Origin of the sequence: Gemmobacter caeni (assembly GCF_003054195.1) — a bacterium.
In the GTDB taxonomy this organism is placed as follows: Bacteria; Pseudomonadota; Alphaproteobacteria; order Rhodobacterales; family Rhodobacteraceae; genus Gemmobacter; species Gemmobacter caeni.
Genome location: NZ_QBKP01000009.1, coordinates 112,123 through 167,598, shown reverse-complemented (window position 1 = coordinate 167,598; position 55,476 = coordinate 112,123). Strand labels below are relative to the sequence as shown.

General features: G+C 64.5%; 57 protein-coding genes and 2 tRNA genes (1 of these 59 only partly in view). 22 read left to right on the top strand and 37 right to left on the bottom strand.

All coding sequences use genetic code 11. The features are described from left to right. Positions 1-115: 115 nt before the first annotated feature. The 16 genes from C8N34_RS15195 to C8N34_RS15120 all read right to left on the bottom strand — a co-directional run bounded on the left by C8N34_RS15195 (position 116) and on the right by C8N34_RS15120 (position 15,956). Complete coding sequence (locus C8N34_RS15195) at positions 116-1,552, bottom strand: type II restriction endonuclease (RefSeq protein WP_108129505.1); 1,437 nt, start codon at positions 1,550-1,552, stop codon at positions 116-118. Beyond that, complete coding sequence (locus tag C8N34_RS15190) at positions 1,483-1,920, bottom strand: very short patch repair endonuclease (protein WP_277878234.1); 438 nt, start codon at positions 1,918-1,920, stop codon at positions 1,483-1,485. Before C8N34_RS15190 ends, C8N34_RS15195 begins: the two co-directional genes overlap by 70 nt. Positions 1,921-1,951: 31 nt before the next feature. Then, complete coding sequence (dcm, locus tag C8N34_RS15185) at positions 1,952-3,256, bottom strand: DNA (cytosine-5-)-methyltransferase (protein ID WP_229825659.1); 1,305 nt, start codon at positions 3,254-3,256, stop codon at positions 1,952-1,954. 598 nt (positions 3,257-3,854) lie between these two features. Beyond that, positions 3,855-3,931: transfer RNA gene (locus tag C8N34_RS15180), tRNA-Arg, on the bottom strand. 45 nt (positions 3,932-3,976) lie between these two features. Beyond that, positions 3,977-5,197 carry a cysteine desulfurase gene (locus C8N34_RS15175; protein ID WP_108129503.1) on the bottom strand — a complete coding sequence of 407 codons (1,221 nt, stop codon included), beginning with the start codon at positions 5,195-5,197 and terminating at the stop codon, positions 3,977-3,979. A gap of 2 nt (positions 5,198-5,199) precedes the next feature. Further along, complete coding sequence (locus tag C8N34_RS15170) at positions 5,200-5,682, bottom strand: YIP1 family protein (RefSeq protein WP_108129502.1); 483 nt, start codon at positions 5,680-5,682, stop codon at positions 5,200-5,202. 1 nt (position 5,683) lies between these two features. Further along, positions 5,684-6,961: a Fe-S cluster assembly protein SufD gene (sufD, locus tag C8N34_RS15165; protein WP_108129501.1), complete on the bottom strand. Its 1,278-nt coding sequence runs from the start codon at positions 6,959-6,961 to the stop codon at positions 5,684-5,686. Then, positions 6,961-7,716: a Fe-S cluster assembly ATPase SufC gene (sufC, locus tag C8N34_RS15160; protein ID WP_108129500.1), complete on the bottom strand. Its 756-nt coding sequence runs from the start codon at positions 7,714-7,716 to the stop codon at positions 6,961-6,963. Before sufC ends, sufD begins: the two co-directional genes overlap by 1 nt. An 8-nt stretch (positions 7,717-7,724) precedes the next feature. Continuing rightward, positions 7,725-8,039: a heavy metal-binding domain-containing protein gene (locus C8N34_RS15155; RefSeq protein WP_054303654.1), complete on the bottom strand. Its 315-nt coding sequence runs from the start codon at positions 8,037-8,039 to the stop codon at positions 7,725-7,727. Further along, positions 8,036-9,556 carry a Fe-S cluster assembly protein SufB gene (gene sufB / locus C8N34_RS15150; protein WP_108129499.1) on the bottom strand — a complete coding sequence of 507 codons (1,521 nt, stop codon included), beginning with the start codon at positions 9,554-9,556 and terminating at the stop codon, positions 8,036-8,038. Before sufB ends, C8N34_RS15155 begins: the two co-directional genes overlap by 4 nt. Before the next feature lie 4 nt (positions 9,557-9,560). Beyond that, positions 9,561-10,613 (bottom strand): cysteine desulfurase family protein, encoded by a 1,053-nt coding sequence (locus C8N34_RS15145; RefSeq protein ID WP_108129498.1) that lies wholly within the window; start codon positions 10,611-10,613, stop codon positions 9,561-9,563. Next, complete coding sequence (gene cysS / locus C8N34_RS15140) at positions 10,610-11,977, bottom strand: cysteine--tRNA ligase (protein WP_108129497.1); 1,368 nt, start codon at positions 11,975-11,977, stop codon at positions 10,610-10,612. The genes C8N34_RS15145 and cysS overlap by 4 nt, the downstream gene beginning before the upstream one ends. A 119-nt stretch (positions 11,978-12,096) precedes the next feature. Further along, positions 12,097-12,687, bottom strand: coding sequence for an outer membrane protein (locus tag C8N34_RS15135; protein ID WP_108129496.1), 591 nt, complete (start codon positions 12,685-12,687; stop codon positions 12,097-12,099). A gap of 119 nt (positions 12,688-12,806) precedes the next feature. Continuing rightward, complete coding sequence (locus C8N34_RS15130; protein ID WP_108129495.1) at positions 12,807-14,615, bottom strand: ABC-F family ATP-binding cassette domain-containing protein; 1,809 nt, start codon at positions 14,613-14,615, stop codon at positions 12,807-12,809. Positions 14,616-14,649: 34 nt separating this feature from the next. Then, positions 14,650-15,408, bottom strand: coding sequence for a GNAT family N-acetyltransferase (locus C8N34_RS15125; RefSeq protein ID WP_108129494.1), 759 nt, complete (start codon positions 15,406-15,408; stop codon positions 14,650-14,652). Positions 15,409-15,485: 77 nt separating this feature from the next. Continuing rightward, the gene (locus tag C8N34_RS15120; protein ID WP_054303724.1) at positions 15,486-15,956 is read right to left on the bottom strand and encodes an outer membrane protein assembly factor BamE; all 471 of its coding nucleotides are present in this window, start codon (positions 15,954-15,956) and stop codon (positions 15,486-15,488) included. Between the two features lie 174 nt (positions 15,957-16,130). On the opposite strand from C8N34_RS15120, the gene C8N34_RS15115 reads away from it, so the two are divergent. From C8N34_RS15115 to C8N34_RS15080, 8 genes are all read left to right on the top strand, one after another. Then, entirely contained in the window at positions 16,131-16,697 is a 567-nt protein-coding gene (locus tag C8N34_RS15115) for a YceD family protein (RefSeq protein ID WP_108129493.1), read from the top strand. A 164-nt stretch (positions 16,698-16,861) separates the two neighbouring features. Then, positions 16,862-17,068 carry a 50S ribosomal protein L32 gene (gene rpmF / locus C8N34_RS15110; RefSeq protein ID WP_082401027.1) on the top strand — a complete coding sequence of 69 codons (207 nt, stop codon included), beginning with the start codon at positions 16,862-16,864 and terminating at the stop codon, positions 17,066-17,068. A 24-nt stretch (positions 17,069-17,092) separates the two neighbouring features. Next, complete coding sequence (plsX, locus tag C8N34_RS15105; protein WP_054303662.1) at positions 17,093-18,193, top strand: phosphate acyltransferase PlsX; 1,101 nt, start codon at positions 17,093-17,095, stop codon at positions 18,191-18,193. Further along, complete coding sequence (locus C8N34_RS15100) at positions 18,190-19,161, top strand: beta-ketoacyl-ACP synthase III (RefSeq protein ID WP_108129492.1); 972 nt, start codon at positions 18,190-18,192, stop codon at positions 19,159-19,161. Before plsX ends, C8N34_RS15100 begins: the two co-directional genes overlap by 4 nt. Before the next feature lie 144 nt (positions 19,162-19,305). After that, positions 19,306-19,608 (top strand): integration host factor subunit alpha, encoded by a 303-nt coding sequence (gene ihfA / locus C8N34_RS15095; RefSeq protein ID WP_082401028.1) that lies wholly within the window; start codon positions 19,306-19,308, stop codon positions 19,606-19,608. 14 nt (positions 19,609-19,622) lie between these two features. Further along, positions 19,623-20,477, top strand: a complete 855-nt coding sequence (locus C8N34_RS26895) for a MerR family transcriptional regulator (RefSeq protein ID WP_242013803.1) — start codon at positions 19,623-19,625, stop codon at positions 20,475-20,477. Between the two features lie 61 nt (positions 20,478-20,538). Beyond that, positions 20,539-20,616, top strand: a tRNA-Pro gene (locus tag C8N34_RS15085). Positions 20,617-20,685: 69 nt separating this feature from the next. After that, on the top strand, positions 20,686-21,765 hold the full coding sequence (locus C8N34_RS15080) for a 2'-deoxycytidine 5'-triphosphate deaminase (protein WP_108129491.1): 1,080 nt from the start codon (positions 20,686-20,688) through the stop codon (positions 21,763-21,765). 78 nt (positions 21,766-21,843) lie between these two features. Here the strand turns inward: C8N34_RS15080 and C8N34_RS15075 are convergent, their stop codons facing one another. The 14 genes from C8N34_RS15075 to C8N34_RS15010 all read right to left on the bottom strand — a co-directional run bounded on the left by C8N34_RS15075 (position 21,844) and on the right by C8N34_RS15010 (position 35,880). Next, positions 21,844-22,056 carry a hypothetical protein gene (locus tag C8N34_RS15075; RefSeq protein WP_108129490.1) on the bottom strand — a complete coding sequence of 71 codons (213 nt, stop codon included), beginning with the start codon at positions 22,054-22,056 and terminating at the stop codon, positions 21,844-21,846. A gap of 4 nt (positions 22,057-22,060) precedes the next feature. Further along, positions 22,061-22,702, bottom strand: coding sequence for an SMC-Scp complex subunit ScpB (scpB, locus tag C8N34_RS15070; protein WP_108129489.1), 642 nt, complete (start codon positions 22,700-22,702; stop codon positions 22,061-22,063). Next, positions 22,699-23,493, bottom strand: coding sequence for a segregation and condensation protein A (locus C8N34_RS15065; RefSeq protein WP_054303668.1), 795 nt, complete (start codon positions 23,491-23,493; stop codon positions 22,699-22,701). The genes scpB and C8N34_RS15065 overlap by 4 nt, the downstream gene beginning before the upstream one ends. Further along, entirely contained in the window at positions 23,486-24,487 is a 1,002-nt protein-coding gene (gene nagZ / locus C8N34_RS15060) for a beta-N-acetylhexosaminidase (RefSeq protein ID WP_108129488.1), read from the bottom strand. Before nagZ ends, C8N34_RS15065 begins: the two co-directional genes overlap by 8 nt. Then, positions 24,484-25,557, bottom strand: a complete 1,074-nt coding sequence (locus C8N34_RS15055) for an SPOR domain-containing protein (RefSeq protein ID WP_108129487.1) — start codon at positions 25,555-25,557, stop codon at positions 24,484-24,486. Before C8N34_RS15055 ends, nagZ begins: the two co-directional genes overlap by 4 nt. Positions 25,558-25,626: 69 nt before the next feature. Continuing rightward, entirely contained in the window at positions 25,627-27,369 is a 1,743-nt protein-coding gene (argS, locus tag C8N34_RS15050) for an arginine--tRNA ligase (RefSeq protein ID WP_108129486.1), read from the bottom strand. Between the two features lie 51 nt (positions 27,370-27,420). Continuing rightward, a complete protein-coding gene (locus C8N34_RS15045) occupies positions 27,421-27,714 on the bottom strand; it encodes a 3TM-type holin (RefSeq protein WP_108129485.1) in 294 nt (97 codons plus the stop codon). Next, the gene (locus tag C8N34_RS15040; protein WP_108129484.1) at positions 27,705-28,316 is read right to left on the bottom strand and encodes a holin-associated N-acetylmuramidase; all 612 of its coding nucleotides are present in this window, start codon (positions 28,314-28,316) and stop codon (positions 27,705-27,707) included. Before C8N34_RS15040 ends, C8N34_RS15045 begins: the two co-directional genes overlap by 10 nt. Before the next feature lie 69 nt (positions 28,317-28,385). After that, entirely contained in the window at positions 28,386-28,841 is a 456-nt protein-coding gene (ccmE, locus tag C8N34_RS15035) for a cytochrome c maturation protein CcmE (RefSeq protein WP_054303674.1), read from the bottom strand. 10 nt (positions 28,842-28,851) lie between these two features. Then, positions 28,852-29,880, bottom strand: a complete 1,029-nt coding sequence (gene argC / locus C8N34_RS15030; protein ID WP_108129483.1) for an N-acetyl-gamma-glutamyl-phosphate reductase — start codon at positions 29,878-29,880, stop codon at positions 28,852-28,854. Positions 29,881-29,942: 62 nt separating this feature from the next. After that, positions 29,943-30,710, bottom strand: coding sequence for a DUF1684 domain-containing protein (locus tag C8N34_RS15025; RefSeq protein WP_108129482.1), 768 nt, complete (start codon positions 30,708-30,710; stop codon positions 29,943-29,945). Next, the gene (gene murI / locus C8N34_RS15020) at positions 30,707-31,519 is read right to left on the bottom strand and encodes a glutamate racemase (protein ID WP_054303677.1); all 813 of its coding nucleotides are present in this window, start codon (positions 31,517-31,519) and stop codon (positions 30,707-30,709) included. Before murI ends, C8N34_RS15025 begins: the two co-directional genes overlap by 4 nt. Then, complete coding sequence (locus C8N34_RS15015) at positions 31,470-32,426, bottom strand: lysophospholipid acyltransferase family protein (protein WP_108129481.1); 957 nt, start codon at positions 32,424-32,426, stop codon at positions 31,470-31,472. Before C8N34_RS15015 ends, murI begins: the two co-directional genes overlap by 50 nt. A gap of 61 nt (positions 32,427-32,487) precedes the next feature. After that, positions 32,488-35,880 carry an indolepyruvate ferredoxin oxidoreductase family protein gene (locus C8N34_RS15010; protein WP_108129542.1) on the bottom strand — a complete coding sequence of 1,131 codons (3,393 nt, stop codon included), beginning with the start codon at positions 35,878-35,880 and terminating at the stop codon, positions 32,488-32,490. A gap of 174 nt (positions 35,881-36,054) precedes the next feature. On the opposite strand from C8N34_RS15010, the gene C8N34_RS15005 reads away from it, so the two are divergent. The 7 genes from C8N34_RS15005 to C8N34_RS14970 all read left to right on the top strand — a co-directional run bounded on the left by C8N34_RS15005 (position 36,055) and on the right by C8N34_RS14970 (position 42,469). Continuing rightward, positions 36,055-36,948: a LysR family transcriptional regulator gene (locus C8N34_RS15005; protein ID WP_054303680.1), complete on the top strand. Its 894-nt coding sequence runs from the start codon at positions 36,055-36,057 to the stop codon at positions 36,946-36,948. A 261-nt stretch (positions 36,949-37,209) separates the two neighbouring features. Then, the gene (locus tag C8N34_RS15000; protein ID WP_054303681.1) at positions 37,210-37,788 is read left to right on the top strand and encodes a DUF6151 family protein; all 579 of its coding nucleotides are present in this window, start codon (positions 37,210-37,212) and stop codon (positions 37,786-37,788) included. Between the two features lie 68 nt (positions 37,789-37,856). Then, complete coding sequence (gene purL / locus C8N34_RS14995; protein WP_108129480.1) at positions 37,857-40,019, top strand: phosphoribosylformylglycinamidine synthase subunit PurL; 2,163 nt, start codon at positions 37,857-37,859, stop codon at positions 40,017-40,019. Then, a complete protein-coding gene (locus C8N34_RS14990) occupies positions 40,016-40,513 on the top strand; it encodes a GNAT family N-acetyltransferase (RefSeq protein WP_108129479.1) in 498 nt (165 codons plus the stop codon). Before purL ends, C8N34_RS14990 begins: the two co-directional genes overlap by 4 nt. A gap of 29 nt (positions 40,514-40,542) precedes the next feature. Then, positions 40,543-40,785, top strand: coding sequence for a BolA/IbaG family iron-sulfur metabolism protein (locus tag C8N34_RS14985; protein WP_054303684.1), 243 nt, complete (start codon positions 40,543-40,545; stop codon positions 40,783-40,785). Between the two features lie 312 nt (positions 40,786-41,097). Next, positions 41,098-41,457: a Grx4 family monothiol glutaredoxin gene (gene grxD / locus C8N34_RS14975; protein ID WP_054303686.1), complete on the top strand. Its 360-nt coding sequence runs from the start codon at positions 41,098-41,100 to the stop codon at positions 41,455-41,457. Between the two features lie 76 nt (positions 41,458-41,533). Further along, positions 41,534-42,469 carry a hypothetical protein gene (locus C8N34_RS14970; protein WP_108129477.1) on the top strand — a complete coding sequence of 312 codons (936 nt, stop codon included), beginning with the start codon at positions 41,534-41,536 and terminating at the stop codon, positions 42,467-42,469. 3 nt (positions 42,470-42,472) lie between these two features. On the opposite strand, the gene C8N34_RS14965 is transcribed toward C8N34_RS14970, so the two are convergent. Together C8N34_RS14965 and C8N34_RS14960 are read right to left on the bottom strand one after the other, a co-directional pair. After that, on the bottom strand, positions 42,473-42,853 hold the full coding sequence (locus tag C8N34_RS14965) for a cell division protein ZapA (protein ID WP_108129476.1): 381 nt from the start codon (positions 42,851-42,853) through the stop codon (positions 42,473-42,475). Further along, positions 42,846-43,391: a hypothetical protein gene (locus C8N34_RS14960; protein WP_054303725.1), complete on the bottom strand. Its 546-nt coding sequence runs from the start codon at positions 43,389-43,391 to the stop codon at positions 42,846-42,848. The genes C8N34_RS14965 and C8N34_RS14960 overlap by 8 nt, the downstream gene beginning before the upstream one ends. 240 nt (positions 43,392-43,631) lie before the next feature. Between C8N34_RS14960 and tkt the strand changes: the two genes are divergently transcribed. After that, entirely contained in the window at positions 43,632-45,647 is a 2,016-nt protein-coding gene (gene tkt / locus C8N34_RS14955; RefSeq protein ID WP_108129475.1) for a transketolase, read from the top strand. A gap of 53 nt (positions 45,648-45,700) precedes the next feature. On the opposite strand, the gene C8N34_RS14950 is transcribed toward tkt, so the two are convergent. Next, positions 45,701-46,165 carry an Lrp/AsnC family transcriptional regulator gene (locus C8N34_RS14950; protein ID WP_108129541.1) on the bottom strand — a complete coding sequence of 155 codons (465 nt, stop codon included), beginning with the start codon at positions 46,163-46,165 and terminating at the stop codon, positions 45,701-45,703. A gap of 143 nt (positions 46,166-46,308) precedes the next feature. Here C8N34_RS14950 and C8N34_RS14945 point away from each other — a divergent pair, with 143 nt between their 5' ends. The 5 genes from C8N34_RS14945 to C8N34_RS14925 are packed head-to-tail and all read left to right on the top strand — an operon-like array spanning position 46,309 to position 50,332. After that, positions 46,309-46,608: a DUF2849 domain-containing protein gene (locus C8N34_RS14945; protein WP_054303689.1), complete on the top strand. Its 300-nt coding sequence runs from the start codon at positions 46,309-46,311 to the stop codon at positions 46,606-46,608. 28 nt (positions 46,609-46,636) lie between these two features. After that, a complete protein-coding gene (locus tag C8N34_RS14940; protein ID WP_108129474.1) occupies positions 46,637-48,307 on the top strand; it encodes a nitrite/sulfite reductase in 1,671 nt (556 codons plus the stop codon). Next, positions 48,297-49,058 (top strand): phosphoadenylyl-sulfate reductase, encoded by a 762-nt coding sequence (locus tag C8N34_RS14935; protein WP_108129473.1) that lies wholly within the window; start codon positions 48,297-48,299, stop codon positions 49,056-49,058. The genes C8N34_RS14940 and C8N34_RS14935 overlap by 11 nt, the downstream gene beginning before the upstream one ends. Then, the gene (locus tag C8N34_RS14930) at positions 49,055-49,456 is read left to right on the top strand and encodes a DUF934 domain-containing protein (protein ID WP_054303692.1); all 402 of its coding nucleotides are present in this window, start codon (positions 49,055-49,057) and stop codon (positions 49,454-49,456) included. Before C8N34_RS14935 ends, C8N34_RS14930 begins: the two co-directional genes overlap by 4 nt. A 51-nt stretch (positions 49,457-49,507) precedes the next feature. Beyond that, complete coding sequence (locus tag C8N34_RS14925) at positions 49,508-50,332, top strand: ferredoxin--NADP reductase (protein WP_054303693.1); 825 nt, start codon at positions 49,508-49,510, stop codon at positions 50,330-50,332. A 71-nt stretch (positions 50,333-50,403) separates the two neighbouring features. On the opposite strand, the gene C8N34_RS14920 is transcribed toward C8N34_RS14925, so the two are convergent. After that, complete coding sequence (locus C8N34_RS14920; RefSeq protein WP_108129472.1) at positions 50,404-51,270, bottom strand: hypothetical protein; 867 nt, start codon at positions 51,268-51,270, stop codon at positions 50,404-50,406. Positions 51,271-51,519: 249 nt separating this feature from the next. On the opposite strand from C8N34_RS14920, the gene infC reads away from it, so the two are divergent. Further along, positions 51,520-52,008: a translation initiation factor IF-3 gene (gene infC / locus C8N34_RS14915; RefSeq protein ID WP_229825139.1), complete on the top strand. Its 489-nt coding sequence runs from the start codon at positions 51,520-51,522 to the stop codon at positions 52,006-52,008. Positions 52,009-52,077: 69 nt separating this feature from the next. On the opposite strand, the gene C8N34_RS14910 is transcribed toward infC, so the two are convergent. The 3 genes from C8N34_RS14910 to C8N34_RS14900 form a co-directional block, all read right to left on the bottom strand. Beyond that, positions 52,078-53,088, bottom strand: coding sequence for a molybdopterin-binding protein (locus C8N34_RS14910; protein ID WP_108129471.1), 1,011 nt, complete (start codon positions 53,086-53,088; stop codon positions 52,078-52,080). Then, a complete protein-coding gene (locus tag C8N34_RS14905; RefSeq protein ID WP_108129470.1) occupies positions 53,088-54,074 on the bottom strand; it encodes an XdhC family protein in 987 nt (328 codons plus the stop codon). Before C8N34_RS14905 ends, C8N34_RS14910 begins: the two co-directional genes overlap by 1 nt. A gap of 248 nt (positions 54,075-54,322) precedes the next feature. After that, positions 54,323-55,476, bottom strand: the 3' portion of a protein-coding gene (locus tag C8N34_RS14900; RefSeq protein ID WP_108129469.1) for an OmpA family protein. 649 nt of this gene lie beyond the right edge of the window; only the last 1,154 of its 1,803 coding nucleotides appear in the window; the start codon falls outside the window, past its right edge; it ends in the stop codon at positions 54,323-54,325.

Below are 55,476 nucleotides of genomic sequence, written 5' to 3'. Positions count from 1 at the left end.
CATCACAGATCAAGCCGCTCGCGACTGAGGCATACATACGACGCTACGCAGCGATTTCTCCGCTGCGCAATGGGCGGCCCCTTGCAGACCCTATCCCAGAAAACCGATCTCGTTGCTAAACCCATACTTTCAGGTTCGGCAGAATGACTTCATCGCAGAGCCGCCGGAAGGTCAGCACATTCGCGTGTCCGGCGTATTCGGTCTCTTTGGCGTCCATCAGGCTTTCGGGGATCACCAGTTGCACGCCGATGCCTGCCATATCCTGAATGGCATTGCCCGCGATGTTTTCATCGACCGTGGTCAGGTAAAGCCTGCGCTCGCCTTTCTCCCGCTCAACCTGCTTCCAGCGTTCGCGCAGGGTGGTCTTCGCACTCAGGATCAGACCGGTTGCGGCGATGACTTCGCCGCTGCTGATGAAGGCCAGTGAGGGAAGAATGAAGTCGGGGCGCTTCTTCGCCTCGATTACGACCTGTTTTTCAAACGGGATTTTTCCCCCGCTCAGCATCGCTTCAATATGGTGTTCGTAGGAATAGCCCGCCCTCGATTTCCTCTGCTGGCTGGCCGACAGCATCAGCGCGTCGATCCGGGGCAGTTCATTGATCAGCTGCCGGATGATCTCTGCGATGGTCATGTCGCGCGGTGCGTCGCCAAGGGCGATGCGTACCAGTTCGACGGCCCGCTCGCGGCGCTGGAAGTCTCGGAACATATCCCATTCGATACTGCGGCTGATCTCGCGGAGCGCATCACCCGGGCGTTCGATGGCGAAGGGATCGAGGCTGGTCAGTCCGTAGATCTCGAGGTAACGGTCGCGCGCCAGCCCGGCCAGTTCTTCGGTTTTCGGCATGGCAGCACGGGCGAGGCCGAACTCGACGATCGTACCAGCCTTCCAGGCCGCGATCAGTTCTTCCGCGAAATCAAGAACCCGGTCCTGTTCCTTTGCCCTGACCTCAGCGGGTTCAAACTCACCAATCAGGAAATCCGGTGTGATGTCGAGCTGCAGGAGAAGCAGATCCGCTTCCTCGCTGGCGGAATCAATGGTCAGGCATTCGTAGACAGTATCTTCGCCCTGCCGATACCGCCCCATCATCAGGAAAGAAGCCGGCGAGAGATGCTCAAAGCACTCTTTCGGCAGGCGTGTCATATGCGTCTCAGGGCCCTTACTCGTGTAGTGTACGATCCGGGTATGTTTATTGCGCTCATCGCCTGAAGCCTGTGGCCAGAGCGTATCGAACCAGGCCTCCCGGATCGGGGCCGCATCCGGGTCTTTGCGCGGTTTGGCCTCCAGCGGTGGAAAAAACCCGCCCTCGCGCTGTTCCGCCGGAATATAAACCCCGGCCTGGTGCTTATTGGCATAACGCGCCCAGTCACGGTCATTGTTCGAGAGCTTCTTGAGCAATACCCGCTCAGCCCGGCTGAGCAGGTCCGTCAGAAGCCCGGCCTGACCGCCGCCGTCCTCGTCAAAATCGAAAATACCCTGCACGCTCAAATCTGGCCGCCTGTTTCTGTATGCTGACCTTCGATATCCAGCCGTTGGTCGCCAGAACATATCCATAGGGCAAGGGAGTCAATCACCGCCTCCGACGGCAACCTGCCGCGCCCCTTCAGCGCACATTCCCAGACCGTCGCAACACGCCAGCCGGCAACGATCAGCATGTCGATATTCCGGGCGTCCCGCTCGATGTTGCCGGTGATCTTGGCGCGCCAGAAATCCTGCCGTGTTGCAGGCCATCGAAAAAGTGGGCAAGCGTGCCCATGCCAGAAGCAGCCGTTCACAAAGATCACCGCATCATGCTTTGGCAGCACGATGTCTGGTCTACCCGGCAGTTTCCGGTCGTAGAGACGGTAGCGGTAACCAAGCGCATGAAGCCCGCGCCGGATCAGCATTTCCGGTTTGGTATCAGCCCCCTTGATTGCCGCCATGTTTCGGCTGCGGGTCCTGCTGTCGTGAACGTCAGCCAACTTTCTTAAGCGGTTCAGCTCTCGTCAGTGCGAGGATATGTGGTGCCATGACTTTTGCCACCTCGGCAAATACAGGCACGGCCACCGAGTTGCCGAATTGCTTGTAGGCCTGAGTGTCAGACACCGGAATCCGGAAGTCATCGGGGTAGCCCATCAGCCGCGCACATTCACGAGGCGTGAGGCGTCGCGGATTGTTGCCTTCGCCCCGACTGATCAGAATCTCGGAACCGTCTTTGTAATAGCGGGCCGACAACGTGCGCGAGATACTGTCACCATCGACCATGCCAAAGCCGAACCCATTCCCCTTGGCCTTATGCTTTGCAGCATAGCCTTGCAGATAGGCCCAAAGTTTGTCGGTCAGGGTGTATTTATCGCTGACCACAGCATCCGGCCCAACGGTGAAATGCCCCTCGGGCTGCTCCGTGCCATTTTCAGGGTGCAGAACATGGCGCATCCGCCTGGTCCCGTAAGTCGGAAGATGCACGTCATCGAAGCTGAACCCGGTCGCTTCACGGAAGCCGACCATCACAATCCGTTCGCGATGTTGCGGCACGAAATGCCCGGCATCAATGATCCGGGTCTCCAGTGTGTAACCGAGTTCCTCGGTCAGCTTGCGGCGGATCACCTCGAAGGTGCGGCCCTTATCGTGGCTTTTCAGATTCTTGACGTTCTCCAGCATGAAGGCCGCAGGACGGTGGTGCATGAGGATGCGCAGCACATCGAAGAACAGCGTTCCCTGGGTCTCATCGTCAAAGCCATGCGCGCGGCCGAGTGCGTTCTTCTTGGACACCCCGGCGATCGAGAAGGGCTGGCAGGGAAAGCCCGCAACCAACACGTCATGCGCGGGGATGTCTTCGGCGTCTACCTCCCGGATGTCGCCCACCGGAAGCCGGTTGTCAGGAAAGTTCGCCATATAGGTCTGCTGGGCGTATTTGTCCCATTCAGAGGTGAAGATGCAGCGCCCACCCGCGCTCTCCATTGCCCGCCGCAGGCCGCCTATCCCCGCGAACAGGTCGATGAACGTAAAGGTCTTTTCCGCATCGCCTGCATCGCGCCGCCGCTCGATCTCCATGTTCAGAAGACGGATCACGCTGTCGCGGGGGATCTCCTCACCGCGTTTCCAGCGATAGATGTGGCCTTCTGAATAGCCAAGCACGCGCGCGGCCTCGGGCACAGAGTATCCGGCTTGTGCCAGAAGTGTGGAAAAGTCAGCCTGCATGTGCCGATGCACCTCTGGGAATTTTTCTGACACAATGTCTATATAAGTCACCTTAATCAAGAACGAACGACGAAACATGATGGCTTTTTTCGCCTATCCGGTAAGCCAGCTTTTTCGCTCAGGACGCTGTCCGGCTGACATGCGGCGGACCCTTGGCTCTACGTCCGGCCGCTGGGCCTATTGACTGCCGTCCGACCGTTCCTCGCCACGTTAAGGGTGTGACGAAAGGCGGCGCGAAATCTGCTGCGGCAGCCAGAAAATCTGCATGAAAGACACGCTAAGGATCGCACGATTCTCAGGATATCAATAGATGATAGTGGCTGAGTCCGCTTCATGTTTCCGGCGTTTCGATATGTTCTCCCTCATCCCTCCTGGCGACCAGCAGAGATCAGATCGCGGCTTCCGTCACTGTCCGGTTTTCAGGGAGAACCTCGGGGAGTTTCAGCGACGAGCACAGCAAGCTCTTGCTTCGGACCTTGATCCGATTTGCGAACAGGACCCCTCTTCCGTTTCGTCTGGCATTGCTCGCAGAGCTCGCAAGTCTTCCGAACGAGGCAACTGAGCCTTGCAGCCAATATGCGCTGGTGTGGCTGAATGGCATGCCTGACCCAAAGCTGGCTTACAGGCGCCAGGCCTGAAAAACCGACCAGCATAACGTCTTGGAATTTACAGATAATGGCGCACCCAGCACGATTCGAACGTGCGACCTTTGCCTTCGGAGGGCAACGCTCTATCCAGCTGAGCTATGGGTGCGTTGCGGCCTGAATAGACCAAGCCGCAGGGGCGCGCAACACGGAATCAGGCGAAAAGTTCGTGGCAGAGTTCCAGCGCCTCGACCAGCCGGTCGACCTCTGCCTCGGTGTTGTAAAGCGCGAATGAGGCGCGGCAGGTGGCGCCCACGCCCATATGCTCCAGGAGCGGCATGGCGCAATGGGTACCGGCACGCACGGCAACACCCTTCTTGTCCAGCACGGTCGAGATGTCATGCGCATGGGCCGGGCCTTGCAGCGTGAAGGAGAAGATCGCGCCCTTCCCCGCTGAATTCCCCTGCACGTTCAGCCAGTTGAGACCGGCGAGCCGCGACCGCGCATAATCGCGCAACCGGCGTTCGTGCGCAGCGACATTCTCCATCCCCAGCGTCATCAGGTAATCCAGCGCCACGCCCAGCCCGATCTGCTGCACGATACCGGGCGTGCCTGCCTCGAATTTCATCGGCGGGTCGGCATAGGTTACCGCATCGCGTGTCACTTCGCGGATCATGTCACCGCCGCCGAGGAAGGGGCGCATCTCAGCCAGACGCTCGCGCCGGATATAGATCGCGCCGGAGCCGGACGGGCCATAGAGCTTGTGCCCGGTGATGGCATAGAAATCACAGCCCATCGCCTGCACATCGACCGGCATATGCACCGCGCCCTGACTGCCATCGACCAGCACCGGCACGCCCTTCTCGCGCGCGCCCCGGCAGATCGCGGCCACATCAACCACAGTGCCCAGCACATTAGACATCTGCGTCACCGCCACCAGACGGGTGCGAGGGCCGATGGCGTCGATCACCGCCTGCGGGTCCAGATCGCCGTTGGCGTCACATTCCACCCATTTGAGCACCACGCCCTGCCGTTCCCGCAGGAAATGCCAGGGCACGATATTGGCGTGATGCTCCATGATGGACAGCACGATCTCGTCACCGGGCTGGAGCCGTGGCGCAGCCCAGGCGTAGGAAACGAGATTGATTGCCTCGGTCGTGCCGGAGGCGAAGACGATTTCCTCTTCGTCTCCCGCGTTCAGAAAGCGGGCGATGGTACCGCGCACGGCTTCGTACTTTTCAGTCGCAAGGTTCGAAAGGTAATGCAAGCCACGGTGAACATTGGCATATTCCATGGAATAGGCCCGCGTCACCGCGTCGATCACGCATTGCGGCTTCTGCGCGGAAGCGCCGTTGTCCAGATAGACCAGCGGCTTGCCGTTCACCTCGCGCCCGAGGATCGGGAAATCCGCGCGCACCTTCGCCACATCGAACATGCTCATGCCCCTTGTTCCACCACGCTCAGTCCCATGATCCACTGGAACAGAAAACCGGCGAAAGCCACCAGCCCGGTGGCGGTCAGTTGCGGACCCGGCCCGATCATTCCGGCGACCAGCCCCACCAGCAGCACCAGCGGCGTGACAGTGACCAGCGCCCAGAACAGCGCCAGCCGTGCGCCATACCAGCTGCCGCGCCCGCCGCTCAGACGCCCCACCAGACGGCTCGCTGCCGCCAGCAGGTAAAACACCGGGATCGTCGCCAGCAGCCCCAGCCCCACAGCCAGCAATTGCGCCGACAGCGGCTTGTCCGGGTTCATTACGGTTTCGCGCGCCGCAACCGGATATTGCGCGATGAAGGCGATCAGCAGAAAGACGAACAGCAGGCTGAAGGCGAAAGGCTCGGACACGCCGCGTTCCAGATGACGGCGCAGCACCGTGCGGGGGCGCCGCCAGCTTTCGACGATATCCGAGGTGACCGCCATCTTACTGCCCGTGCCGCGCCAGCCAGCTTTCCAGACGGGCACGAATATCTTCGGCCAGTCCTTCGTCCTCGATCTCCTGAATGGCTTCCGCGAGGAAGGCCAGCACCAGAAGCGATTGTGCCTGACGCAGCGGGACCCCGCGCGAGCGCAGGTAGTAAAGCGCCGTCTCGTCAATCGCGCCCGAGGTGGACCCGTGCGAGCATTTCACGTCATCGGCGTAGATTTCCAGCTCGGGCTTGGCAAGGAACTGCGAATGGTCATCCAGCAGCAGACTTTGGGAAATCTGATATCCGTCCGTCTTTTGCGCGCCGGGCTTCACAAGGATCTTGCCCTGGAACACGCCGACGGCGCCATTCTTCAGCACCTTCTTGAACACCTGACGGCTTTCACAGCGTTCTGCCGCATGAGTCACGAACACCGTGTCGTCATGGTGGAAGTCGCCATCGCCGACCGCGGCCCCCGCCACATGCGCCACCGCATCATCGCCGGTCAGTTCGATCACCGCCTCGTTGCGCGTCAGCACGCCATTGGCGGTCAGCGTGAAACTCTTGAACAGCGATTCCCGACCCAGACGGGCAAAGATATGCGTCACGGCGCGCCGTTCGTGATCACGGCCCTGGGTACGGATATGGTGGAAACGGGCGCCATCGGCGACCTCAACTTCCAGCACTTTGTTAAAGCGCGCGGCGGCCGGGCCGTTTTCCAGCAGAGTCAGCTCGGCGCCTTCCTCCAGCTTCACACAATGATGAAGCATCGCATCGGAAGTTTCTGATTTATGCAGATAAATCAGGGAAACAGGCTTGACGGCCCTGCCGGTAACGCGGATCAGAACGCCTTCTGTAGCCGCAGCGGAATTCAGCGCTGCCAGCGGGCGTTGCACCGGGGTCTGACCCCGTGCCTCCAGCACACCATACAGCGACTGCGCCCAGTGGATATCCGCCGTCTGGCGGCTGAGCAGTTCAACCCCAGCCGCTTCCAGATCGTCGGATTGCGCCGGATCGAAGACACCGTCAACAAAGACAACCTTCACCCGGTCGAACCCGGTAAAGGCCATCGGCTCGTCCTTCGGGTCGAACAACGAAGCCTTGGGCGCGTCTGCCTGCACCAGCGACGACGGATCGGTATAACGCCAGTACTCATCCCGCCTACCGGGCAGGCCCATGGCGCGCAGCCGCGCCAGCGCTTCGGCCCGCGCGGCCCCGGCCCATCCGCCCTGCGGCAGCGCCAGCGCGGAAAGCCGCGCCTCCGCCGCGTCGCGTTTCGCCTCTGCGACCGCCATCACAGCACCTCGGCCAGAATGTCGGCGTAACCGTTGTTCTCGACTTCCAGGGCCAGTTCCGGCCCGCCTGTCTTCACGATGCGGCCATCCGCCATGATGTGCACGACGTCAGGTTTGATATGGTCAAGAAGCCGTTGATAATGCGTGATAACAAGGAATGCACGGCCTTCGCTGCGCAGCGCGTTCACACCGTCGGCCACCAGTTTCATCGCATCGACGTCGAGACCGGAGTCAGTCTCGTCCAGAATGCACATCTTGGGCTCCAGCATGGCCATCTGGAGGATCTCGTTCCGCTTCTTCTCACCGCCAGAGAAGCCCACGTTGACCGGGCGCTTCATCATCTCGGCGTCGATCTTCAGTGCCTTGGCCTTTTCGCGCACGACTTTCAGAAACTCGCCCGCGCTCATTTCCTCTTGCCCGCGCGACTTGCGCTGCGCGTTCACAGCGGTGCGCAGGAAGGTCATGTTGCCAACGCCCGGAATTTCCACCGGATACTGGAAGGCAAGGAACAGGCCGGCGGCGGCGCGTTCTTCGGGCTCCATCTCCAGCAGTTCCACCCCGTCCAGCGTGGCGGAGCCGTCGGTGACCTCATAGCCGTCGCGGCCCGAGAGCACATAGCTCAGCGTCGATTTGCCCGAGCCGTTCGGACCCATGATCGCGTGGACCTTGCCCGCCTCGACCCTGAGGTTCACGCCCTTGAGGATAACCTTGTCATCCTCTTCAAGTTTGACGTGCAGATTGTTGATTTCCAGCATGATTTTCCTCAGTCGACAGTCACGGCGGTGCCCGAGATCGACACCATGAGCATGGAATTCCCGACCACTTCGTAGTCCAGATCCACGCCGACAACGGCATTGGCGCCCATTGCACGGGCGCGGTCTTTCAATTCTTTCGTGGCCTCTTCGCGGGCATCGGCCAGCTTGCTTTCATAGGCGCCCGAGCGTCCGCCAATCACATCGGTGATCGAGGCAAAGAGATCACGCACGATATTGGCGCCCATGATGACCTCGCCGACCACCAGCCCGTGATAGGCGGTGATGCGGTGGCCTTCGATGGTTGGGGTCGTCGTGACGATCATCCGACCGAGCCTTCCAGTGAGATCGCCACGAGGCTTTGCGCCTCCATGGCGAATTCCATCGGCAGCGCTTGCAGCACTTCCTTGCAGAAGCCGTTCACCACCAGCGCCACGGCCTCCTCTTCGTCCATCCCGCGTGAACGGCAGTAGAAGAGCTGGTCGTCATCAACCTTCGAGGTGGTCGCCTCATGCTCCACCCGCGAGGAATTATTCTTCACCTCGATATAGGGCACGGTATGCGCACCACATTTATCCCCGATCAGCAGGCTGTCGCATTGCGTATAGTTCCGCGAATTCAATGCCTTCGGGTGCATACTTACCAGTCCGCGGTAAGTATTCTGCGCGCGCCCCGCCGAAATCCCCTTCGACACGATGCGGGATTTGGTGTTCTTGCCCAGATGCACCATCTTGGTGCCGGTATCGGCCTGCTGGGCATTGTTGGCGATGGCGATGGAGTAGAACTCGCCCTGGCTGTCATCGCCGCGCAGGATGCAGGACGGGTATTTCCAGGTGATCGCGCTGCCGGTTTCCACCTGCGTCCACATCACCTTGGAGCGTGCACCCCGGCAATCGGCGCGTTTGGTCACGAAGTTGTAGATGCCACCCCGGCCTTCCTCGTCACCCGGATACCAGTTCTGGACGGTGGAATATTTCACCTCGGCATCGTCCAGCACCACAATCTCCACCACCGCAGCATGAAGCTGGTGGGTATCGCGCTTCGGGGCGGTGCAGCCTTCCAGATAGCTGACATAGGCGCCCTTGTCGGCGATGATCAGCGTGCGTTCGAATTGCCCGGTGTTTTCCGCGTTGATGCGGAAATAGGTCGACAGTTCCATCGGGCAGCGCACGCCCTCGGGGATGTAGACAAACGACCCGTCCGAGAAGACGGCACAGTTCAGCGTGGCAAAGAAGTTATCCGACTGCGGCACCACCGTGCCAAGGTATTTCTTCACCAGTTCCGGGTATTCGCGGATCGCTTCAGAGATCGAGCAGAAGATGACGCCCGCCTTCTTCAGCTCTTCCTTGAAGGTCGTGCCCACGGAAACGCTGTCAAACACCGCGTCCACCGCGACCTTGCGCGGCTCGTCGGCACCTTCAACACCGGCCAGAAGCATCTGTTCCTTCAACGGAATCCCCAGCTTCTCATAGGTCGCCAGCAGCTTCGGATCGACCTCATCCAGAGACTTCGGTTTCACCGCCATGCTCTTCGGCTTGGCGTAGTAATACTGATCCTGATAGTCGATTTCCGGGTAGTTCAGCATGGCCCAGCGAGGTTCTTCCATCTGGAGCCAGCGGCGATAAGCGGCCAGACGCCATTCCAGCATCCATTCCGGTTCGCCGTTCTTTTCGCTGATGAGGCGCACGATATCCTCGTTCAGCCCCTTCGGCGCATATTCAGTCTCGATGCTGGTTTCCCAGCCGTATTTGTATTTGCCGGCCATGGCCTGCACGGTTTCGATCGTCTCGCGGTCGACGCCGTCGCGCACTTCGATCTGGTCTTCGGTTTCCAGTGCCGTCATGGCCTTATCCCTCTTGCGCCCGCTTGCGGGCCTTGCGGTATTGCGCTGTCCAGGCATCGGCAAAGCGCAACACATCTTCTTCCGTCGTCTCGGGGCCGATCGACACGCGCAGCGCCGAGGCGGCGGCGGTCTCGTCAAACCCCATGGCGCGCAGTACCCGGCTGGCCCGAACCTTGCCCGAGGAACAGGCCGAGCCCGCCGAAACGGCGAAACCAACCAGATCCATCTGCATCACCTGCGTCTCGCCCTTCCAGCCGGGGGTGACGAGGCACAGGGTGTTCGGAAGTCGAACACTTCCTTTCCCGACAGAAATAGTCTCATTCTCTGCGGCTGACAATGCTGACTCTAGAATATTTCTAAATTCAGCCACCCGCTCCCAGACCCCGTCCGCAAGATCCCGCGCGGCGGCTTCGGCGGCGGCAGCGAATCCTGCAATGCCGATCAGGTTCTCGGTTCCGGCGCGGCGACCCATCTCCTGCCCGCCGCCCTTCAGCTGCGCCGGAACATCCAGCCCGCGCCGCAGGATCAGCGCGCCGATTCCCTTTGGCCCGCCGTGTTTATGGGCCGAGACGATGCCCATGTCGCAGCCCAGCCAGTTGAAGGCGAAGGGCAGCTTGCCAAAAGCCTGCGTCAGGTCGGAGACCGCCAGCCCCTCGGGCAGCGCCTGCACGATGCCGGTTTCGGAATTGGCATATTGCAGTGCGGTTTTCGTCGGGTCGGTCACTGTCACCTGCCCCGCCGCATCGACCGCCAGATCGGGGGTGCACCAGGCGCTGATGGCTTCGTGTTCAATGTCGCCGCAATGCAGGTCACGCCCGGCACAGGCCAGCGCCGCCGCCTCGGTCGCGCCCGAGGTGAACACGATGTCGGCGCCATCGGCCCCGAGCGCGGCGGCGATCTGCCCGCGCGCGCGTTCCAGCAGCGATTTCGCCGCCCGCCCCTCGGCATGGACGGAGGAGGGGTTGCCCACCAGATCCATCGCCGCGATCATCGCCGCCCGCGCCTCAGGGCGCAGCGGCGTGGTCGCGTTCCAGTCGAGATAGGCGCGCGGTTTCATTCCAGCACCGGAAGCTTGCCCACATCGAAACCGGGGCCGGGCAGCAGCTCCACCCCCGCTTTCGACATCCGCACCTCCAGCCCCGCCGCCATCAGCGCGGTTTTCAGCGCATCGACGGGGGCGAAGTTCTTGGTCTCCATCGCCTCTGCCCGCAGCCCGGCCAGACGGTTCACCCAAGGCGCAAGATCCACCCCGGCCTCGTCCCAGCCACCGAGTTCCGGCAACAGCAGGCCCAGAAGCTGCGCCGAGGCGAGCAGCCCCGCGGCATCGCCCTCACCCGCCAGACGGTGCAATTCGGCAAGCGCGCCCGCGGTGTTCAGATCGCCCGCCAACGCCGCCACCACCGCATCGGCCACCTGCCCCGGCTGCGCGCCTTTCGTCAGCGCCCGCCATTTGCGCAGCGTGCCTTCGGCCTGCGTCGCCTTCTCATGCGTCCAGTCCATCGGCCGCGCGTAATGCGTGCCGAGATAAACAAACCGGATCACCTCGCCCGGATAGCCCTGATCCAGCAGGTCGCGGACGGTAAAGAAATTGCCGAGCGATTTCGACATCTTCTTGCCCTCGACCTGAAGCATCTCGTTATGCATCCAGATATTCGCGAACTGGCCGGAATGGTTGGCGCAGCAGCTTTGCGCGATTTCATTCTCGTGGTGCGGGAATTGCAGGTCGATGCCGCCGCCGTGGATGTCAAAGGTCTCGCCCAGAAGCGCCTTGCTCATGGCCGAGCATTCGATATGCCAGCCGGGGCGACCCCGGCCCCACGGGCTGTCCCAGCCCGGCAGCGTATCATCCGAGGGCTTCCACAGCACGAAATCCATCGGATCGCGCTTGTAGGGGGCCACCTCGACCCGGGCGCCGGCGATCATGTCATCGACTGACCGACCCGAGAGCTTGCCGTAATCGGCATAGCTGCGCACGTCGAACAGAACATGACCCTCGGCGGCATAGGCATGGCCCCGGTCGATCAGGTCCGAAATCATGGCGATCATCGCGCCGATATATTCGGTCGCGCGCGGCTCATGCGTCGGGCGCAGGGCGCCAAGCGCATCCATATCGGCGTGATACCAGCCGATCGTTTCATCCGTGATGTCGCGGATCGGGCGGCCGGTCTGGGCGGCCTTGGCGTTGATCTTGTCATCGACGTCGGTGAAGTTGCGCACATATGTGACGTGCTCCGCGCCGTAGATATGGCGCAGCAGGCGGAACAGCGTGTCGAACACCACCACGGGCCGGGCATTGCCGATATGGGCACGGTCATAGACGGTCGGCCCACAGACATACATGCGCACCTTGCCGGGGATCAGCGGCACCAGATCTTCGGTCTGGCGGGTGCGGGTGTTGTGCAGGCGGATCGTCGTGGTCATGTCGCTCTCCCTTTGGGATGGCGCCGACTTACCGCTTTCGCGGCGGCTTGGAAACCTTGATCCGCATGCGAAAGGGCGGCGGATCGCCCCGCCGCCCCCTGCCTTGCCCGGACGGGCAATCAGAAGCGATAGTTGACCCGCAGCGCCGCGGTCGTCGCATCGGGGTCAAGCCCGGTTCCGTCAAAATTGTCGAAGCGATGGGCCAGAACCTCGCCGCCGACGGTCCATTGGTCGTTGACCTGATAATCCACGCCGATCCCGCCGAAATAGCCGGTGTCAGAGGTATTGGTGCCGCCGATATCGCCCTTGGCATAGGCTGCGCCCGCCGTCGCATAAACCAGCGTGCGACCAAAATCATAACCCGCCTGAAGCTTCAGATGGGCCAGCGTATCAACCTTGCCGCCCCCGGCGGAGGGTTTGATATTGGTGCCAGACACATCGGCCTCGACGCCCAGAACGGTGGTGCCCAGATCCCAGCGATAACCCAGTTGCGCGCCCCCGAAGGCGCCATCGGCATTGGGGTCATTCACATCGGCATAGCCAAGGTGCGCACCGGCGTAGGCGCCGCCCCAATTGCCATCGGCGCGCACCGGCGCGACCGGCACGGGAGCGGTTACCACGGGTTCCGGGGCGGGGGTTGCAAGCCCACCCGCAAAGGCAGGCGCGGCAAGCGTCAGCGGGGCCAGAACAGCCAGGGCAAAGCGTTTCATCGGTCTTTCTCCTTACCATCACGGCGGTCTTTGTCGCCGCGTCGGGCCAGAGATGGCGCCTGACGAAACTGAACTCAATAGTTCATCACGGCACCTTGAAGCGCCGCGATTGCCTGCGATCACCCGGCCTTTTCTTCCAGTTCCAGCCATTCCTCCTCGGCCGCAGCCAGCGCCTGCTGCCGTTCAGCCAGCATGTCCGAGGCCTTGCGGAACTTCACCGGCTCTTTGGTGAAGAGGTCCGGCGTTGCCAGCAATTCACCCAGCTTGCCGATTTCATGTTCCAGCCGCTCGATGACATTGGGCAGTTCATCCAGACGCTTGCGTTCGGTGAAGCTGAGGCCCTCGGCCTTCTTCGGCGCGGGGTCGGGCCTTGCGGCAATGGCGGGCTTCGGCGCGGCAGCCTTTGGCGCAGGCGCATCAACCGGGCGCTGGCTCTGATAATCGCTCCAGCCGCCGGCATAGACGGTTGCCCTGCCCTCGCCTTCCATCGCGATGGTCGTTGTCGCCACCCGGTCGATGAAATCACGGTCATGGCTGACCAGCAGCACGGTGCCGTCATATTCGCCGAGGATGTCCTGCAACAGATCAAGCGTTTCGACATCCAGATCGTTGGTCGGTTCGTCAAGGATCAGCAGATTCGATTCCTGCGCCATGAGCTTGGCCAGCAGAAGCCGCGCTTTTTCGCCACCCGACAGCGACTTGACCGCCGCGCGGGCCTGCAATTCGCTGAACAGGAAATCCTTGAGATAGCCCACAACATGCTTGGGCGTGCCGCGCACCATCACCTGATCCGACGCGCCGGAAACCGCCATCAGCGGATCGCCGGTCAGGTTTTCCCAAAGGCTCGCATCCGGGTCCAGCCGCGCGCGGGTCTGGTCGAACACGGCAATTTGCAGGTTGGTGCCCAGCGTCACCGTACCCGCATCCGGCGTTTCCTGCCCGATCAGCATTTTCAGCAGCGTGGTCTTGCCGATGCCGTTCGGCCCGACAAAGGCCACCCGGTCACCGCGCAGCACACGCAGGTCGAAATCACGGATGATCTGCTTGTCGCCATAGGCCTTGCTCAGCCCCCTAGCCTCGATCACCTTCTTGCCCGAGGTCGGGCCGCTGTCCAGATCCAGTGCGGCGGTGCCCTGACGGCGGATCATCGCGGCGCGCTGCGCCCGCAGGTCTTGCAGCGCACGCACCCGGCCCATGTTGCGCTTGCGGCGGGCGCTGATGCCCTCCACCGCCCATTTGGCCTCGTGCTTGATCTTGCGCTCCAGCTTGTGCCGGGCGTCATCCTCCTCGGCCCAGATCTGCTCGCGCCATTCCTCGAATCCCTCGAATCCCTGTTCGCGCCGCCGCACCTCGCCCCGGTCGACCCAAAGAGTCGCGCGGGTCAGCGCGCGCAGGAAGGCACGGTCGTGGCTGATCAGCACGAAGGCAGTGCGGGTTTCGGAAAGCTCGCGCTCAAGCCACTGGATCGCCTGAATGTCCAGATGGTTGGTCGGCTCGTCCAGCAGCATGAGTTCCGGCGCCTCGGCCATGAGCTTAGCCAAAGCCGCACGGCGACGTTCTCCGCCCGAGGCACTGGAAACCGGCGTATCGGGGCGGAATTTCAGCCCCTCGGCCACCACATCGACCTTGTAGCTTTCATCCGCAGGCAGGCCGCTCGCGGCATAATCGCCCAGCGCGGCATAGGCCGAAAGATCGGGGTCCTGTTCCATGTAGCCGACGCTGACGCCGGGGGGCACGGTGCGCAGCCCCTGATCGGGTTCGACCAGCCCCGCCATGATTTTCATGAGCGTGGATTTGCCCGAGCCGTTGCGCCCGACCAGTGCCACCCGGTCGCCCGGTTGCACAGTCAGGTCGAGCCCGTCAAATAAGGGATTGCCACCAAAGGTGAGCGAGATGCCGGAAAGCTGAAGAAGGGGTGCGCGTGCCATGATAGGCGGCAGGTAAAGGCGCCGGGGCCGCAGGTCAAGCCGCTCCGGGTTCCGGGCTCGCGACCATGCGCAGGGCACGGGCGCGGGCCTCGGGAATCGCGCGGATCTCGACGCCGGTAAAGACGTGCAGGGTGCCAAGCTGATCGTCCACTACGGCGTGATCCGAAACCCAGCCCCCCATCGACAGATAGGTGCGCAACAAGGGCGGCATGGTCAGCATGCCGCGCTTGCGGTCAGGTTCGCGCCCCGCCAAAGCTTTGGCAAAGCGGAATACCCGCGGCGCCTTGACCCGCGGCAACCAGCGGCGCGGCGCCAGATGGCCTGCGCGCAGCAGGGTGAAAGCCTCGGCATGGCGGTCGGCATCGGTGCCGAGGAACGAGGCACAGCCGAACAGCAGTTCCGCCCCCATCGCATCGACGATCCGGGTCATCGCCCCCCAGGCAAGACGCAGGATGTCCGGGTCACGGTGACCGGGCGCGATGCAGAAGCGCCCCATTTCCACCATCGGGCCGGGAAAGCTGTGCAAGGGGCGCAGGTCATAGAACTGCGCTGAATAGCTGCGCCCGATCTCGGCCCCGCCCGTCAGCGGCAGCAGGCGGTAGCAGCAGACCAGCGCGCCGGTTTCCGTATCCTCGACCAGAACATGCAGGCAATCGGCATCGTGGCGGTCGGTATCCAGCCCGGTCGCAGCGGGGCCGCGAAAGCACATCTGCCGCAGGGCCTGCGCGCGCTGCACATCCCCCGCCTCCTGCGCCACCCGCGCCACCAGACGACCTTTGCGCAACGGCTGCACCCCGACCTCCCGCCCGTCTGCCGGGCCTTGCGCGCCCGGTTTGCCACAAGCCTGCGACGGGCCGATGACGGCCCGCGCTATTGTTGCAGGAACTGATCGGCGCGGAACCGACCCAGATTGCCCATGATCTGCCGCAGGAAGCCGATTCCCTTGATATTGCTTTCGGTCACACGCCGCGACAGCACCACGACCTCGCCGCGATCCAGACCGAACCGCTCGACATTGCGCACGACGCCGCCCTGATCGAAGGTGATCGACACGACCTGACGGTCGATTTCCTGCGGCTCCTGCGCGCCATAGTGGCGCCAGCGGCTCTGGACATAGAACCAGCCCTCGTCGTTCAGCAGACCCTCAGCCGAAGGACGGCCAAGTTTTTCCGCCACGCTGTCACGGTTGTCGGCGCCCACCTGCACCTCGGCCAGTTCGTCGTCCGTCGGCACATACCCGTGGTTGCGATAGACCGGCGCACAGGCCGCCATGGCCCCCGCGACCAGTGCCCCCGCGAGCCAGAGCCCGATCCGCCGCATGCTGCTGCCTGCCGAAGCCATGTTCTCTCCCGTCCCTTCCGGGCGCCCCTTGCCTTTGACCGGCATGGGACTTATCCCGGATCGCATCAGATGCCGCGCTTCCGGCATGACGCCCGGCCGGCTTGCCTTCCGGCTTACAGAAGGTCGGGCCGCTGTTCAAGAATGGAACGCGCGCCCCGCCTTGCGGAGACACCAATGACCGAACCGACCACCCCTGCCCTGAGCCACCCGCTGCGCATCGCCGCCCTCGCGGCGCGCAAACCCACGCGGTTCAGGCTGGAACCCGACGCCGACACCCGCGCCGCCGTGGCGCAGGCGCTGGAAATCACCGCCGTCCCGGAACTGACCTTCCGGGGTGAGCTGCGGCCGGTGGGGCGTCGCGACTGGGAACTGGTGGCAGAGCTTGCTGCCGTGGTGGAACAGCCCTGCTGCGTCACACTTGTTCCCGTCATCACCGAAATCCGCGAGGAGGTCCGGCGCCGCTATCTGGCCGAGATGCCCGTGCCCGAAGGGGACGAGGTGGAAATGCCCGAGGATGACACGCAGGAACCGCTGCCAGAGATCGTCGACCCCGGCGTGGTGGCACTGGAGGCGCTGGCGCTGGCGTTGCCGATGTATCCGCGCGCGCCCGATGTCGAGCTAGGCGAGGCAGTTTTCGCGGCACCCGGAGTAAAACCGCTGCGCGACGAGGATTTGCGCCCCTTTGCCGGTCTGGCAGGGCTTGCGGAAAAGCTCGGAAAAGGCGATACGACACCCGAGTGACGCGAACCCGGAACGGATGCAGAAAAGACTTGCACCCGGCCAGAATTCGACTATGTTCCGCGCCTCGCAAACACCGTGAAAAGCCGCCGTGCCAGAGGGTCGGAAATTGGCTTTTCCCAGAACAGAATCAGGGGCTTGTCCCCTCACTAACCCGAGGTTGAGACATGGCTGTCCCTCAGAACCGAGTCACCCGTTCGCGCCGCAACATGCGTCGCTCGCATGACGCTCTCGTCGCCGGCAACCCGTCGGAATGCCCGAACTGCGGCGAACTGAAGCGTCCGCACCACGTTTGCGGCGCCTGCGGCCACTACGACTCGCGTGAAGTCGTGGCTGTGACCACCGAAGTCGACGTGGACGAGGACGCGGCGTAAGCCGCTTCCCCTCCCCGGCCGACCATGACGACGAACGGAAGCGAACGTCCGGCGCAGGCTCAGCAGCGCACGATCATTTCGGTAGACGCCATGGGCGGGGATCGCGGACCGGCAGCGGTTGTTGCCGGTCTTGTTGATTCTGCGCGTGCCGATGCCGACCTGGCCTTTCTACTGCACGGTGACGAGGCGGTGCTGCGTCCGCTGGTCTCGCAACATGCCGAGATCGCGGATCGCTGCGAGATTCGCCATGCCCCGCGTGTGGTGACAATGGAAGACAAGCCCAGCCAGGTGATGCGCCATGGCGCGGGCACCTCGATGTGGTCCACCATCGACAGCGTGAAGGATGGCGAGGCCGCTGTTGCGGTCAGTTGCGGCAATACCGGCGCGCTGATGGCGGTCAGCATGATCCGGCTGCGCAAGCTGCCGGGGGTGAACCGGCCGGCCATTGCCTGTCTCTGGCCCTCGCGCAACCCCGGCGGGTTCAATGTGATGCTGGACGTTGGTGCCGACATCAAGGCCGAGGCCGAAGATCTTCTGCAATATGCCACCATGGGCGCGGCCTACGCGCGCAACGGGCTGCATCTGCGGCGCCCGCGTGTCGGTCTGCTGAACGTCGGCACCGAGGAACACAAGGGCCGGGCAGAACTGAAGCTGGCACATGACCGGATGCTCGCCGCGCAGGATGCTGCGGAGTTCGATTTCGTGGGATTCGTCGAAGGCGGCGACATTCCGTCAAACCGTGTCGATGTCATCGTGACCGACGGGTTCACCGGCAATATCGCCCTTAAAACCGGCGAAGGCACCGCGAAGCTGTCCTCCGATTTCATGCGCGAGGCTTTTGCCTCGGGTATTCTGTCGAAGCTGGGGGCGCTGCTGGCGCTGGGGGCGCTGAAGCGCCTGCAAAAGCGGATCGACCCGCGCCGGGTGAACGGCGGGGTATTTCTTGGCCTGAACGGCACTGTGGTGAAAAGCCACGGCGGCGCCGATGCGACCGGCGTTTCCGCCGCGATCCGTCTGGCAGCGCAGCTGGCACGTTCGGGCTTTGTCGACCGGCTGGCGGCCCGGGTTGCATCCGCCGGACGCGCGGGGCAGGATGCCGCCGTCGAAGGAGGCGGGCAGGAATGACAATCAGGGCCGTGGTCAAGGGCGTCGGGCATTATCTGCCCGAGCGGGTGGTTCAGAATGCCGAATTCGAGAAAACCATCGACACGTCAGACGAATGGATTCGCTCCCGTTCCGGAATCGAGCGGCGGCATTTCGCGGCCGAGGGTCAGACGACCTCGGACCTTGCCGCCCGCGCGGCCGGGGCGGCTTTGGCCAATGCCGGGCTGACGGTCGACGATATTGACGCGATTGTTGTCGCCACCTCGACCGCCGATCTGACCTTCCCCTCCGCCGCCACCATGGTGCAGGCACGCCTGGGGATGACGCGCGGTTTCGCCTATGACGTCCAGGCGGTCTGTGCCGGTTTCGTTTATGCGCTGGCCAATGCCAATGCGCTGATCGTCTCGGGCCAGGTGCGCCGGGCGCTGGTGATCGGGGCCGAGACCTTTTCCCGCCTGATGGACTGGACCGACCGGGGCACCTGCGTGCTGTTCGGTGACGGCGCGGGCGCGCTGGTGCTTGAGGCGCATGACGGGTCCGGCACCCCTGCCGACAGGGGCATCCTGTCGGTCGACCTCAATTCCGACGGGCGGCATCGCGATATACTGTATGTCGATGGCGGGGTGTCGACCGGCACCACCGGCCATCTGCGCATGCAGGGCAAGGAAGTGTTCCGCCACGCGGTCGAAAAGCTGGCCGAAACCGCCCATACCGCGCTGGAGAAGATCGGGCTCAGCGGTGAGGATGTGGACTGGATCGTGCCGCATCAGGCCAATATCCGCATCATCGAGGCCACGGCCAAGCGGATGCAGGTGCCGATGGACCGTGTGGTCGTGACCGTGCAGGACCACGGCAATACCTCGGCCGCTTCGATCCCGCTCGCGCTGTCAGTCGGCGTGACGCGCGGGCAGATCAAACCCGGCGATCTGGTTGTGACCGAGGCGATCGGCGGCGGTCTGGCCTGGGGTTCGGTCGTCCTGCGCTGGTGATTGTTCGCAACCTGCGCAGGATACCGCCATATTGCCCCGGATTGGCCCCGGGAACGCCATCTGAACTTGCCCGCACAAGTGGTTGATATTGACTCGAAAACCCAATGCCCTCAATCTTCCTGAAAACCCGGGGGGGATTTGGGAATGAGTGAAAAGACTCTGACGCGCATGGATCTGAGCGAAGCCGTCTTCCGCGAGGTGGGGCTGTCGCGCAATGAATCCGCCGAACTGGTGGAAACCGTGATCCAGCATGTCTCGGATGCGCTGGTACGCGGCGAGACGGTCAAGATTTCGTCCTTCGGCACCTTCTCGGTGCGCGACAAGTCGGCCCGCATGGGCCGCAATCCCAAGACCGGCGATGAAGTGCCGATCAGCCCGCGCCGCGTGCTGACCTTCCGTCCGTCGCATCTGATGAAAGAGCGTGTCGCCAGCGGCACGAAAGGCTGACAGGGGCCTGGGGCATGGAGAAATCGCCCGATGCCTTCCGCACCATCAGCGAAGTGGCCGATCAGCTGGAAACCCCGGCCCATGTGCTGCGGTTCTGGGAAAGCCGCTTTCCGCAGATCAAGCCGGTGAAGCGTGCCGGGGGGCGGCGGTATTACCGCCCCACCGATGTCGCGCTGCTGCAAGGCATCCGCAAACTTCTGCACGACGAAGGCATGACGATTCGCGGTGTGCAGAAAATTCTGCGCGAGCAAGGCGTTCGCCATGTTGCGAGCCTGTCGGGCACGGATGTTTCCGACGATCTGGAGGCTTTTGACGCGGCCCTGGATGCGACCGATGATGCCCCGCCTGTCGCCGAGGTCGTGTCTTTGCACGACTGGCAGGAAATCGCGGCCATCTCCACCGAAATGGCCGCCGCCGCCCGCGCCGCGCCGAAAGCGCCACCGCCCGCCGAGGCCGCGGCACCCGATGATCCCGAGATGACGACGGCGGTGGACATGCCCAGACAGCCAGATGACCAGCCCTCGCTTTTCGATTTCGGGGAGGTGCCCGACGAGGGGGACGAAACCGCCGCACCGGCTGAAAACCTGATGGCCGAAGCGGCAGAGACGGACCCCGGCCCGACCGAAGACACAGCCGCGGCGGAGCCCGACGATTCTACCAGGGCCGAATCGTCCGGGGCCAGCGCCAATGCCGGGGCGGCGCCACCTGCCCCGCCGCCCGAATCGGACCCGGTCTGGCTTCCGGCGATTCTGCGGAGCCTGACGCCAGAAGCCCGCATGGCCAGCGCGGCCGCACTGACCACTGCACAACCGCGTCTGCAAGCACTTCAGGCGCGGCTGGAGGCGATCCGCCGGACGCGGCGCGGATAAATTGCCACGATGCGATTTGGCGCTTGCCCCCGCCGGAATTATCGTTATGTATCCGCGCAGTCGGGCCGTGGCGCAGCCTGGTTAGCGCGTCCGTCTGGGGGGCGGAAGGTCGCGAGTTCGAATCTCGCCGGCCCGACCACCGAGAAAAGCCCGCCCTTGGAAACAAGGCGCGGGTTTTTTCGTATCTGATCCATGCACGGGGGATGGCGTGACTGAAACCGGAGTTCTGCCCGCGCAAACCCTGCGCCGCCTGATCGAAGATGGCGTGATCGGCGCCGACCGGCCCATCCTTCCCGAACAGATCCAGCCCGCCAGTCTCGACCTGCGTCTGGGTGATGTCGCCTATCGCGTTCGCGCCTCCTTCCTCGCCGGTCAGGGCCGCAGCGTGGCCGAACGGATCACCGAATTCGAGATGCATCGCATGGACCTCAGCGCCGGTGCGGTGCTGGAAAAGGGCTGCGTCTATGTGATTCCCCTGATGGAGCGGCTGGCGCTGCCCGAGGGCATCACCGCCGTCGCCAATGCCAAAAGCTCGACCGGGCGGCTCGACCTGCTCACCCGTACCATCACCGATGGCGGGGTGGAGTTCGACCGCATCGCCGGGGGCTACAGCGGCCCGCTTTATGCCGAGGTCTGCCCGCGCAGTTTCTCTGTCCTGGCGCGGGCCGGGCAACGGCTGAACCAGATCCGCTTCCGCCACGGTCAGGCCGTGCTGTCGGATGCGGACCTCACCGCATTGCACGGGCGCGAACCGCTGGTAAACGGGCCTGCGGTGATCTCGGAAGGGCTGGGCTTTTCCGTCGATCTGCGGCCGGGGCCGGATGATCTGGTGGGCTATCGCGCCAAGCCCCATACCGGCGTCATCGACCTTGACCGGATCGGCCATTACCCGGCCGCCGAGTTCTGGGAGGAAATCCGCAGCCGCGACGGCAGGATCATCCTCGATCCCGGTGCCTTCTACATTCTGGTCAGCCGCGAGGCAGTAACGATCCCGCCGGATTACGCCGCCGAAATGGCACCCTATCTGGCGATGGTGGGCGAGTTCCGCGTACATTACGCAGGCTTCTTCGACCCCGGCTTCGGCCATTCGGCGGCAGGCGGCACAGGCTCGCGCGGTGTGCTGGAGGTACGCTGCCACGAGGCGCCCTTCGTGCTGGAGCATGGGCAGATCGTGGGGCGGCTGGTCTATGAGCGGATGTCAGAGCGGCCCGAGACACTGTATGGCGCCGGGATCGCCTCGAACTATCAGGGGCAGGGTCTGAAGCTTGCCAAGCATTTCCGCACCTGAGCGGGCTTGAATGTGCCATGGGGGCAGCCCGCCCCCACGGCACCTCCCCCAAGGATACTTCTCAACAGAAAATGCGGCTCAGCGGCCCAGACGGCGGGCGATGCGGGCCGCCTGGCGGGCCTTTTTGGTCATGTCGCGCGCCGCGTTGGCCTGTTTGCGTTCGTCCGCCGTCATCTGCCCCGGCGGCTTGCCCTTGCGCGCCACATGGTCGATGCCCTTGTTGATCGCGGTATTCATCGCGCGGCGGAAAATCATGTTGAAGATCTGCTGAAAGATCCGTCCTGCATCCATGGCGTCAATCCTCGAATAGTTCGGTCTGGCCGGTGGGGCTGTCTTCATCGTCTTCATCGGGGCGCTGCATCGAGCCGGGCAGCGGGCGGTTGTCCAGCAGGCCAGCCGCGCGCAGATCCTTCAGCCCCGGCAGGTCGCGGGCCGATTCCAGCCCGAAGTGATCAAGGAAGGTTTCCGTGACAACGAAAGTCACCGGGCGCCCCGGTGTCATGCGGCGGCGGCCCAGGCGAATCCATTCCATCTCAAGCAACTGGTCGATGGTGCCGCGGCTGACGGCGACGCCGCGGATTTCCTCGATCTCGGCGCGGGTGGCGGGCTGGTGATAGGCAATAATGGCCAGCGTCTCGATCGCGGCGCGGCTGAGCTTGCGTTGCTCAACCACCTCTTTCTGCATCAGATGGCCAAGGTCAGGCGCGGTGCGGAAGGCCCAGGCATCGCCCACCCGCACCAGCCGCACGCCGCGCCCTTCGTAGCGACGGCGCAGATAGGCCAGTGCCTCGGCCGGGTCGCAGCCGTGTGGCATGCGCTTTTCCAGTTCCGCGACCGAGACGGGTTCCGTGGCGGCGAACAGGATCGCCTCGACCATACGCTCCTGCTCCGCAATGGGCGGAGCATCGAAAAGGCTTTTTTCCTGCGATTCGCTCATGCGCCGTCCTTCCGGCGAATCTGGATCGGAGCAAAGGTTTCCCCCTGCCGGATATCGACCTGGCCCCGTTTCGCCATTTCCAGGATAGCCGCGAAATGTGCTGCAATTGAGGAACGCCGGCGCATCGGATTGCGGTCCCAGCCTTCGGGCAGCCAGCTTTCAAGGTCGGACCAGCTTGCGGCATAGCCGATCAGGCCGCGCAACCGCTCCAGCGCCTGTTCCATGGTGAACACGTCGTCGCGGTCCATCACGAAGGGGCGGAATTCATCCTTGGTGCGGATGCGGGCATAAGCGCGCATCAGGTCGATCAGCGAAGCGGTATAAGTCACCTTGCGGGCGCGGATCACCTCCTCCGGCAGACCGCGCACAAAGAAGTCACGCCCCCGCTGGTCACGGGCCATCAGCCGGGCTGCCGCCTCGCGCATCGCCTGCAGCCGCTCCAGCTGGTAGGCCAGATGGGCCGCGAGTTCCTCGGCGCTGGGGCCTTCCTCGGTCGGGTCGGGGGGCAGCAGCAGACGCGATTTCAGATAGGCGAGCCAGGCCGCCATCACCAGATAATCTGCCGCCAGTTCGATCCGCAGCGCCTTGGCGCGATCCACGAAGCCAAGATATTGCTCGGCCAGTTGCAGCACAGAAATGCGCCGCAGATCGACCTTCTGAGTGCGCGACAGCGTCAACAGCAGGTCAAGCGGGCCTTCGAACCCGTCGACATCGACGATCAGCGCCTCTGCCGCCAGCCGGTCGCTGACACTGAGCCGCTCTGGCCCGGTGTCCTCCCAGCCGTCAGCCATCCGCCCCCCCGATCAGCGCATCATGTTCGGCCCGCAGGACCGGCAGATCGGCAGGTTCAGGCGCCTTGCGGGCGGCCAGCATGGCTTCTGCCCGCGCTTGCCCCTCACGGGTCAGCTGCCCCGCAGCGGCCGCTACAGCCTGCATCTCTGCCATATCGCCCTTGCAGTGCAGGGCGATGTCGCAACCCGCCGCGACGGCGCGGGCGGCGCGTTCGCCCAGGGTGCCGGGCAGCGCCTGCATGTTAAGATCGTCCGAGAGGATCAGACCACCAAAGCCGATCTCCTCACGCACCACCCGCATCATGGCGGCGGAACAGGTCGCCGGTTCGCTGTCAAAAGCCGAAAAGACGATATGCGCCGTCATGGCGGCAGGCAGATCGTTCAATGCGCGGAACGCCGCGAAATCCGTCTGGCGCAGGGTATCGGCATCGGTGGCAACTGTCGGGAGATCGTGATGCGTGTCGGCACTGGCGCGGCCATGGCCGGGCATATGCTTCATCACCGGCAGAACGCCGCCCGCCAGATGCCCGTCAGCCGTGGCGCGTCCCATGGCGATCACCGTCGCCGGATCGGTGCCATAGCAGCGGTTGCGCAGAAAAGGATGGGTCACATCGGTCGCAATATCGAGGCAGGGCGCGCAATTGCCGTCAATGCCGACAGCGCGGAGTTCCGCTGCAATCAGACGGGCGCGCAACCACATCATGCGCGCAGCCCCTGCCCCGGCGCGGGCCACCGCATCCAGCGGCGGCAGCCATTCCGACCAGTGCGGCGCGCGCAGGCGCTGCACGCGCCCGCCTTCCTGATCAACAAAAACCAGCGCATCACGCCCCACAGCATCCCGCAGATCAGCGGCCAGCCGGGCCACCTGTTCAGGCGTTTCGACATTGCGTGCGAAGAGGATGAACCCCAGCGGATCAGCCGCGCGGTAGAAAGCCTTTTCCTCGGGCAGCAGCACCGGCCCCGCACAACCGAAGACCGTGGCACCGTGGGTCATCGCACGGCCACCGGAATGCAATCCGGGCCTTCAGCGGTGATGGCAGCGCAGAAGCGGCGGGCATCATCCTCGTCGGCGAAGCCCTCGGCACGCAGGCGGTAAAAGGTGCGACCACCGCTTTCCGCAGACTGGATCACCCGTGATTTGCCCTGCATCAGATCACCGAAGCGACCGGCCAGCTTGTCCCATTGCGCGCGCGCCTCGTCGGCGCTGTCGAATGCGCCAAACTGCACAAGGCGGGTGCCGGGTGCAAGCGTCGCGGGGTCAAGCTCGGCCGTGGCGGCGGTGAGCGCCGCCGTCACCGCATTGGCAACAGGCGCCGCACTGGCCGGGGCCAGCCCGGCCGGACGGGCCAGAGGCAGCAGCGACTTGCCGATACCACCGGGCACCACCGGCGCCGGAACGAAAGCTTCGGGCTCGGACGGGATGGCGTCCGGGTTGGCCGGGGTCAGAGGCGCGGCCCCGGCGGCAAGCTGATCGGCCAGCGCCAGCACATCCGCCGGGGCATCGGAAGCCGCGTCAGTGGCAGGATCGCCCAGCGGCCCGACCGAGGTCAGCGGGTCCAGCGGCAGATCCGCATCCGACATGGCGGCCAGTGCTTCGGGCATGGGATTGGCTGATGTCGGCGCCTCGGCCTCCGGCAACGGCAACAGCGGCTGCACCGGCGGCTCGGGTGCTGCGGCCACCAGCTCGGGCGGCGGCTCGGCGGCAAGGCCGGGCGTATCCTGTTGTGACAATTCCACCGGGCGCGGGGCCAGAACGATCTCGTCGGGCAGCGGGGCTGCAACCCCCACGGCTGCAACATCATTGACCGAAAGACCCTGATAGGCGGTAATCTCACCGCCCGGATTGTCTGGGGCCACCCGCGCCGGGCCTTCGGCGGCCTTCAGTACCGGAATGCCCATCACATCGCGCATGGCGATGCGATAGCCCCACCAGCCCGCCCCCAGCAACAAGGCCACCGAGACAAGCCCGCCGGTCAGATTGACCCAGCGGCGGCCCCGGCGGGCCTCAGTTCCCTGCCCCGCATCATAGCGGGAATCATAGCCGTCGTAATCCACGTCTGCCATTCTCTGCCCCGGCGCACGGGCACGAAGCCCGTCGCGTCTTTGCCTGTGTGACCGGCGGGGCGCGTTTTGTCAGCGCATTTCCTCGACCGGCGTGACCCCCAAAATAGCAAGACCGGCAGAAATCACAACGCCCACGGCCCGCGCCAGGGCGATTTTCGCCTGCGAAACGGTCACATCCTCTTGCACGAAGCGCAGCGAAGGCTCGTCATTGCCCCGGTTCCACAGGCCATGCAGGTCCGATGCCAGCTCATAAAGGTAGAAGGCCACGCGATGCGGTTCATTGCCGCGCGCGGCGATTTCCACCAGACGCGGCCATTCCGCCAGCTTGCCCACCAGCGCCAGTTCCGCCGGATGCGACAGCAGGTCGTGCTTCGCCCCCGCCAGCGTCGCGTCATCCACCGCAACACCCGCTTCGCGTGCCTTCCGCAGGACCGAGTTGATCCGGGCATTGGCATACTGAACGTAGAAAACCGGATTGTCCTTCGACTGTTCCAGAACCTTGTCGAAGTCGAAATCCAGCGCCATGTCGTTCTTGCGGGTCAGCATGACGAAGCGTGTCACATCGGCGCCCACCTCCTCGACCACATCGCGCAGGGTCACGAAGGTGCCTGCACGTTTCGACATCTTGAAGGGCTCGCCGTTCTTGTAAAGCTTCACCAACTGGATCAGCTTGATGTCCAGCGGCACCCGCCCGTCGGACAGCGCCGAAACGGCAGCCTTCATCCGCTTCACATAGCCGCCATGATCGGCGCCGAAAATGTCGATCAGCTGATCGAAGCCGCGCCGCACCTTGTTGTAGTGATAGGCGATGTCGGGGGCGAAGTAGGTCCACGACCCGTCCGATTTCATCACGGGACGGTCCACGTCGTCGCCATGCGCGGTCGAGCGGAACAGCGTCTGTTCGCGCGGCTCCCAGTCTTCGGGGGTCTTGCCTTTCGGCGGTTCCAGCACGCCTTCATAGATCAGGCCCATGCCGCGCAGGGTTTCGATCGCAGCCTCGATCTCGCCGGTGCCGTAAAGCGCCTTCTCGCTGGAATAGACATCCATGCGCACGCCAAGCGCCGCCAGATCCTCGCGGATCATCTGCATCATCTGCTCGGTGGCAAATTCTCGCACATCGTCGAGCCAGACGGATTCAGGCTGGTCCAGCAGGCTGGTGCCATATTTCGCCTTAAGCGCCTCGCCTACCGGGATCAGGTAATCGCCGGGGTAAAGCCCCTCGCGGATTTCCGGCTCCAGCCCATTGGCCTCGCGGTAGCGCTCATAGGCCGACCGTGCCAGCACGTTCACCTGTGCACCGCCGTCATTGATGTAATATTCGCGCGTCACGTTCCAGCCCGCAAAGGCCAGCAGGTTCGACAGCGCATCGCCCACCACCGCGCCCCGCACGTGGCCCACGTGCATCGGGCCGGTCGGGTTGGCCGAGACGAATTCAACGTTCACCTTCTGCCCGGCGCCCAGATCGGACCGGCCGTAATCGGCGCCGGCGTCCAGAATGGCCTTCACCAGCCCCTGCCAGACGCCCGGTTGCAGCCGAAGGTTCAGGAAACCCGGCCCCGCCACCTCAGCCGCCGCGATGCGCGGATCGGTCGCCAGACGGGCGGCCAGCGCATCCGCGATGTCGCGCGGCTTCATCCCGGCGGGCTTGGCCAGCACCATGGCGGCATTGGTCGCCATGTCGCCATGGGCCGCATCACGCGGCGGCTCGACCGTGACGGCTCCAAGGTCCAGCCCCTCGGGCAGCGCGCCGGAAGCGGCCATCGCTCCAAGCTCGGCCACGACGAGGTTCCGCAGTTCGGTGAACAGGTTCATCTTGCACGTCCTTCCTATCCCTCCGGCACATGCCAGAGGCCGGAAGGCGGGTCAAGTTCGGGCAGGTGTTCCGGTGCCGCGCGTCAGGAAATGCAGGGCCACAATCAGCGCGGCGATGCCCCAGACAGGCCAGGGCGTGCCCGCCAGCGCAACCATTCCGGCGCTGTAACGCTCCGGGTCCAGAAAGGCCGAAGCGACCAACGCAAAGACCGAAAGCACCGAAAGCGGCCGGATCGCACGGTTCATCAGATCGATCCGGGCGCTGAGTTCCGGGCCGTCGCCCTGCGCCACCAGTTCGGCAATGCGGCGCAGACGGGCGGTGTCGGACAGAAGGTTCAGCCCCATGATGCCACCCGCGCGCGGTGCTGGGCCTCGGTCAGATGAAGCTCGGGACGGATGAACGCCTCGGCCCGCACGATCCAGCCGCCCTTGCCGCCATCCCGCCTGCGACAATATTTGCGGCTGACAGGCCGCGCATCGCCAAGCGCATAGTAATAATTCCGCCGTGCCACACCAAAGGCGTCGGCCAGCGTGTTCGGCATAGCCTCAGCCGCCAGCCGTGCGGCCGCCAGCGTCTTCGGCCCGATCACGCCGTCATCCACCAGTGGCCAGCCCAGCGTGGTCAACAGCCGTTGCAGGATCGTCACCGCATTGGAACCGGCATTGACATACATATCAAAGACGCTGGCCTGCAAAGCCACGGGCAATTCCGCCAGACGCGGCCGTTCAAAATAATGCCTGAGGTAAATCTCCACCGCCTGCGCGCGGGTCAGGCGACGCACATCCGCCGCTGTCACCTGCCCGTCGCGATCAAGGTCCAGCCCCAGACGCCGCAGGGTATGGATGGTGACACCGTGATTGGTCGCCCCGCCCGGATCGGCGGGGTCATTCACATAGCCGCCCTCGCGGGCGACAATTTCTTCTGCGATCTGTTTGACGGTCTGCATGGCCTGCCCCTGTGAAACATGGGGACAGGCTGGGCCAGACTGATTAACCGGCCGGAAAGGAGGCGCGCGTTACGATCCGCTTTGCTTGTTCGGGTCTTCGTAGACGCCCTGTTCCTTCAGCGCGTCGATCACCTCTTTCGGCATGTAGGTCTCGTCATGCTTTGCCAGAATCTCGGTCGCCTCGAACACGCCATCCACCATCTTGCCGGTGCCGATCATGCCCTGGCCTTCCTTGAACAGGTCAGGCAGCACGCCGGTATAGGCGACGGGGATGCTTTCGGCGCCGTCGGTGACGCGGAAGGTGATGGTCTCGCCCTGCCCGCGCACCAGCGAGCCATCCTCGACCAGCCCGCCCAGGCGGAACACCTCGTCCATCTGCGGCGGGTCGGCCACCACCTGCGCCGGGGCGCGGAAGAAATTGATGCCGTCACGCATCGCATAGCCGATCAGCGCGGTCGATCCGGCCAGCGCGACGAAAGCCAGCGCGATGATCTGGATGCGGCGGGTTTTCTTCAGCCCCTTCATGGTCGTCTCCTTACGGGAAGACGGGAGCCAGCATCAGCCCCGCAGTCTCCTCCAGCCCCAGCATCAGGTTGGCATTCTGGATCGCCTGACCGGACGAACCCTTGCACAGGTTGTCCAGCGTCGCCACCACCAGCGTGCGCCCCGGCACCCGGTCGCCCACCACCCCGATATGACAGAAATTGGAGCCGCGGGTATCCCGTGTCGAGGGGAGTGCGCCGAAAGGTAGCACCTCGATGAAGGGTTCCAGCGCATAACGCGCCTCCAGCGTGGACCAGACGGTCTTCGCATCGCCCTTCACATAGATGCTGGCGAGGATACCCCTGTTCATCGGCGCCAGATGCGGGGTGAACTGCACCAGAACCGGCCGGCCAGCGATCTTGCTGAATTCCTGATCAAATTCGCCAAGGTGCCGGTGCTTGCCGCCCGCCGAATAGGCATGGGTGCCTTCCGACAGCTCGGCATGCAGCAGGTTTTCCTTCAGTGACCGCCCGGCCCCCGAAACACCGCATTTCAGATCCAGCAGGATGTCATCCAGATCAATGCAGCCTGCCTCAATCAGCGGGCGCAACGCGAACTGTCCGGTCGCCGCATTGCAGCCGGTGCCCGCGACCAGCCGGGCGGACCGGATGTCCTCGCGATAGAACTCTGTCAGGCCATAGACCGCCTCGGCCTGCAACTCCGGCGCGGCATGGGGCTGCCCATACCATTTCTCGTATTCCGCCACATCGCGCAGCCGGAAATCGGCCGACAGATCGACGATTTTCAGATCGCGCGGCAAGTCCTTGATCACCGCCTGCGAGGTCGCATGCGGCAGGGCGCAGAAGGCCAGATCGACCTTGGAAAAGTCGATCTCGTCGATCTTGCACAGCTTCGGCAGATCCATGTGGCGCAGGAAGGGAAAGACCTCGGCCATGGCCATGCCCGCTTTGCGGTCGCCCGAAAGCGCGACGATCTGCATCTGCGGGTGGGTGGCGATCAGTCGCACCAGCTCGGCCCCGGTGTAACCGGATGCCCCGAGGATGGCGATGCGCTTTTTCATGGCGGTCTCCCTGACTGGAAATCGCCCCTTCTTTGCGGCCGGTCGCGGCGCAATGCAAGCGCTCAGTGGCCCTTGGGGGCACGTTCCCCGGCACGAATGGCGAAGGACAGCCGGTTCTCAGGTGGCGGCAGCGGGCAGATGGCGAATTCGGTATAGGCGCAGGGCGGGTTGAAGGCGCGGTTGAAGTCAAGCCAGACGCGGTTCCCCTCGACCTCGCCGATCAGAAACCGCGAGGCGCCATAGGTTTCACGCCCCGAGGTGGCATCGCGGATCACGAACATCGGCTTGCCGCCCTTCACATGGGTCGGAACAAGGCTGACCTTCTGCCCCTCATGGCTGAACCGCGCGACATGGGTCTGCGTCACCGCATCGCTGCGGCCTGCCACCATCTCGACCTGCCGGGTGATCGGCACCTCCAGCGCCAGCCAGTCGGCGGCGATCACCCAGGCCGGATCGAAGGGAAACCGCTCGATGCCAGCGAAGCCCGCGCGCGCCGGATGGTCGATCTGCCGCACGCGCAGTGCCGGGGCGCCCTCCACGATATGCAGTTCCAGCAAGAGCGGCGGCACCCGCTGCAGCGGGAAGCCCCCGGCGCCGGGCATGAAATCCTCCACACCGTCGACCGTTTCGAACCGCGCGGCCAGATCGGGCGCCAGTTCCAGCAGGCCCAGCCGCTCCGGCCCGACCGACAGGCGCAGGTCATTGCCGGCGCCGCTGCCCACTGTCCAGCGGCCGGGTTGCAATTCCAGCCGGTCGGTCAGGTTCAGCCAGCCATCCTCGGCCACCAGCGCCGCCAGCCGCGCCGCCTGCCAGTCGTCAAACGGCGTCATGCCGCCTCGAAAGCGATACGGCGGCGCAGGAATTGCGTCGCCTTGGAAGACACATTCGCCGGGTCACCTGTGGTCAGGAACTTCGACTCGGTGCCGGAGCCGATGAACTCCGGCCGCCGCGCCAGATAATCGGCAAGGCTTTCCGCCACCAGATTGGCCTGGCTGAACACCTGCACATCCGCCCCCAGGGCCTCCTGAAAGGCGTTCTGCATCAAGGGGTAATGGGTGCAACCCAGGATCGCCGCCTCGGGATGCGGCATCCGGCGCTTCAGCGCCTCGACATGACTGCGCACCAGTGCTTCGGCCAGAATCTCATCGCCCTGCTCAATGGCATCGACCACGCCGCCACAGGGCTGCGCTTCGACATCGACACCGATGGCGCGGAAGGCAAGTTCGCGCTGAAATGCGCGGCTGGCCACGGTGGCTGGGGTAGCAAACAGCGCCACATGTTTCACCGCGACCTCGCGCGGCGGGCTGTTATCGCCCCATTGCCGTTCGGTCAGCGCCTCGATCAGCGGTACAAACACCCCGAGCACCCGCTTGTCGGCGGGCAGCCATGTTTCCTGCATCCGTTTCAGCGCGGCGGCAGAGGCGGTGTTGCAGGCAAGGATCACCAGATCACATCCCTCGGCCCACAGCCTCTCGACCGCGGCACAGGTCAGGTTGAAGATGTCGTCATGCGTCCGCACCCCGTAAGGCGCATGGGCATTGTCGCCGAAATAGACAAAGGGAACCTCGGGCAGACGCCGGGCCACCGCATCAAGAACGGTCAGCCCCCCCAGCCCCGAATCGAACACGCCTACCGCCATCGCTGCCCTCCCCTTGCCGGGATTTGTATTTCGCCTCGAACTCGTAGCCATAAGCATACGAGTCGACCGGCCTCGGGGAAAGCTCATAGGTGGAACGGCGCAGGAAATCCATCATCCCGCGTGCGTCCGGGCCAAAGGTGGCAAGACGATCCGGCGGGATCGGCTGGCCGATAGCCACCCGCACCGGCTGGTCCATCCGGGCGCGGAACTCCTTGATCAGCAGCCCCAGCCGCAGCGTGTAATGCAGGTGGCTGGCAATCTGGAACAGGCGACTGTTCTCGCCCTCAAAGAACAGCGGCACCACTGTCGCGCCGCTGCGCTGGATCAGCTTTGCGGTAAAGTTGCGCCAGGCGGGGTCCATCGGTCGGGCGCGTAACGGAGTCGCGGCGGTCGAGACGGTGCCCCCCGGAAAGATGCCGATGGCCCCGCCGCCGGTCAGATAGTCCAGCGCCGTGCGCCGGGTTTGCAGGTTCAGCGCCACCGCTTCGGGGGTTTCGTCAAAGGAAATCGGCAGGATCACCCGCCGCAGATCGGGCGCTTTGACTAAAACCGAATTGGCGAGGATGCGGAAATCTCCGCGCAACGCATCCAGCAGATTGCCCATCATCAGCCCGTCAAGGATGCCATAAGGGTGATTGGCAATCATCACCAGCGGGCCGGAGCCCGGGACAGAGGTTAAAGAACCGGATGTAACCTCAAGCCGCAGACCGAATTTTTCGGGCATCACCTGCCAGAAGCTTTGCCCGGCGGCCATCGCCGCCTCATATCCGGCCGCGCGGGCGATCACGCGCGGCCGTCCGGTCGCGTTTTCCAGAAGCCGGATCAGCGCCCGCCCGCCCCGCGACCGCGCGGCCGAGGCATAGGAGATATCGCGGCTGACATTCCGCTGTGCTTCGACCAGACTCATGCGCGTTCCCTTTCTGTCGTCGCCACAGGCAAACGACAGAAAGGTTACAACGCGATGACGCTCAGGCCGCCAGACGCGGCGCGCTGTCACCACCCGCGCGAATTTGCGCGATCAGATCGGCCCGCCGTCTGGACGCCTTTTCGGCGTTGGCCGTCTTCACCGGACCATAGCCGCGAATCGTCAGCGGCAGCTCCAGCAACTCACGCAGCAGAGGTTCCGTCGCGGGGGTGCACAGGGGCAGAAGCGCCGCCATGTCGCCCTCGTATTCCGCGATCAGCGCGCGTTCCATACGGCGTTCGGGGTGGCGGCCGAACGGATCGAGGGCGGTGCCGCGCAGACCCTTCATCCGGGCGAGCAAGCGGAACAGCGGCAGCACCCAGGGGCCGAAGGCGCGTTTCTTCGGCCGGCCATCCGCCCCGGTGCCGCCAAGGATCGGCGGGGCGAGGTGGAAGGTCGGGCGCAAACTGCCCTCAAGCTGTTCCTGCGCCTTCGCCATCGTTTGCAGATGCAGCCGCGCGACCTCGTATTCGTCCTTATATGCCAAGAGCTTGTGATAGCCTTTTGCCACAGAGTCGCGCAGGCTTTCCGGCGCCGCCGCCACCGCCGCCAGATAGCGCGCGGCCAGCTTGTCATCCTGCCAGGCGCGCAGATGATCGGCACGGAAGGCCACCGGATCGACCTGTGGTTTGGCCTCGGGCACCAGCAGCGCGGCGGCCTCCTTCGGTTTCTCGGCTGCCCAGCGGCCAAGGTCAAATGCGCGCATATTGGCCTCCACCCCCGCGCCGTTCAGTCGCACCGCCTCGCGCAGCGCCGCCAGCGTCAGCGGCACAAGCCCCGCCTGCCAGGCCATGCCCAAGAGCACCATGTTGGAAAAGATCGAATCCCCCAGCGCCACGCGCGCCAGTTCGGTCGTGTCGATGAACCGCACCGCCTGTTGCAGCCGCGCCTGAAGAGCGACGCGCAAATCCTCTTGCGGAATACGGAATTCGGTGTTGCGGGTGAACTCGCCGGTCACGATCTCATGGTCGTTGACCACGGCCTTCGTGCGCCCCGTGGTCATCAGGCCCAGCGTCTTGGCCCCCGCCGTCACCACCAGATCCCCGCCGATCACCGCATCGGCCTCGCCCACCGCCACGCGGATCGCCGAAATGTCAGCAGGCTTTTCCGCGATACGGCAATGGATATGCACGGCGCCGCCCTTCTGCGCGAGGCCCGCCATCTCCATCATGCCCGCGCCCTTGCCATCGATATGTGCGGCCATGGCAAGGATGGCGCCAATGGTCACCACCCCGGTTCCGCCGACGCCGGTGATGACGATGTTATGTGTGCCATTGATCACCGGCAGCACAGGTTCGGGCATGTCCGGCAGATCCAGCGCCTTCGCAGCCGCCTTGCGCGGCTTTGCACCCGCCAGCGTCACGAAGGACGGGCAGAAGCCGTTGAGACAGGAAAAATCCTTGTTGCAGGACGACTGGTCAATCGCGCGCTTGCGGCCCAGTTCAGTTTCCACCGGCACCACGGAAACACAGTTCGACTGCACGCCGCAATCGCCACAGCCCTCACAGACATCGGTGTTTATGAACACCCGTTTATCAATCTCGGGGAAACTGCCCTTCTTGCGCCGCCGCCGTTTTTCGGCTGCACAGGTCTGCACATACAGCAGCACCGAAACACCCGGCACCGTGGCAAGATGCTTCTGTACGGTTTCCATCTCGTCGCGCGTATGGCGCGCGATACCGGCAGGAAACTTCGACAGATCAAGGTCTTCCTTGGGGTCATAAACCAGCGCCAGTTCCTTGACGCCCATCGCCAGCACTTCACGCGCGATGCGGTCGGGGGTCAGGCCGCCCTCGTTGAACTGCCCGCCGGTCATGGCGACAGCATCGTTGAACAGGATCTTGTAGGTGATATTGGTGCCCGAGGCCAAAGCAGCCCGGATCGCCTGAACACCTGAATGGTTATAGGTGCCGTCGCCAAGATTCTGGAACACATGTTCACGTTTGGAGAACGGCGCCTCGCCGATCCAGTTGGCCCCCTCGCCGCCCATATGGGTAAAGCCCTGGGTAGAGCGGTCCATCCATTGCACCATATAGTGACAGCCGATCCCGGCATAGGCGCGGCTGCCTTCGGGCACCTTGGTCGAGGAATTATGCGGGCAGCCCGAGCAGAAATACGGCAGACGCGCCGCAAGATCGCGGGCATTGTCCGCACGTCGCGCCTCGGAAATCCGGGCCAGCCCGGCCTTCACTGCCTCAGTCCCGCGCCCTTCTTCAATCAGGATGCCGCCGATCTTTTCCGCAATATGCAGCGGGTCCAGCGCGAAGCGGGTCGGGAACAGTTCTTCATGCGTGCGATCGTGTTTCCAGCCCAGCACCCGGCGACCGCGACGATCGTCGAAGATCGCCTCTTTCACCTGCACCTCGATCAGCTTGCGCTTTTCCTCGACGACGACAATGACCTCCAGCCCCTCGGCCCAGTCGTGGAAGCCCTTCATGTCCAGCGGGAATGTCTGCCCAACCTTGTAGGTGGTGACGCCCAGACGCTCGGCCTCAGTCGCGTCGAGGCCCAGCAGGCTCATGGCATGGGTCAGATCGAGCCAGTTCTTGCCCGCCGCGACGAAACCGATCCGGGCGCCGGGCTTGCCCCACATGCGCTTGTCCATGCCGTTGGCATGCGAAAACGCCTCGGCGGCGAAGCGCTTGAAGTCGATCATCCGCGCTTCCTGCGCGACAGGCGTATCGCCCAGACGAATGTTCAGCCCGCCCTGCGGCATGCGGAAATCGGGCGTGATAAAGCTCAGGCGGAACGGGTCGCCATCGACCACCGCCGTCGCCTCCACCGTGTCCTTCATGGTTTTCAGGCCGACCCAGAGCCCGGAAAACCGGCTCAGCGCCCAGCCGTAAAGCCCGTAATCCAGCACCTCCTGCACGCCTGCGGGGCTGACGACGGGCATATAGGCATCGACCATCGCCCAGTCGGACTGGTGCAGCACGGTAGAGCTTTCGCCGGTGTGATCGTCCCCCATCGCCATCAGCACCCCGCCGAAGCGGCTGGTCCCGGCCATATTGGCGTGGCGCATTACGTCGCCGGTGCGATCCACCCCCGGTCCCTTGCCATACCACAGGGCAAAGACGCCATCATGCTTGCCCTCGCCCCGCAGTTCGGCCTGCTGGCTGCCCCAGATCGCGGTTGCGGCGAGATCCTCGTTCAGCCCCGGCTGGAACAGGATCTGCGCCGCCTCCAACTCGCGCTTTGCCTTGCTCATGGTCAGGTCGACCGCCCCAAGCGGCGAGCCGCGATAGCCGGTACAATAGCCGGCGGTATTCAGCCCCGCCGCCCGGTCCCGCGCCGCCTGCATCAGCATCACGCGCACAAGGGCCTGCGTCCCGTTCAGCAGGACCGGAGATTTCGTCAGGTCATACCTGTCGGCCAGCGACACATCCTTGCGGATCACATTCTGCACGCCCATTGTGCACCTCCCTTGCAAAACGGTCATATCCGCCATGATAGGTCAAAAATGCTGACCTACAAAGCGGGAATTTCCGCCGGTTTGCCGTTTACAGGCACAAAAGCGTGACTATTTACCTGCGGTAATGTTAGCGGTGCAAAAAACAAGAAGAGTTTCACGATGGACTGGGACAAGCTCAGAATCTTTCACGCGGTTGCCGATGCGGGCAGCCTGACCCATGCGGGGGATACCCTGCATCTGAGCCAGTCTGCCGTCTCGCGGCAGATCAGGGCGCTGGAGGAAAGCCTCAATGTCACCCTGTTCCACCGCCACGCGCGGGGGCTGATTCTCACTGAACAGGGGGAATTGCTGTTCGACGCCACCACCGCGATGGTCAAACGGCTGGAAGCCACCGCCGCCCGCATCCGCGACAGCGAGGATGAGGTCTTTGGCGAATTGCGCGTCACCACTACCACGGGCTTCGGCACGCTGTGGCTGGCGCCGCGTCTGGTGAAGCTTTACCGCAAATATCCGGCGCTGAAGATCGACCTCATGCTGGAAGAGCGTGTGCTGGACCTGCCGATGCGGGAGGCCGATGTGGCGATCCGCATGAAAGAGCCGAGCCAGGCCGATCTGATCCGCCGCCGGCTGATGAACATTCGCATGCGGCTCTACGCTTCGCCTGAATATCTGGCCGAACATGGCACGCCCTCGACCATGGCGGATTTCAGCGCCCATCGCCTGATCTGCCAGCACGCGGGCACGTCGCAGGTGGCAGCGGGCGCCGCGCTGGTCGCGCAACTGATGAGCTATGACATCCCGTCGACCTTCACGGTGAACAACTACTTCGGCGTGCTGCAAGGGGTGCTCAGCCATATCGGCATCGGCGTCCTGCCTGACTACATCACCGAAGATTTTCCGCATCTGGTACGGGTGCTGCCGGATGTCGATTCAAACGAGGTTCCGGTCTTCCTCGCCTACCCCGAGGAGCTGCGGCATTCGAAGCGGGTTTCCGCCTTCCGGGATTTCGTTACCGAAGAGATCCAGCTTTTTCGTAAAACGCACCAAAATTAAGCACTTGCGGGGCATGTTTGGCCAGCCATGCAGCGAGCGCATGACGGCCATGCTGCACCTGCGGCATGATTGCCCTTGATCCGTGCGATCTGCCCACATAAATGGCGTCTTGAAGACGGCAATCGAGTTTCTCTCTTGTCGGCTTCATACCTCCCTGTTGGACTTGGGCCGAGCTTCTGCTCGGCCTTTTTTTTGCTCTGCCGATTATTCGGGCGGTTGCCTGCGGAATATGGGAGGCTCTCCCGCATGACGGAGGCACACATGACCAATCCCCGACAATTCCTTTGCACCTGCGGCACGATGCAGTGGGAAATCGCACCAACCGCCCCCGGCACGCATGTTGAATGCTACTGCGCCGATTGCCAGAGCTTTGTGCGCCACCTGAAGGCCGATGCGATCTGGCTGGATGCCCGGGGCGGCACCGAGATTTTCCAGACCCTGCCGCAGCACATCCGCTTCACCGCCGGATATGACCGGCTGGCGGCCCTGCGTCTGGGGCCGAAAGGGCTGATGCGCTGGTATGCGGGCTGCTGCGGTGCGCCCATCGGCAATTCGCTGCCGCATATGGGCCTGCCGTTCTTCGCGGCGATCCTGAAACCCGGTCAGGCGGGGTTCGGCCCGGTGACCTGCCATGCCAATACGGCTGCCGCACACAGCCCGGTGAAACCGAACGGCACATTCGGCGCCATCCTCGGCCTGCTGGCCCGCGCGCTTCCCGCGAAGATCACCGGAAGCTGGCGACAGAACCCGTTCTTTCGCGACAGCCGCACGCCTGCAGTGCGGCCTGAAATCCTCACCCGGGACCAGCGCAATGCCGCAAGGCCGCCCTCAGGCCGGTAACGGGCCTTTCCTCGGGCCGCGCCTTCCCCTAAAGAAGCCCGCATCACGCATCACGACAGGGCGCCGCCATGCAAGAACCAGCCATCTCTCCCGAGCTGATCGCCTCGCACGGGATCAAGCCCGACGAATACCAGCGCATCCTCGAAATCATCGGCCGCGAGCCAACCTTCACAGAGCTGGGTATCTTCTCGGCCATGTGGAATGAGCATTGCTCTTACAAATCGTCGAAGAAATGGCTGCGCACCCTGCCGACGACCGGCCCGCAGGTCATCTGCGGTCCCGGTGAAAATGCGGGCGTGGTGGATATCGGCGACGGTCAGGCCGTCATCTTCAAGATGGAAAGCCATAACCACCCGTCCTACATCGAGCCGCATCAGGGCGCGGCCACCGGCGTCGGCGGCATCCTGCGCGATGTGTTCACCATGGGTGCCCGCCCCATCGCCGCGATGAACGCGCTGAGCTTCGGCCTGCCCTCGCATCCGAAAACCGCGCATCTGGTGAAGGGTGTGGTTGAAGGGATCGGTGGTTACGGCAATGCCTTCGGCGTGCCCACCGTCGGCGGCGAGGTGCGGTTCCACCGCGCCTACAACGGCAACTGCCTTGTGAACGCCTTCGCCGCCGGCCTCGCCGATGCGGATGCGATCTTCTATTCGGCGGCCTCGGGCGTCGGCATGCCGGTGGTCTATCTTGGTGCCAAGACCGGCCGCGACGGCGTGGGCGGTGCCACCATGGCCTCGGCCGAATTCGACGAGACCATCGAGGAAAAACGCCCCACCGTGCAGGTCGGCGACCCCTTCACCGAAAAGCGCCTGCTGGAAGCCTGCCTTGAGTTGATGCAAACCGGCGCCGTGATTTCCATTCAGGATATGGGCGCGGCGGGTCTCACCTGTTCGGCGGTGGAGATGGGCGACAAGGGCGGTCTGGGCATCCGGCTGAACCTCGACCATGTGCCGCAGCGCGAAGCGGCGATGACCGCCTATGAGATGATGCTGTCGGAAAGCCAGGAGCGGATGCTCATGGTCTTGAAGCCGGAAAAAGAGGCGGTGGCCCGCGCGATCTTCGAAAAATGGGATCTGGATTTCGCCATCGTGGGCGAGACGATCCCGGAAGACCGCTTCCTCATCCTGCACGGCAACGAGGTCAAGGCCGATCTGCCGCTGTCGAAACTGTCGTCCAGCGCGCCGGAATATGACCGTCCGTGGGTGGAAACCCCGACCGCCGCCGCGCTTGGCGATGTGCCCGCCATCGGTGCCATTGACGCGCTGCGCGCGCTGATCGGCAGCCCGACCTATGCCCATAAGGGCTGGGTGTGGGAACAATATGACAGCCAGGTCGGCGCCGATACCGTTGTCCGCCCCGGCATGGCAGCGGGCGTGGTGCGGGTGCATGGCACGGCCAAGGCGCTGGCTTTCACCAGCGACGTGACGCCGCGCTATGTGAAGGCGAACCCGTTCGAGGGTGGCAAGCAGGCGGTGGCCGAGGCCTACCGCAACCTGACCGCCGTCGGCGCCCTGCCGCTGGCCACCACCGACAACCTGAATTTCGGCAACCCCGAAAAGCCCGAGATCATGGGCCAGTTCGTCGGCGCCATCAAAGGTATCGGCGCGGCTGTGGCGGCGCTGGAAATGCCCATCGTTTCGGGCAACGTCTCGCTTTACAATGAAACCGATGGCCAGCCGATCCTGCCGACGCCGACGATCGGCGCCGTGGGTCTGCTCGCCTCGCTGGACGACCTGATCGCGGGTCGCCCCGTCGTTGGCGATGTTGCGCTGGTGATCGGGGAAACCTTCGGCCATCTGGGCCAGTCCGCCCTGCTGGCCGAGGCCTTCGGGATCGAGACGGGCGACGCGCCGCATGTCGATCTGGAAGCCGAAAAGCGCCACGGCGATTTCCTGCGCGCCAACCGCAAGGCGCTGCGCGCCGCGACCGACCTTGGCGACGGCGGCCTTGCACTCGCGGCCTTTGAAATGGCCGAAGGTGCGGGCCTTGGCGTGGCCCTGGACGCAGGCGATATTCCGACGCTGTTCGGTGAAGATCAGGCCCGCTATCTGGTGGCCGCATCCGAAGCAGGCGCCGCCGCGCTGGAAGCCGCCGCGCTGACCACCGGCGTCCCGGTCCTGCGCGTCGGTCGTTTTGGCGGCGATACCGTCCACTTTGGCGCAGACAGCGCCGCTCTGGCCGATCTTTCGGCGCTGTATCGCGGTGCCTTCGCCGCGGCCATCGAAGGATGATCCGTGTCGCGCAGCCTTTGGACGCGGAATTCATCCGCGCCCTCTGGCTGCGCGCTGACAATCGCGTCTTCCTCGATGCCCCCGCCGAGGGCCAGATCGAGGAAGCGATTGCCGTTGGCGACCTGCTGCTCTGGCTCGATGCGACCGAACCCGTGGGCTTTGCACTGATTGTCGAATGGCTGCCCCGTGTGCTGGGACTGCGCGAATTTGCCGTGAGCCGCCCGGGCCTTGGCCGCTCCTTCCTGGAGGCGCTGATGACAGAGGTCTTCACCAGACGCCAGGCGCATCGGCTGGGCCTTGACTGCACCGCCGACAACAGCCGCGCCCTGCGATTCTTCGAAAGCGCAGGGTTTCAGCACGAGGGCGTCTGGCGCGAATGCTGGCAGCGGCCCGGCGGGGACTGGGTGGATTGTGTCTTTATGTCCATGCTGGAACGCGAATGGCAGACACGCGGCCCATGGCCACCGCTTGCAGCCCCCGTCCGCTCGTCCTAGATTGGACGGGAAGGACAGGAGACACCCACATGCCCATGGAAGGCAAGGACATCGAGGCGCTGATCCGGGAATCTTTTCCCGATGCGCAGATCACCATTACCGACCTCGCCGGAGACGGCAATCACTGGGCGGCCGAGGTGGTGGACGCCAGCTTCAAGGGCATGAACCGCGTGCAACAGCAGCGCGCCGTCTATGCCAGCCTGAAGGGCAAGATGGATGGGGCGCATGGCGAATTGCATGCCCTCGCCCTGACCACCAAGGCGCCGGAGTAACAGGCGTGACGCCGAAACTCTGGTTTCTGGCGGTTCTGCTCGGGATCGTGGCGCTGGTCTGGCTGTCCCAGATGCGGCGGCGGGGCAGATACCGGCCCCTCGCTCCCCGCGAGGAACCGAAAGTTCCAGACCACAAGCCAGAGCTTGGGACAGAGGCGATAGACCACGCAAGTTTCGCGGCAGCCATGGCCCGGAACGACGCACTCACCCGGAGAGCGAACCGCATCCAGCGCAGGATGCTTCGCCGGATCAGACAGACAGATTAACGCTTGAGACCGGGGCAAGGCCCCAGCGATGCAAAGGAACCGCAAGATGAGCGCGCAGGACCAGATCCGCGAGACGATCACCAAAAACGACGTGGTGCTGTTCATGAAGGGCACCAAGATGATGCCGCAATGCGGGTTCTCGTCCCGTGTGGCCGGTATCCTGAATTACATGGGCGTCGATTTCGCCGATGTGAATGTGCTGGCCGATGCCGAGATCCGTCAGGGCATCAAGGATTTCTCCGACTGGCCGACCATTCCGCAGCTTTATGTGAAGGGCGAATTCGTCGGCGGCTGCGACATCGTGACCGAAATGACCATTTCGGGCGAACTCGACACGCTGCTGGAATCGAATGGCATCGGCTTCAACAAGGAAGCCGCCGACAAGATCCGCGAGGCGAATGCCTGAGGCGCATTTTGCGTTGACCTTCAGGTCAAAGCCCTGAACCCTGTCCGCAGTGATTGCAGACAGGGTTTTTCATTTCATGGGGATCGAAGCGATTCTGGCGGCCATTGCCGCAGGCTCGGCGCTGCTGTTTCTGGCCTTCGCCCGGCTCAGCTGGAAATGGACGGTGGCGGCGGCGGGCGCCGCACTGTGGCTGGTGGTGGCCCTGGTGATGACCGGAAACCGGACCGATGTGTTCGAGCCGAACCTTGCCGCCGCCGCTGCGCTGGCCCTGCCGCTGGGGCTGGGGCACCTGCTGCTGCGGCTGGTCTATCCGAAACTGAAGGGGCGTGACCGCGCGCTGGCGGTGCCGGTCCTCTCGGCTCTGGTGCTGGGGGTCGCGCTGATCGCGGCGGGAAGTCTGTGGCGCACGGCTGACTGGTGGCTGGGCCTGACCGATGCCCCGGTTGCGCGCAGCACCGCGGATATCCTGGCCCTGCTGGAAGGCCCGCGCGGCGCCTATGTGAACGGCTTTCTGCTGGAGGGGCGTGTGGCGCCTCTGCCCGCGCTCGGAATGGCTGCGGCGGAGGTTATCCGCCTGCCCTGCAATGCCCGTTCGGGTGCCGTGCCCCCCGGGAACAGCAACGTCAAGTCCCGGCTGCCCGGCCTTGTGCACCTTGAACTGACTGATGGTCCAAGCGCGCTGCTGCACCTGCCCGCGAAATCCCGCGATTACGGCGACCTGCCACCGCTGGAGGACGGGTTCGGCGGCTGCGGGCTCAGGGGCGGTATGCTGGCGACGATCTGGTATGAACAGCCGGGTCGCGCCATCAGCAACGGCGCCACGGTGGCCTCTGCCATCGGACCCAGGCTTGTCGAGGCGGGAACCGCCGCCGAATTCAGGGCGCAGGCCCTGCCGCAAATGCAGGTTCTCGCGCGCGCCTTCGTCGCTCTTGCAGCGGCAGGCGCGGCGCTGGCGCTGGTTCAGGCCGTTCTGGCGGTGCCGCACTGGCGGCGGCTGCGGCGGGTGGGCTGACCCTCAGCCCACAGCCGGGGCGTTTTCGTCCAGCTTCTGCGCCAGCGCCTCGGCCCGCGCAGCAATCTCGGCCAGCGTTTCCTCGACCTGCGGCGGGATCACCGGCACCTCGATCCGCTGCGGCTCGGGCGCGGGGCGGGCCTCAAGCTCGGCCAGACGAGACTTCAGGGCGCGCATCTCGTCTTCCAGCGCGGCGGTCTTGTCAGCGAGCATCAGCCCGGCCATCAGCAGCATCCGCCCTTCCGGCAGACGCCCCATCTGCGCCACCAGCGGCTGCGCCTCGGCATCCAGCATAGCGGCGGCCGAACGCAGGAAATGTTCTTCGCCCGCCTGACAGGCCACGGCGAAGCTGCGGCCTGCGATGGTAATATCAATCTCAGGCATCCGTGGCCTCCTTCGTGTCTTCGGCGCTGGCCGCCTCGTCCCCGGCGGCGGCGCGCACGATGGGCCCGATCTCCGACAGGATTTCGGCCAGCTCTGCCGCCTCTGCCGCACGTTCCGACCGCAGCGATTCCAGCTCGGCCAGCATGGCCTTGTTGATCAAATGCGCCTCGACACGCTCCTGCGCCTCTTCCCGCAGCATCCGCAGCGCCTCGCGCAACTGGATCATGTTCTTCTTCATGCGCTGCGCTTCCAGCCCCTGCGCATCCAGTTGCCGGGTCAGTTCCGCGACCCGTTGTTCCAGCGCCGCACCGGCCTTGTTGTCGCGCGCCTTCACGGCCCGCAGGCGGGCAGTGAGTTGTGCATTGGTGGTGCGTTCGGCCTCAAGCTGTTCGCGCAGGCGGGCAAGCTCTTCCGTATCCGGCCCGGCCCCGGTGGCGGCGGTGGGTTCGGCGGGCGTGGCACCCAGCCTGTCGATCCCCGCCCCGATCCGTGTCAGCGCCGCGGAAATGCGCCGCTCCAGCTCTGCCAAATCGTTCATGTCATTCTGCCCTTGCTTGCCGTCTGTGCCGAGACGGGTGCATTTGCACGAATCGCCCCGGCGCGTCGTTTCATTCGATCTTAGCGCAAACATCGCCGGGAATGTGCCCCCAAAACGGCAGATCCTTATCCGCCAAGCACTTGCGGACAAAAGCCCGCCCATGCGCCTTGCGAAGCTTGATCTTGCCCGCCGGGCTGATATGGACCGAAGCGAACCGACGCAACAACGAGGATCCTCGCCGTGGATATTGCGAGCCTGCGCGCCCAGCACCCCGACCACTGGAAGAAAGCCTGCGCCATCCGGGTGCTGACGCTCGATGCGGTGGCGGCCGCCAATTCCGGCCATTCCGGCATGCCGATGGGCATGGCCGATGTGGCGACGGTGCTGTTCGAAAAACACCTGAACTTCGACCCGACCGATCCGAAATGGCCCAACCGTGACCGTTTCATCCTGTCGGCGGGCCATGGCTCCATGCTGATCTACAGCCTGCTGCACCTGACGGGCTACAAGCAGGCCAGCCTTGAAGAACTCAAGAACTTCCGCCAATGGGGCGCCCGCACGGCGGGCCACCCTGAATTCGGCCATATGGAAGGGGTGGAAACCACCACCGGCCCGCTGGGTCAGGGCATCTCGAATGCCGTGGGCTTCGCGATGGCCGAGGAAAGCCTGCGCGCCCGCTGGGGCGCCAAGGTGATGGATCACTACACCTATGTCATCGCGGGCGACGGCTGCCTGATGGAAGGTGTGAGCCAGGAAGCCATCGGCATCGCGGGCAAACATCAGCTGTCGCGCCTGATCGTGCTGTGGGATGACAATGGCATCACCATCGACGGCAAGGTCGAGCTGTCGGATGTGACCGACCAGAAGGCACGCTTTGCCGCCTCGGGCTGGGATGTGTTCGAATGTGACGGCCATGATCCGGTGGAAATCGACGCGGCACTGGACAAGGCCAAGCGCTCGCCCCGCCCGGCGATGATCGCCTGCAAGACGCATATCGCGCTGGGGTCGTCGGCGCAGGACACGTCGAAAGGCCATGGCGCGCTGACCGACAAGCAGCTGATCGCCGATACCCGCGCCGCCTATGGATGGGAGCATGGCCCGTTCGAGATCCCGGCCGATGTGAAATCGGCATGGGAGGCCATCGGTGCCCGTGGCGCGGCCACCCGCGCCGCCTGGGCTGAGCGTTTGGCCGCGCTGCCGCAGGGCAAGCAGGCCGAATTCGCCCGCATCTTCGCAGGCGATCCGGCGCCGAAGCTGGTGTCGGCCATCCGTGGCGTGAAGAAAGCCGCTGTCGAGACGCCGAAGAAGATGGCGACCCGCTCGGCCTCGGAAGTGGTGCTGGCGGCGGTGAACCCGATCGCGCAGGAAACCATCGGCGGTTCGGCAGACCTGACCGGGTCGAACAACACCAAGACCGCCGATCTGGGCGTGTTCGATCCGACGAACCGCAAGGGTCGTTACGTCTACTGGGGCATCCGCGAACACGGTATGGCCGCGGCGATGAATGGCATGGCGCTGCATGGCGGCGTGCGGCCCTATTCGGGCACCTTCATGGCCTTCACCGACTATGCCCGCCCCTCGATGCGTCTGTCGGCGCTGATGGGCATTCCGGTCGTCTATGTGATGACGCATGATTCCATCGGTCTGGGCGAGGATGGCCCGACCCACCAGCCGGTCGAGCATCTGGCGATTTCCCGCGCGACGCCGAACACCTGGGTGTTCCGCCCCGCCGATCTGGTCGAGGTGGCTGAGGCCTGGGAACTGGCGCTGTCATCGAAAACCACGCCGAGCGTGATGGCGCTCAGCCGTCAGGGTCTGGCCCCGGTGCGCACCACGCACACCAACCAGAACCTGTCGGCGCGCGGTGCCTATGTGCTGGCCGAGGCGACGGGCAAGCGTCAGGTCATCCTGATCGCCACCGGGTCCGAGGTCGAAATCGCCATGCAGGCCCGCGCGACGCTGGAGGCGGAAGGTATCGGCACCCGCGTCGTCTCCATGCCCTGCATGGAACTGTTCGCCGCGCAGGACGAGGCCTATCGCAAGAAGGTGCTCCCCGCCGGTCCGGTGCGTGTCGCCGTCGAGGCAGGCGTGCGTCAGGGCTGGGACCGCTGGCTTCTGGGCGAGCGCGGTAAAGAGGCCAAAGCCGCTTTCGTCGGCATGTCCTCCTTCGGCGCCTCGGCCCCGGCAGAGCGGTTGTATCAGGGATTCGGCATCACCGCCGACAATGCCGTGGCACAGGCCAAGGCCCTGCTCTGATCCCGGCTTGAAATCGCGGAACGGCGGCCCCATGCAGGGCCGCCGTTTGCATTTCAGCCCAGCGGCAGCGCCGTCGTCGCCTTGATTTCCTCCATCGAAAGCAGCGCCGTGACGTTGTGGATTTTCACCTGTGAAATCAGCGCCTGATAGAAGGTGTCATAGGCCCGCGCGTTCTTCACCCGAACCTTCAGGATATAGTCGATGTCGCCGGCCAGCCGATGCGCCTCCAGCACTTCGGGGCGTTCGCGCAGGGTTTGCAGGAAGCGGCGCTGCCAGTCGGCCTCGTGCTCCGAGGTGCGGATCAGCACGAAGAAACAGGCCTCCAGCCCCAGCGCCTCGGGGTCCAGCAGCGCGGCCTGCCGGATGATCACCCCGGTCTCTTTCATCTTGCGGATGCGATTCCACACCGGGGTCTTGGAAGACCCCACCTTTCGGGCGATTTCATCCAGCGATTGCTCGGCATCTTCCTGCAGTTCCGCAAGAATTTTCCTGTCCATCTCGTCCAGCCGGGCCGACATTCCCTGTTCCTCCTGTTTCGTGGAACCCCGTCCCACATCGCCGCCCATTCGGAACGGATTTCCTTATCTATCCGCCCATATGGCGCGAAACTAGGAAAATATCCTATATTGCAATGCAGAAACCGCAAGTGCCGGAGGATCGAATGGCCCGCTTCACCCCGAAAGTCGTGACCGCCAATGCGCTGATCGAGGGCGACGTGATCTATCTCACCGCCGACGACCGCTGGACCCGCCTGCATCACGAGGCGGAACTGATCGAGGACGAAGCCCATGCGCAGCTGCGCCTGCTGCATGCCATGGCGCAGAAATCCGTTGCTGTAGGGGCTTATCTGGCCGATGCCAAGGCAGGCCCGAATGGCCCGGAACCCACCCATTTCCGCGAGGTGTTCCGCACCCGTGGCCCGTCCAACTACTTCCTCGGCAAGCAGGCCGAACTCGTCTGACCGCAGCCAGCCAGCCCCGGACCGCATCATGTACAGCTATTCCGAATTCGACGAAGCCTTCGTTCGCACCCGCGTGGCGCAATTCACCCATCAGGTCGAACGCCGCATCGACGGCAGCCTGACGGAAGAGGAGTTCCGCCCGCTGCGCCTGATGAACGGGCTGTATCTGCAACTGCACGCCTACATGCTGCGCGTGGCGATCCCCTATGGCACGCTGAACCCGCGCCAGATGCGGCAACTGGCCCATATCGCCCAGACCTGGGACAAGGGCTATGGCCATTTCACCACGCGGCAAAACATCCAGTTCAACTGGCCGAAACTGTCGGACGTGCCGAAGATGCTGTCGGCGCTGGCCGATGTGGGGATGCATGCCATCCAGACCAGCGGCAATTGCGTGCGCAACGTGACGGCCGACCATTTCGCCGCCGCCGCGGCGGATGAGATCGAAGACCCCCGCCCCTATGCCGAACTGCTGCGCCAGTGGTCGACCGACCACCCGGAGTTCCAGTTCCTGCCGCGCAAGTTCAAGATCGCCATTACCGGCGCCGCGCAGGATCGTGCGGTGACGGCGGCGCATGACATCGGGCTGCGCATCGTGAAGAACGACGCGGGCGAGACCGGCTTTCAGGTGCTGGTGGGCGGCGGTCTGGGCCGCACGCCGATGGTCGCCATGACCGTGCGTGACTTCCTGCCTGTGGAAGATCTGCTGCCTTACGTCGAGGCCGTGCTGAGCGTCTACAACACGCTTGGCCGCCGCGACAACAAATACAAGGCGCGCATCAAGATCACCCTGCACGAGACCGGCAAGGAAGAAATCACCCGCATGATCGAGGCGCGCTTTGCCGAGTTGCGCCCGCTGTTCGGCGGCAACGATCAGGCGCTGCTGGCCGACATCCGCGCGGCTTTCGCGCCGCCCGCCTTCCGCAATGCGCCGGTCGAGGCCTATGACGCCTTCTACAAGGCCGATCCGGTGTTCCGCGCCTGGGCCGATACCAACCTGGCGAAACACCGCAACGACCAGTATGCCATCGTGACGATCAGCCTGAAGGCCCATGGCCAGACGCCGGGCGACGCCACTGCCGACCAGATGCGTGTCATGGCCGATCTGGCCGAGCGTTACGGCCATAACGAGCTGCGCGTCAGCCACGAACAGAACGTCATCCTGCCGCATGTCCACAAATCGGACCTGCCGGCGGTGCATGCCGCGCTGATGCAGGCGGGGCTGGGCACCGCCAATGTCGGGCTGATCTCCGACATCATCGCCTGCCCCGGCATGGATTACTGCGCACTGGCCACCGCCCGCGCCATCCCGGTCGCGCAGGAAATCGCCACCCGCTTCGACGCGTTGAAGCTGGAACATGACGTGGGGCCGCTCAAGATCAAGATCTCGGGCTGCATCAACGCCTGCGGTCATCACCATGTCGGCCATATCGGCATTCTGGGTCTGGATCGCGCGGGGGTGGAGAATTACCAGATCACCCTGGGTGGCGACGGCACCGAAGATGCCGTGATCGGTGAGCGTGCCGGTCCGGGCTTCGCCTATGACGAGATCGTGCCCGCGATCGAGCGGATCGTTCTCGCCTATCTCGACCTGCGCGAAGGCCCGGAAGAAACCTTCCTGCAAGCCTATCGCCGGGTGGGCCTGCCGCCCTTCAAGGCGGCGCTTTATCCGGGGGAAGGAAACCGGGATGCCGCGTGACACCTCGGGGCCGGTCGGTACGGTGGCCGACAGGGTCGCCGCGCTGAACGCCCGCTATCGCCATCACGGCGCGACTGCCGTTCTGGAACATGCGCTGGGTGACCCCGATCTGGGGCGCGTGGCGCTGGTGTCCTCTTTCGGGGCGGAATCGGTCGTGCTGCTGCACCTCGTTTCCGTCATCGCGCCGGAAACGCCGGTGCTGTTTGTCGATACGCGGATGCTGTTCAAAGAAACGCTGGAATATCAGCGCGAACTGGCCGAGAAACTGGCGCTTTGCGACATCCGCACCATCCGCGCGCACCCCAAGAAGGTGGAATTCGACGATCCCGACGGGACGCTGCACCAGTTCAACACCGATGCCTGCTGCGCCATCCGCAAGGTGGAGCCGCTGGAACGGGCCCTGAAGGATTTCGACGGCTGGATCACCGGGCGCAAGCGCTATCAGGGCGCGACGCGGCAGGAGGTCGAGTTCTTCGAGGCCGAGGGCGAAACCCGTATCAAGGTCAATCCGCTGGCACATTGGGGTCGCGAGGATCTTGAGGATTACATCGTCAACAACCGCCTGCCCCGGCATCCGCTGGTCGCCAAGGGCTACCCTTCCATCGGCTGCGCGCCCTGCACCAGCCCGGTGAAACCCGGCGAAGACCCGCGTGCGGGCCGCTGGCGCGGCAGCGCCAAAACCGAATGCGGCATCCATTTCATCAACGGCCGCGCCGTGCGCGGCGGCACCACCGAGGAGAACGCGGCATGAGCGTGATCGTCACCGATACCGGCTTCACCCCCGTGGCCGACAGCCAGAACCCCGGTCTTGATGCCGCGGCCACCGCGACGGCACTGGACCTTGCGCATACTGATGATCCTTCAGCGCTGGCAGACCGGCTGGAAGCGATTGCGTTGATCCGCGTCGCCTTCCCCGCCTTCAGCGATGGCCGCGCCTTCACCATCGGCCGCCGCCTGCGCATGATGGGCTACAAGGGCGAGCTGCGCGCCTTTGGCCATGTCATCGCCGATCAATATGCCATGGCCCGCCGCGTCGGCTTCGACTCGGTCGAGATCCCCGACGATCTGGCCGCCCGCCAGCCGGAGCCGCAGTGGAAATTCCGCGCCGACTGGCAGGCCCATGACTATCAGTCGCGGCTGCGGGCCTGAATCCGGGCTTTTCTCTGGCCTCCACCTGACATATTCAGGATTTGATATTCCATGACCGAGCAAAAACCCGTGTCCGATACCGCCGCGACCAAGGTCCACCTGCCCGATGCGCAAACCGTGCTGTCGGTGAAGCACTGGACCGATGCCCTGTTTTCCTTCCGCGTCAGCCGTCCGCAAAGCCTGCGCTTCCGGTCCGGCGAGTTCGTGATGATCGGCCTGATGGGCGACAACGGCAAACCGCTGCTGCGCGCCTATTCCATTGCCTCGCCCAACTGGGACGAAGAGCTGGAGTTCTACTCGATCAAGGTGCCGGATGGCCCGCTGACCTCGAAGCTGCAACATATCCAGCCAGGGGACGAGATCATCCTGCGCCCCAAACCCGTGGGCACGCTGGTGCATGATGCGCTGCTGCCGGGCAAGCGGGTGTGGTTCCTTGCCACCGGCACCGGCATCGCGCCCTTTGCCAGCCTGATGCGCGACCCGGAGACCTATGAGAAATACGACGAAGTGGTGATGATGCACACCTGCCGCACCGTGGCCGAGCTGGAATACGGCCGGCAACTGGTGGAAGGCCTGCACGATGATCCGCTGATCGGCGAACTGGTGGCGGGCAAGCTGAAATACTACCCCACCACCACACGCGAGGACTTCCACCATACTGGCCGGATCACTGACAACCTGTCCTCGGGCAAGGTGTTTGCCGATCTGGGGCTGGCGCCAATGGACCCGGCGACGGATCGCGCGATGGTTTGCGGCAGCCTTGCGTTCAACAAGGATGTGATGGCGGTGCTGGAAAGCTTTGGTCTGCGTGAGGGCGCCAATTCCGAACCGCGCGAATATGTGGTCGAGAAAGCCTTCGTGGGGGATGGCGTCTAAGGGTCACGCCACAAGTCCTTGAAACAAAAACGCCGCGCGGGTTTCGCGCGGCGTTTCCATTTGATCGGGGCTTACATCCCCAGCGCGGTTTTCACCTGTTTCAGCGCCGCCTCCACCAGCGCCGGATTTTTCGCTGCGCCATCCACTGCCGCCTTGAGCGCAGCCTTGGTGCCATCATCCAGCGTCGAGGCATCAATCAGGCCGTTCAGCTTGGCCGCGTCAAACGTCGCGGGATCGAAAGCATTGGCGGTATCGGCCACCGCACCTGCAGCCGCATCATTGGCCGCTGCGGCAGCATCATTGGCAGCAGCCGCCGCATCCTGCGCGGCGTCAGCCGTGTCGCCCGCCGTTGCATCGGCTGTCGCGGCGGCACTGTTGGCCGCGCCCTCCAGCGTCTTGGCAGCAGTGTCAGCCATGGTGCCCGCGGTCTCACCCGCCGCAGCCGCAGCATCGCCTGCGGCCTGCACCGCCTGCCCGGTCGCCTGCGCCGCTTCGGAGGCCGCTGCCTTCGCCGCACCTTCCGCCGCTTCCGCCGCCTGTTTCGCGGCCTCGGCAGCGCCTGCCGCAGCTTCGGTTGCCGCAGCCGTCGCCTCTTCCGCCGCGCCGGTCACCTTGCCCGCCGCATCCGCTGCCGCGTCAGAGGCCGCCCCGACAGCAGCCGCCGCCGCGTCACCCGCCTGCTGGGTGGCCTCGGCCGCCGCATTCGCAGCTTCCGCCGCCGCACGCGCCGCATCCTCACCCGCACCTTCCACCGCATCCGCGGCAGCTTCGGTCGCGGTCGCGGCTTCGGTCGCGGCCGTCTGGGCTGCGGTCTGCGCCGCCTCCGTCGCGGTCTCCGCAGCTTTCTCGGCTTCACCCGGGGCCTGCTGACCGAAGAAATAGTAGCCCGCAGCAGCAGCCGCGACGACCACACCGCCAATGATGACCTTGCTGTTCATAGTCGTGTCCCTTCCTGTGGCACCGAAATCTGGCACTCCCGTCCCAGATGGGGGTTTGGCGCCGCAATTTGAAGGGGAAATTGCCGTATCCTGCACCAGCGACCGCGACGATCCCTCCGATCCGTCGAATCCGGTTGAACTGGCCGGGGCGCGAGACTATTTTGCGCCCATAATTCCAATGGCAGAAGGACCGAAGCCATAGCCCGCAGACCCCACAACGCCCCGCCGCAACGCGATACGGGCCCCCGTGTGAACGACCGCATCCGCGCGCCGGAAATCCGTCTCATCGGCGCAGACGGCGAAAACGTCGGCGTCGTGACGCCCGCCCGCGCCCTCGCCATGGCGGAAGAAGCCGGGCTTGATCTGGTCGAGATTTCGCCCAACGCGGAACCCCCGGTCTGCAAGATCATGGACTTCGGCAAGTTCAAATACGAACAGCAGAAGCGTGAAGCCGAGGCCCGCAAGAAGCAGAAGATCATCGAGATCAAGGAAATCAAGTTCCGTCCCGGCACGGACGACCATGATTACAACGTCAAGATGAAAGCGGTGCTGAAGTTCCTTGGCGAAGGCGACAAGGTGAAAATCACCCTGCGCTTCCGTGGCCGCGAAATGGCCCACCAGGAACTTGGCCTTGAACTGCTGAACCGCGTCGCCGCAGACGTGGTGGAGGCTGGCAAGGTCGAATCCATGCCCAAGCTGGAAGGCCGTCAGATGGTCATGATGATCGCGCCCAAGTAAGCGGGACTGACCGGCAGAAGAAACAGCGGGGGCCTTCCGGCCCCCGTTTTGCTGTCAGCGCTACCCGGTTTACTCCGACGGCGCCTCGCGCAGGCGGCCCCGAGCGGCGATTTCCTTCAGAAGACCGCCGACGCCCATCCGGGCAATGTCAGCCGCCCCGACCGGCAAGCCGCAGATCACCCGTTCCAGCACCCAGTCCGCCCCGTTCAGCGCAGGCGAACGGGCACAGCCCGGCAGGCCGATCACCGGGCGGCCATGAAGCGCGCCAATGAACAACAGGTTCCCCGGATCGACCGGCATGCCATACCGCTCCAGCCGCCCGCCCGCCGCTACCAGCGCGGCGGGGGCGACATCGGCGGGATCAGATGTGGCCGAGGCGGTGAGGATGAACAGGATCTCCGCATCCGTTTCCGCCAGCGCGTCGGTCAATGCCCCGGCCAGAGGCGCGGTCCGGTGCGGGACGATGCAACGCGGTGCCAGTGCCACACCCAGCCGCCGAAGCCGCAGCGCCAGCGCCTCGCGCCCCTTGGGGGCTGGCGGCTCTGCGCCGGGCAGCGCCGTCTCGATCAGCGCCGCCCGTGTCAGCACGGGGGGGACCAGCCGCAAGGCCCCGGCTGCATGGGCACAGGCCGCCTCCAGCGCGGCTTCGGGCACGGCGTAAGAGATGATCTTGACGGTCGCGACCATGCTGCGCGGCTCTGCCCGCGCCAGATCGGGCAGTGTGGCCAGCGTGATCATCGGATGCACCGCATTCAGCGCGTCGATCCGCGCGACATCGGCACGCAACAGCCCAGGCCCGGTGGCATGAAGGTTCACCCGCCCCGTCGCCGCCCCGCCACCGCGCAGGCCGCCCGCCCCGGCCAGCAGCGCCTCCGCCAGCCGGGCCGCCGCCGCATCCTCGCCGATTTCGCCGGTGTCGGGGCGAGCCACGATGACCTCGGACAGCCCCGCCGCCGCCAGACGCGCCAGCGCCATCGCATCCAGCCGGGCGCCCTTGGGCAAAGGCCCATCCGCCGTATCCACCCGATGCGCCAGAATGGCGCCCTCAGCCTCGGTCAGTGACACCGGCCCGAACTGCATCAGCCCTGCCTCAGAACCTGGGTGATCTCGGCCATGACCGAAACCGCGATTTCCGCCGGGCTTTTCGCCCCGATCGCCAGACCGACAGGCGCATGGATGCGCGCAATCTGGCCCGCGTCAAACCCGGCAGCCAGCAGCCGTTCCACGCGTTTCGCATGGGTGCGGGTCGAGCCGAGACAGCCCAGATAGAAGGCCGGGCTGCCCAGCGTGGCGCGGATGGCCGGGTCATCCAGCTTGGCGTCATGCGTCAGCGTCACAACCGCCGTCCGCGCATCCAGACCAAGCGCCGCCAGCGCCTCGTCCGGCCAGTCGTCACGGATCACCTCGCCGGGAAAGCGCGCGGCGGAACCGAAGGTTTCGCGCGGGTCGATGATGCTGACGTCATAGCCGCACAGCCGCGCCATCTGTGCCAGTGGCTGCGCGATATGCACCGCCCCCACGATAGCCAGACGCAGGCCGGGGTTGTGAATGGCGATGAACCAGCCGTCCTCCTCTGGACCGGAGCGGTCGGCACGCATCCGGGTGGCGACCGCGGCCGACAAGGCATCGCCCGGCCCGTCGACCAGACGGCGTTCCCAGCTTTCCAGATGCACGGCATAGGCCAGGGCGCGGCGGGTTGCGCGGGCAGCAACGATTTCGGCCAGCATGGCCTCGGGCAGCGCGACGCCCACGGGTTCCAGCAGGATACGGATGGTGCCGCCACAGGCCAGACCCACGGCAAAGGCGGTGTCGTCGCTGACCCCGAAGGTCAGGAGCCGGGGCTTGCCGTCGCGCAGCGCCTCCTCCGCCTCGGCGATCACCGCGCCTTCGACGCACCCGCCAGAGACGGAACCCATGATCGCACCCTGCCCGTCAATGACCAATTGCGCACCGGGCTGGCGCGGCGCCGAGCCCCAGGTTTCAACCACGGTGGCCAGAACCGCACCGCGCCCGCCGCGATGCCAGTCAAGCGCGATTTCGGGAATCTGATCGTGCCGGAATTCCATGCTGCCCTCCCGCCTGTGGCCCAAGCTAGCCCCAGCACGGGGTGGCCTGCCATGCGACGAAGGTGCCACAGCCACGCGCGCGCCGCAGCAAAAAAGCAGGCGCCGCAGGGGGGAGGCCCGGCGGCGCCCGGTGTCCGGCTTCGGAGCATTGCCGGGCAGGCCCGCGCGGAGAACAGGGAGAACCCGCGCAAAAGCAAAATGGCAGGGCCGAAGCCCTGCCACCTTGATTTTGGTCAAATTGTCCTGCCTCAGTTCGAGGCAAGTTGACGCATCAGCGGCGAGATCATCCGCACAACAGCCCGGCGATTGCGCGGCTCGTCTCCGGCAGAAGCGATGCGCAGCTCGCCCTCGCCATAGCCCTGCACAACCATGTTCTCTGCCGGAACGTCGAAGTATTCGGTCAGCGCCAGCGCCACGCTTTCGGCGCGACGGTCCGACAGCGCGAGGTTATAGGCAGCATCCCCCACCGCATCCGTATGACCTTCGATCAGGAACATCTCGCCGGGGTTTTCCTCGATCATCTGGGACATGAACTCTCCCAGTTGCGACAGCTTTTCCGCCTCCGAAGGCCGGATCGCGGCAGAGCCGGTTTCGAAGGTGATGTTGTCGACATCCACGGTCGGCGCCAGCGCCCGCACCTCCGGATAATCGCGGATCTGCGCAAGGCTGAACGAACGTCCCGCTTCCGCCGCGCGCAGGCTCAGCATGCGCGCACGCAGCGCCGCATCCTCGCCCGAGGTCGAGATGGCAAGACCCGGCTGCGGCTTCGGCAGACGCGTCACGTCCACTTCCTGCACGCGGTCGCTCAGATCGTCGATCAGCAATGTCTGGCTGCCATCGAGATTGATGCGCGCCCGGCGCAGCACCCGGCCCGAGGCATCGCGGATGGTGATGATCTGCGTGCCATCGGCGCGATCCACCGTGGTGCGGGTCGAGCCATCGCGATAGGTTTCGGTGCGCACATTGCTGCCCGGTTCGCGGATCAGCGCGTCATCATCCTTCAGCACGACATAATCGCCATAGCCCCGGTCAACGACCACCCGGTCGCCGGTGTTCGACACGACCTTGTTGCCGTTCTTCAGCAGCGTCCCGACGGCCAGCGCGCCAAGCGCCAGAAGCCCGGCCTTTTCCAGTTTCGAGAGGCCACCACTGTCTTTCTTGGCGGTCTGCTGGTCACCGATCACCGGCGTGTCATAATCCCGGCTGGCGTCGCGGCGATCCTCGCGTGTTACGCGGGATTCCGTGACCTGCGGGCCATCATCCCCGGAACGCGGCGCGCCAGAGGGCACCAGAGCCGCCTCGGGCTTTTCGGGCTTCTTCGAATTCCGGCGCTTCTTGGTGCCATCCTTCTGCGTGGTGTCGGCCTGCTGCGCGGCGGGTTCCGAGCCGAGCACATCGAGAA

Excerpts from the sequence above, each read along its gene's own strand:
- C8N34_RS15195 (WP_108129505.1), bottom strand. The coding sequence starts at position 1,552 with ATGGATATGTTCTGGCGACCAACGGCTGGATATCGAAGGTCAGCATAC.
- C8N34_RS15190 (WP_277878234.1), bottom strand. The coding sequence starts at position 1,920 with ATGGCGGCAATCAAGGGGGCTGATACCAAACCGGAAATGCTGATCCGG.
- dcm (WP_229825659.1), bottom strand. The coding sequence starts at position 3,256 with ATGTTTCGTCGTTCGTTCTTGATTAAGGTGACTTATATAGACATTGTG.
- C8N34_RS15175 (WP_108129503.1), bottom strand. The coding sequence starts at position 5,197 with ATGTTCGATGTGGCGAAGGTGCGCGCGGATTTCCCGATCCTCGGGCGC.
- C8N34_RS15170 (WP_108129502.1), bottom strand. The coding sequence starts at position 5,682 with ATGGCGGTCACCTCGGATATCGTCGAAAGCTGGCGGCGCCCCCGCACG.
- sufD (WP_108129501.1), bottom strand. The coding sequence starts at position 6,961 with ATGGCGGTCGCAGAGGCGAAACGCGACGCGGCGGAGGCGCGGCTTTCC.
- sufC (WP_108129500.1), bottom strand. The coding sequence starts at position 7,716 with ATGCTGGAAATCAACAATCTGCACGTCAAACTTGAAGAGGATGACAAG.
- C8N34_RS15155 (WP_054303654.1), bottom strand. The coding sequence starts at position 8,039 with ATGATCGTCACGACGACCCCAACCATCGAAGGCCACCGCATCACCGCC.
- sufB (WP_108129499.1), bottom strand. The coding sequence starts at position 9,556 with ATGACGGCACTGGAAACCGAAGACCAGATCGAAGTGCGCGACGGCGTC.
- C8N34_RS15145 (WP_108129498.1), bottom strand. The coding sequence starts at position 10,613 with ATGAAACCGCGCGCCTATCTCGACTGGAACGCGACCACGCCGCTGCGC.
- cysS (WP_108129497.1), bottom strand. The coding sequence starts at position 11,977 with ATGACCACGACGATCCGCCTGCACAACACCCGCACCCGCCAGACCGAA.
- C8N34_RS15135 (WP_108129496.1), bottom strand. The coding sequence starts at position 12,687 with ATGAAACGCTTTGCCCTGGCTGTTCTGGCCCCGCTGACGCTTGCCGCG.
- C8N34_RS15130 (WP_108129495.1), bottom strand. The coding sequence starts at position 14,615 with ATGGCACGCGCACCCCTTCTTCAGCTTTCCGGCATCTCGCTCACCTTT.
- C8N34_RS15120 (WP_054303724.1), bottom strand. The coding sequence starts at position 15,956 with ATGGCTTCGGCAGGCAGCAGCATGCGGCGGATCGGGCTCTGGCTCGCG.
- C8N34_RS15115 (WP_108129493.1), top strand. The coding sequence starts at position 16,131 with ATGACCGAACCGACCACCCCTGCCCTGAGCCACCCGCTGCGCATCGCC.
- rpmF (WP_082401027.1), top strand. The coding sequence starts at position 16,862 with ATGGCTGTCCCTCAGAACCGAGTCACCCGTTCGCGCCGCAACATGCGT.
- plsX (WP_054303662.1), top strand. The coding sequence starts at position 17,093 with ATGACGACGAACGGAAGCGAACGTCCGGCGCAGGCTCAGCAGCGCACG.
- C8N34_RS15100 (WP_108129492.1), top strand. The coding sequence starts at position 18,190 with ATGACAATCAGGGCCGTGGTCAAGGGCGTCGGGCATTATCTGCCCGAG.
- ihfA (WP_082401028.1), top strand. The coding sequence starts at position 19,306 with ATGAGTGAAAAGACTCTGACGCGCATGGATCTGAGCGAAGCCGTCTTC.
- C8N34_RS26895 (WP_242013803.1), top strand. The coding sequence starts at position 19,623 with ATGGAGAAATCGCCCGATGCCTTCCGCACCATCAGCGAAGTGGCCGAT.
- C8N34_RS15075 (WP_108129490.1), bottom strand. The coding sequence starts at position 22,056 with ATGGATGCAGGACGGATCTTTCAGCAGATCTTCAACATGATTTTCCGC.
- scpB (WP_108129489.1), bottom strand. The coding sequence starts at position 22,702 with ATGAGCGAATCGCAGGAAAAAAGCCTTTTCGATGCTCCGCCCATTGCG.
- C8N34_RS15065 (WP_054303668.1), bottom strand. The coding sequence starts at position 23,493 with ATGGCTGACGGCTGGGAGGACACCGGGCCAGAGCGGCTCAGTGTCAGC.
- nagZ (WP_108129488.1), bottom strand. The coding sequence starts at position 24,487 with ATGACCCACGGTGCCACGGTCTTCGGTTGTGCGGGGCCGGTGCTGCTG.
- C8N34_RS15055 (WP_108129487.1), bottom strand. The coding sequence starts at position 25,557 with ATGGCAGACGTGGATTACGACGGCTATGATTCCCGCTATGATGCGGGG.
- argS (WP_108129486.1), bottom strand. The coding sequence starts at position 27,369 with ATGAACCTGTTCACCGAACTGCGGAACCTCGTCGTGGCCGAGCTTGGA.
- C8N34_RS15045 (WP_108129485.1), bottom strand. The coding sequence starts at position 27,714 with ATGGGGCTGAACCTTCTGTCCGACACCGCCCGTCTGCGCCGCATTGCC.
- C8N34_RS15040 (WP_108129484.1), bottom strand. The coding sequence starts at position 28,316 with ATGCAGACCGTCAAACAGATCGCAGAAGAAATTGTCGCCCGCGAGGGC.
- ccmE (WP_054303674.1), bottom strand. The coding sequence starts at position 28,841 with ATGAAGGGGCTGAAGAAAACCCGCCGCATCCAGATCATCGCGCTGGCT.
- argC (WP_108129483.1), bottom strand. The coding sequence starts at position 29,880 with ATGAAAAAGCGCATCGCCATCCTCGGGGCATCCGGTTACACCGGGGCC.
- C8N34_RS15025 (WP_108129482.1), bottom strand. The coding sequence starts at position 30,710 with ATGACGCCGTTTGACGACTGGCAGGCGGCGCGGCTGGCGGCGCTGGTG.
- murI (WP_054303677.1), bottom strand. The coding sequence starts at position 31,519 with ATGGCGGTAGGCGTGTTCGATTCGGGGCTGGGGGGGCTGACCGTTCTT.
- C8N34_RS15015 (WP_108129481.1), bottom strand. The coding sequence starts at position 32,426 with ATGAGTCTGGTCGAAGCACAGCGGAATGTCAGCCGCGATATCTCCTAT.
- C8N34_RS15005 (WP_054303680.1), top strand. The coding sequence starts at position 36,055 with ATGGACTGGGACAAGCTCAGAATCTTTCACGCGGTTGCCGATGCGGGC.
- C8N34_RS15000 (WP_054303681.1), top strand. The coding sequence starts at position 37,210 with ATGACCAATCCCCGACAATTCCTTTGCACCTGCGGCACGATGCAGTGG.
- purL (WP_108129480.1), top strand. The coding sequence starts at position 37,857 with ATGCAAGAACCAGCCATCTCTCCCGAGCTGATCGCCTCGCACGGGATC.
- C8N34_RS14990 (WP_108129479.1), top strand. The coding sequence starts at position 40,016 with ATGATCCGTGTCGCGCAGCCTTTGGACGCGGAATTCATCCGCGCCCTC.
- C8N34_RS14985 (WP_054303684.1), top strand. The coding sequence starts at position 40,543 with ATGCCCATGGAAGGCAAGGACATCGAGGCGCTGATCCGGGAATCTTTT.
- grxD (WP_054303686.1), top strand. The coding sequence starts at position 41,098 with ATGAGCGCGCAGGACCAGATCCGCGAGACGATCACCAAAAACGACGTG.
- C8N34_RS14970 (WP_108129477.1), top strand. The coding sequence starts at position 41,534 with ATGGGGATCGAAGCGATTCTGGCGGCCATTGCCGCAGGCTCGGCGCTG.
- C8N34_RS14965 (WP_108129476.1), bottom strand. The coding sequence starts at position 42,853 with ATGCCTGAGATTGATATTACCATCGCAGGCCGCAGCTTCGCCGTGGCC.
- C8N34_RS14960 (WP_054303725.1), bottom strand. The coding sequence starts at position 43,391 with ATGAACGATTTGGCAGAGCTGGAGCGGCGCATTTCCGCGGCGCTGACA.
- C8N34_RS14950 (WP_108129541.1), bottom strand. The coding sequence starts at position 46,165 with ATGTCGGCCCGGCTGGACGAGATGGACAGGAAAATTCTTGCGGAACTG.
- C8N34_RS14945 (WP_054303689.1), top strand. The coding sequence starts at position 46,309 with ATGGCCCGCTTCACCCCGAAAGTCGTGACCGCCAATGCGCTGATCGAG.
- C8N34_RS14940 (WP_108129474.1), top strand. The coding sequence starts at position 46,637 with ATGTACAGCTATTCCGAATTCGACGAAGCCTTCGTTCGCACCCGCGTG.
- C8N34_RS14935 (WP_108129473.1), top strand. The coding sequence starts at position 48,297 with ATGCCGCGTGACACCTCGGGGCCGGTCGGTACGGTGGCCGACAGGGTC.
- C8N34_RS14930 (WP_054303692.1), top strand. The coding sequence starts at position 49,055 with ATGAGCGTGATCGTCACCGATACCGGCTTCACCCCCGTGGCCGACAGC.
- C8N34_RS14925 (WP_054303693.1), top strand. The coding sequence starts at position 49,508 with ATGACCGAGCAAAAACCCGTGTCCGATACCGCCGCGACCAAGGTCCAC.
- C8N34_RS14920 (WP_108129472.1), bottom strand. The coding sequence starts at position 51,270 with ATGAACAGCAAGGTCATCATTGGCGGTGTGGTCGTCGCGGCTGCTGCT.
- C8N34_RS14910 (WP_108129471.1), bottom strand. The coding sequence starts at position 53,088 with ATGCAGTTCGGGCCGGTGTCACTGACCGAGGCTGAGGGCGCCATTCTG.
- C8N34_RS14905 (WP_108129470.1), bottom strand. The coding sequence starts at position 54,074 with ATGGAATTCCGGCACGATCAGATTCCCGAAATCGCGCTTGACTGGCAT.